The organism is Paracoccus litorisediminis (assembly GCF_009711205.1).
Classification (GTDB): Bacteria; Pseudomonadota; Alphaproteobacteria; order Rhodobacterales; family Rhodobacteraceae; genus Paracoccus; species Paracoccus litorisediminis.
Genome location: NZ_WMIG01000002.1, coordinates 1 through 54,679, shown reverse-complemented (window position 1 = coordinate 54,679; position 54,679 = coordinate 1). Strand labels below are relative to the sequence as shown.

The following is a 54,679-nucleotide window of genomic DNA, read 5'->3' as shown; positions in this document are numbered from 1 at the left end:
GTTTGGGTTGCGGGGCAGGGGCTGCAGCAGCGGTGGGCTGGGGCGCAGGCTTCGCCTCGGGCGCAGCGGGTGCGGCAGGCATTTCGGTTCCGTCCTCGTTTCGGTTTGACAGGCCAAGGCGATGCACCTTGCCGATCACGGCGTTTCTGGTGACGCCACCCAGCTCTTTGGCGATCTGGCTGGCCGACTGGCCTTCGGCCCACATGCGTTTCAGCGTCTCGACGCGCTCATCGGTCCAGGACATGGCTTGCCTTTCCTGCACCGGGTCCATCCCGGCGCTCTCGTGCTAGTGGCTTCAATTCCGCGGAACCCGGTCTTAAACCGGGGATAGCCAGATTTACCTGCCCGAACCCATAAATTCAAGGAGCGCAGATGAGTGTCGTCCAACCCGGCCCCGGTTTTCGACAGATGGGCGTGCGCCGTTTCGGCCGCGTGAACTGGCTAGGCCTGTGGACCTTGGCTCGGCGCGAGATCATGCGCTTCATGAATGTCTGGCAGCAGACCGTCTTTGCGCCGCTGATGACGGCGGGTCTGTTCGTCATGGTTTTCGCCTTAGCGCTGGGGCGCGACCGGGGCGAGGTCATGGGGCTGCCCTATCTGGTCTTTCTGGGACCGGGCATCCTGATGATGACGGTGATCCAGAACGCTTTCGCCAACACATCTTCCAGCATCATCTCCTCGAAGATGCAGGGAAATATCGTCGACACGCTGATGCCGCCCTTGTCCGCGGCCGAGATCATGGCGGGCTATCTGATCGGGGCCTTGGTGCGGGCGCTGATCGTGGCCGTCGTCATCGCGCTGGGGATGGCGGCGCTGATCGGGCAGGGCATCGCACATCCGCTGATCGCGCTGAGCTTCATCGTGCTGGGGGCGCTGGTGATGGGGGGATTGGGCATGCTGGGAGCGATTTTTGCCCAAAAATTCGACCAGATGGCCGCGATCACGAATTTCATCGTGACACCGCTGTCCTTCCTGTCGGGCACATTTTATTCGGTGCAGGCGCTGCCCCAGCCCTTCGCCACGCTGGCGCATTGGAATCCGATCTTTTATCTGATCGACGGGGCGCGTTACGGCATTGCCGGGGTCTCGGACGCGCCGGTTGCACGGGCGCTGGTCGTGTCGGTGCTGACGGCCATGCTGGTGCTTTACGCGGTCTGGCGGTTGCTGTGCTCGGGCCATCGGATGAAGCCGTGAATCCCGTTGCGTGACGCTGCGTTCCGCGCTATGCGACCGGCATGATCATTCGGACCGCATATCACGCCCGTCCCCGACGTTGATTCTTCAGCGTCCGATCCCGCCTGCCTTTCCGTCATTTCCGGGTATTCGCATTTAGCGGCCCATGTCTGCAAAGGGACCACTCCATGATTCCGCATGTCCTGCCGACCTATAACCGTGCCGATCTTGCCTTTGAACGAGGCGAGGGCAGCTGGGCCATCACGACGGATGGGACACGATATCTGGATCTGGGCGCGGGGATCGCGGTCAATGCGCTGGGTCACGCGAATCCGGCACTGGTTGCCGCGCTGACCGAACAGGCCGGGCGGATCTGGCATGTCTCGAACCTGTATCACATCCCCGAGCAGGAACGGCTGGCCGACCTGCTGGTCGAGAACACCTTTGCCGACACCGCCTTCCTGACCAACTCCGGCACCGAGGCGGCCGAGCTTGCGATCAAGATGGTCCGCAAATACTGGGCCGAGCAGGGCGATGACCGTTTCGAGATCCTGACCTTTGAAGGGGCCTTCCACGGCCGCTCGACCGGTGCCATCGCGGCGGCCGGGTCGGAAAAGATGGTCAAGGGCTTTGGTCCGCTGATGCCCGGCTTCCGCCAGCTGCCCTGGGGCGACATGGACGCGCTGAAGGCGGCGATCTCGGACCGCACCGCCGCCGTGATGATCGAGCCGATTCAGGGCGAAGGCGGCATCCGCCCGCTATCCGATGAGGACCTGCGCCTGATCCGCGCGCTTTGCGACCAGACCGGCGCGCTGCTGGTTCTGGACGAGGTGCAATGCGGCATGGGCCGGACCGGCAAGCTGTTTGCGCATGAATATGCCGGGGTCGCGCCCGATATCATGATGGTCGCCAAGGGTATCGGCGGCGGCTTCCCGCTGGGTGCGGTTCTGGCCACCGAAAGCGCCGCGGCCGGCATGGTCGCTGGCACGCATGGCTCGACCTATGGCGGCAATCCCTTGGCCTGCGCGGTTGGCGCAAAAGTCATGGAGATTATCGCCGCGCCGGAATTTCTGGCCGAGGTCAATCGCAAGGCCGGTCTGTTCCGTCAAAAGCTGGAAGGTCTGGTTGCGGCCCATCCCGATGTTTTTGAAGGGATTCGGGGGCAGGGGCTGATGCTGGGGCTGAAATGTCGCGTCGCGCCGGGCGATCTGGTCAAGGCAGGCTATGCCGAGCAGATCCTGACGGTGCCTGCGGCGGATGACACCCTGCGCCTGCTGCCGCCGCTGAACATCAGCGACGAGGACATCTCTGAGGCGGTGGCCCGGCTGGACCGGGCGGCCGACAGGTTGGATGGATAGGTTCGGCTTCCGGCCTGTCACGCGCGCCGATCTGCCCCTGCTGGCGGATTGGCTGCGCCTGCCCGAGGTCGCGCGCTGGTGGCGCGGGGCCGAGACGCAGCTGGCCGGGATTGCCGAGGATCTGGACGAACCCGCGATGCGGCAATGGCTGGTGCTGGAACATGGCGCGGCCATTGCCTATGCGCAGGTCTATCCGGCGCATCACTGGAACGCGCCGCATTTCCACGACCTGCCCGCCGATGCGCTGGCGATCGACTGCTTCTCCGGGCCGGATGGCTTTGGTCGTGGCGGGCAATGGCTGTCCGCGCTGTCCGATATCCTGTTGGTCGAGGCGTCGGTTCTGGTCATCGACCCCGCGCCGGACAATCACCGCGCCATCCGCGCCTATGAAAAGGCCGGTTTTTCCGGCAGCGATCTGCGGCTGACCGAGGATGGCAGCAAGGCGCGTGTGATGACGCGTCTCCGATGAGGCTTTGTCTTTCCCCACCGCGTGAAACGGGCCACGGGCCTTGACCTAACACCGGCAAAGCGGCTTCCTTGCCGGATCAATCCGAAAGACAGTAGCAAATGAACAGTTTTCTCGACATCCACACCACCGACAAGGCCGAGCTGCGGGGCATGATCGATGCGGCGCGTCGGATGAAGGATGCGCGCAACGGCCAGCCGAAAGGGGCACCCGATGCCGATCAGCCGCTGAAGAACCGCATGGTCGCGCTGATTTTCGAAAAGCCCTCGACCCGCACCCGCGTCAGCTTCGATCTGGGCGTGCGCCAGATGGGCGGGCAGACCATGGTGCTGTCGGGCAAGGAAATGCAGCTGGGCCATGGCGAGACCATCGCCGATACCGCCCGCGTGCTGTCGCGCTATGTCGACCTGATCATGATCCGCACCTTCGAGGAAGCGACGCTGCTGGAAATGGCCGAATATGCCAGCGTTCCGGTGATCAATGGGCTGACGAACCGCACCCATCCCTGTCAGGTCATGGCAGATGTGATGACCTTTGAAGAGCATCGCGGCCCGATCGCCGGGCGCAAGGTGGTCTGGTCGGGCGATGGCAACAATGTCTGTGCCAGCATGATCCATGCCGCCGGGCAGTTCGGCTATGACTTCACCTTCACCGGCCCCTCGACGCTGGACCCCGAGGCTGAGGCGCTGGAATTCGCCCGCGCACAGGGTGTGCAGGCCCTGATCGAGCGCGATCCGGCGAAGGCCGTCGCGGGCGCGGATCTGGTGGTGACCGATACCTGGGTCTCGATGCATGATCCGCAATCGGCACGTGAGCGGCGTCATAACCAGCTGCGTGGCTATCAGGTCAATGAGGCGCTGATGGCGCAGGCCAAGTCCGACGCGCTGTTCATGCATTGCCTGCCCGCGCATCGCGATGACGAGGTCACGAGCGCGGTGATGGATGGGCCGAATTCGGTGATTTTCGACGAGGCCGAGAACCGGCTGCATGCGCAAAAGGCCGTCATGCGCTGGTGTCTGGGGCTGTAAGGGGGGCTCTGCCCCCGCCGCGCGTGCCGCGCGACTCCCCCGGGATATTTGGGCAAGAAAGAATTGGGCGCGGCTGTGGGGCCGCGCCCTTTTGCTTTTCTTAGTTTTCGCGGAAGGCGCGGATGAAATAATCGCTGAGGGGTTTGACCAGATAGGCGAAGGGGCTGCGTTCGCCAGTCTGGACATAGACTTCGACCGGCATGCCGGGGATGAGGCTGAGTCCTTCCAGCTTGGCGCGTTCCTGTGGCGGGATGGTGACCTCGGCGCGGTAATAGGGGACGTGCGTGGTCTGGTCGACCAGCGTGTCGGGCGACACGCGGCTGAGGATGCCGTCGATCTCGGGCGTGGTGCGCGACGAGAAGGACGAGAAGCGCAGAACCACCTGCTGGCCGGGATGGACCTCATCGATATTGATCGTGGCGATGCGGGCGGCGACGACCAGCGGCCGGTCTTGCGGGATAATGTACAGGATCGGGTCCGCGGCGCGGATGACCGAGCGGGGCGTAGTGATCTGCAATTCCTGCACGACGCCGGCGACGGGTGCACGGATTTCAAGCCGGGCGATCTGTTCGGTCAGCGAACGGCGGCGTTCGGCCAGTTCAAGCTCGCGATAGCCGAGGTCGCGCAGCTCGGTTTCGGCCTCTTGCCGATAGGCTGCGGATTTTTCCAGACGTGACAGGTCGATCTCGGCCAACTGGGTTTCTGCCTGAGCGCGATTGGCGGTCGCCTCGCCCAGAAGTCCGTCCAGCCTTGCGGCCTCGCGTTCCAGTGCCAGCACGCGCGAGGCCTGGGCGAGGCCCTTTTCCAGCAGCGAGCGCTGGTCGCGCAATTCCTGCGAGATGAAGTCGCGCTGCTGCTGCAGGGCGACCGATTGGGCGTCGATGCCGCGGATCTGGGATTGCACCTGTTCGGACTGTTTCGAAAGCTGGCCCAGCGATTGGGTCAGCGTGTCCAGCCGGGCGCGGAACAGGCTGGCCTGTCCCTCCATGAGGTTGGCAAGCTCGGGGCGGGTACTGGCCTGACGGGTCAGTTCCTCGGGGAAGGCGATGTCCTTTATGTCGGCGCGCTCGGCTTCCAGACGGCCACGGCGGGCGAGTATTTCGAAATACTGACCCTCGACGATGGTCAGTTCTGTGCCCAGAAGCGCGCCGTCCAGCCGGATCAGAACCTGTCCTGCCGCGACGCTTTCGCCCTCATGCACAAGGATTTCCGAGACGACGCCACCATCCGGATGCTGGACGATCTGGCGGCGCTGCTCGACCTCGACCTGGCCCGAGGCGACGACAGCCCCGGCGATGCGTGCGCCAACCGACCAGAGTCCGAAGCCGCCGATCAGCAGGGCCAGCGCGAACAGCCCGAGCGCGACCGAGCCCCGCGCCGACCAGTCGGGGCGGACCGGGGGTGGCGGGGGCGGACTGGGCACTTTGGCGGGACCCGAGGTGCTGGCAGGGGTGGCGGCGATGGGCAGGTCGGGGGCTGCCGGTCGGGGATCGGTCATGACACGCCTCCGCCCTGGCCTTGGGCGCGGTTGATCTGGTCGGCATTGCGGACCATGGATTTCAGAACGTCGTCGCGTGGCCCAAACGCGCGGCGCATGCCCTGATCCATCATCAGAAGCAGTTCGCATTCATGGATGGCAGCGGGACGATGCGCCATGATGATCACCGCGCCGCCGCGCGCCTTGATGCTGCGGATCGCCGTGTTCAGCGCTGCCGAGCCTTCGTTGTCGAGGTTGGAGTTCGGCTCATCCAGAACGAACAGGACGGGATCGGCATATAGCGCGCGTGCCAGGCCGATGCGTTGGATCTGCCCGCCCGAAAGCCGCCCGCCCGCTTGGCTGACCGGGGTGTCATAGCCTTGCGGCAAGTCGAGGATCATCCGATGCGCGGCAGCTGCGGTGGCGGCGGCAACGATCTGGGCGGGATCGGGCTCGGGCGAGAGGCGGGCGATGTTTTCGGCGATGGTGCCGTCGAACAGTGTCACTTGCTGGGGCAGGTAGCCGATCAGGCTGCCCAGCACGTCGGGGTCGTATTGATCCAAGGTCGCGCCATCCATCCGGATCGAGCCGCCTGCGACGGGCCATGCGCCGATCAACGCGCGGGCCAGCGTCGATTTGCCAGCGCCTGACGGTCCGATCACGCCCATGGCCTGACCGGGGGCGATGTCGAAGCTGACGCCGCGCAGGATCGCCACATTCTGTCCCGGCGGCACGATGGTAAGGTTACGGACCTCGATCCGGGCGGCGGGGCGCGGCAGGGGGGTGCGCGTCACGGCAGGCGGACGGCGCGACAGCAGCGCGCCCAGCCGTTTCCAGCCGTCCTGCGCCCGTTGCACGATGGGCCAGCCGCCGACGATCTGCTCGACCGGAGCCAGCGCCCGACCCATCAGGATCGACGAGGCGATCATCGCGCCCGGCGTCACCTCCTGGCGCAGGACCAGATAGGCCCCGGCGGCCAGAAGCGCGCTTTGCAGGAACAGGCGGAAGCTGCGCGAAAAGACGGTGAAGGCGGCGGCGCGGTCCTGCCCCTCGATCGTGGCGGCGGTGGCGCGGTCGCGGGCAGTTTGCCAGCGGCGGAAGGTCGCCCGACGCATGCCGAGCGCGCCGATCAGCTCACCTTCATCCCGGAACAGGTCGGACATGCGATCCGACGATTGCGAGGCGATCGCCGCCCTTTGCAGCGAATCGCGGCTGAGTATCTGGTTGAGAAGGGTCGAGCCGACAAGGATCACCAGCCCGGCGGTGGCGACAGCCCCCAGAAGCGGGTGAAAGACATAGACCGCGGCTAGGAAGAACGGCGCCCATGGAATGTCGAACAAGGCCATCAGCACCGGTGAGCCGATCAGGCGCTGCACGGCCTCAAGATCGCGCATGCCGCCCTTGGTCGCGGCTTCAGAGCCGGTGGCGCTGCCATCCTGCAGGGCGGCGGTAAAGACCCGCCCTTCCAGACGGTCCTGAAAACGCGCGGCGACGCGGGCCATGACCCGGCTGCGCGCCAAATCCAGCAACCCCATCAACAAAAACAGGAATACTACCAGCAGGAACAGCGCGGTCAGCGTTTCCAGCGAGCGACTGGCCAGCACCCGGTCATAGACCTGCATCATGAACAGCGGTCCGGTCAGCATCAGAAGGTTCACCGCAAAGGAGAACAGCCCGACAAACCCGAAGAGGCGCCACGATCCGGCGCGCGCGCGGCGCAGCTCGGAAAGTCCGTCGTGATGTATCGGCGGCGAAGCCATGCCGGTTTTCCCCTTGTTCCTTCCGACCCGTCTTGTCGGTTCCGGTTACAGCGCATATCCCAAAAGCTGTGACGATCAACGGTTGAATATGCCTGACGGTCGAAACCTGCCTATAACAGCTGAAGGTTGCCAGAAGATTGACCTGCAAGATGATCCTCGCCGCCACGGCGATTGCCGGGCTTGCCGCATGCAGTGGGAATCCGGGAGCCGAGGGCATCAATGATCCCTATGAGCCGATGAACCGGCAGGTCCATGCCTTCAACCGGGGGCTGGACGCCAATGTCATCAAGCCCGCGACCTCGGGCATGTCCTCGGGCGGGGACAAGCCGGGGGTGGGCAGCTACGCGCTGCAGGGCATCGGAAACTTCGGCTCGAACCTGGCGCAGCCGGGCAAGGCGCTGAACCATGTACTTCAGGGCCGGGCCGAGCCTGCGGTTAAGACGACCTTCCGTTTCCTTGTGAACTCGACGCTGGGGCTTGCGGGTTTCCTTGATCCGGCGACGGCGGATTTCGCCCTGCCTGAGCAGGATACAGATTTCGGCCAGACCCTAGCTGTCTGGGGCGTGCCCGAGGGGGCCTATCTGGAACTGCCGCTGCTGGGTCCCTCGACCGAGCGCGACACGGTGGGTAGAGTTGTCGATCTGGTAATCGATCCGATGCATGCCGTGCTGAACCTTGACGAATGGCTGATCGGGCTGGGCGCGCGCGCCGTGTCAAAAGCCGGTGAGCGGGCGCGTTTCAGCGATTCCGTCGATTCCATCCTGCATGAAAGCGCCGATAGTTATGCGCAGACGCGGCTGATCTGGTTGCAGCATCGCCGCCATGAACTTGGCGAAGAAGGAGACGAGATTGACCCTTATGCCGAATGAGACGCGCCGCGGCTTTCTGGGGCTGATCGGGGCGGGTATCGCCCTGACGGCCATGCCCGCGCAGGCGCTGGACACCGCGCAGGCCAGCTCGCTGGTGCAGAAGTCGCTGGACGAGGTCTATGCCGTGATCAATTCCGGCCAGCCCTCGGCGCAGATGTACAAATCCTTCGAGGCGATCTTTGCGCGCTATGCCGATGTCGACATCATCGCGCGTTCGGCGCTGGGTCCGGCGGCGCGGCAGGCCAGCCCGGCCGAATTCGAGGCCTACAAGCAGGCCTTCCAGGGCTATATCGGGCGCAAATACGGCAAGCGTTTCCGCGAGTTCGTCGGGTCCAAGATCGAGGTGACCGGCGCACGCCCGGTGAAGTCCTTCTTTGCGGTGACCTCGGTCGCCTATCTCAAGGGGCGCAGCCCGATGGAGGTCGAGTGGCATGTCTCGGACAAGTCCGGGAAAAGCCGCTATTTCAACATCATCATCGAGGGTGTGAACATGCTCGCCTCGGAGCGGGCCGAGGTCGGCGCCATGCTGGCCCGGCGCAAGGGCGACATGGCCGGGTTGACCGCCGATCTGCAAAAGGCGGGCTAACACCGCCACGGGTGAATGGAAAAGGCCGGTCGTAAGACCGGCCTTTTGTCATTGCTTGTAAACCCCTTCGATCCCGCGCAACGCCTGTGTCAGCGGGTCGTTGTCGGGGGTCATCTCGGTATCCTCGCCCAGTCCCGCGGTCGATGAGGTCTCGGCCGGGAATTGCGGCGGCGCGCCGGTCTGGACGCCCGGATCGGGCAGGGTGCGGCCCGCCTGCGGCTGCAATTGCGCCGGGTCGGTGGCCTGCGGCTGGTCGGTTTCGGCGGGTGCGGTCGGCTGGGGCTGCGGCTGGCCAAGCGCCTCGGACAGGGCGGCGGCCAGCGGGTCGACGGCACCGTCGCTGCCCGTGTTCACCACCTGCGGCACCGCAGTGCCCGCGTCAAAGGCGAAGCTGCCCAGCGATTCGACCGGCAGACCCTCGTGGATCTCGGTCATCACCGCCTGCCAGATTTCGGCCGGCAGACCACCGCCGGTCACGCCCTTCAGCGGCTTGTTATCGTCATTGCCCAACCAGACACCGGTCACATATTGGCCGGTGAAGCCGATGAACCACGCATCGCGATAGCTGGAGGTGGTGCCGGTCTTGCCCGCAGCGGGGCGGTTGCCCAGCTTGGCGCGACCGCCGGTCCCGTTCTGGATCACCTGCTCCATCATGCCGATCAGCTCACCCGCCGCCTTTTGCGAAATGACGCGTTGGCCCATGCCGCCGGATTGCCCGATCAGCGCCTGATCGTCGCCCTTGATGCGCAGTTCGACCAGACCGTAGGGACGAACGGCGGTGCCGCCGTTGCGGATACCCGCATAGGCGCCGGTCATGTTCAGCAGCGTCGATTCCGACGCGCCCAACCCCAGCGCGGGGCCGCTGGCCAGATCATTGGCAAAGCCGAAATCATGGGCAATGCGGCGCACCGCATCACGTCCGGCGATCTCTTGCAGGCGGATGGTGGCGGTATTGAGCGACTGCGACAGCGCGCGGGTCAGCGTGACCTCGCCCATGTATTTGCGGGTGTAGTTCTGCGGCGACCACGGGCCCGAGCCGCGCACGTTGATGGTCAGCGGACCGTCCAGAACCCGGTCATTCGGGCTGTAGCCCTGATCCAGCGCCGCGGCATAGACGAAGGGCTTGAAGCTGGAGCCGGTCTGACGCATCGCCTGCGTCGCGCGGTTGAAGGTGCCGCTGACGGTATTGTCGAGGCCGCCGATCATGGCGCGCACGGCGCCGTCGGGTGACATCACCACGACCGCCGCCTGTGCCTTGGAACCGCCCGCGACCTTTTCGTCGAAGATCCGCTTCAGCGCCCGCTCGGCCGCGCGCTGGATGCGCTGGTCGAAGGTGGTGGCGATGGTCACGTCTTCGGTCGTTTCGCTGGTCAGGAAGCCGGGACCGGCCTCCATTACCCAATCCGCGAAATAGCCGCCCGCCCGCGCCGCTGCCGCCTTGGACAGCGCGGCGGGATGGGACTTGGCCTCGGCGAATTGCGCATCGTCCAGATAGCCCTGATCATGCATCAGCCCAAGGATGACGCTGGCGCGGTCCTGCGCACGCTCAAGGTTCGAGGTCGGCGCGAAATAGCTGGGGGCTTTCAGCAGGCCAGCCAGCATCGCGGCCTCGGCTGCGTTCACTTCCGATGCGGATTTGTCGAAATAGCGCTTCGAGGCGGCCTCAAAGCCGCGCGCGCCCGCACCCAGATAGGAGCGGTTCATGTAGATGTTCAGGATGTCCTGCTTGGAGTATTTAAGCTCCATCGCCAGGGCGTAGGGGACTTCCTTGACCTTGCGCCAGATGGTCGATTTGCGGCACTCGGCCTCAAAGTCGGCCTCGGATTTCCACTTGATCGGGTCGAAGCTGTCGCCAAGGCACAGCAGTTTCGAAACCTGCTGGGTGATGGTCGAACCGCCGTTGCCGGACAGCGGGCCGCGCCCTTCGGCAAGGTTGATCCGGATGGCGCTGGCGATGCCCTGAGGGTCGACGCCCAGATGGCGGTAGAATCGCTTGTCCTCGGTCGCGACCACGGCATCCTTCAGCACGGGCGCGATCTTGTCGGCGCTGACCATGCCGAAAGTTTCGCCACGCCAGGCAAAAACCCGGCCCTCGGTGTCCAGCATGGTGACCGAACCGCGGGCACGCCCGTCGAAAAGTGCCGAGGGTTCGGGCAGCGTCGTGTAGAAGTAGAAGGTCGCCGCCGCGACGATCGCGCCGACCGTCGCCCCCAGCCGCCAGAACGAGCCCCAGAGCACGCGCCAGACCAGAACGATCAGCCCGGTGATTCCCCGAGTCAGGAAATTGCCGCGCCTTGCGGGCTTCTGGCGATAGATCCGCTGCTTCTTTTCGGCGGTTTTTTGAGTTTTCTGAGGGGCTTGGTCGAAATTGCGCTTATCAGCCACAATTCGGCCCCTGCCGGTGGGTTTCTTCATGCCTGCTTTCCTGCCCGGCCGATGCCCGGCCAATTTGAGCGGCAAGATACAGGAAGCGGAACAGTTTGAGAACCGAGATGACCTATGAGTGAACTGCCACACCAGCTTGCAAAGCGGGCAACCGCTGATGAAATATTGGGCTTGTCGTGACCGGGTCGCGCACATTTCCTGCACAAGTCTTGTGCTGAGCGGAATGCCGCGCGTTTCCTGACCATCGGAACTGCTGCGACGCAGAGAAAAGGTGCAGGAAACATGAACAGACTAACCGCGATCAATAGAATGATCCCGGCGCTTGCCCTCCCGCTTGCCGGGCTGGCCGTGCCGGCGACAGCGCAAGAGGCGGCCGATGCGGCCGCGGCAGTCGCCGAAACCGTTGCCCCCATCGTCGACAAGGGCGATGCCACCTGGATGATGATCTCGGCCATCCTCGTCATGATGATGTCGGTGCCGGGGCTTGCCCTGTTCTATGGCGGTCTGGTCCGCACCAAGAACATGCTGTCTGTGCTGATGCAGGTCTTCACCATTTTCTGCGTCATGGCCCTGCTGTGGGTCTGCTTTGGCTATTCGCTGGCCTTCACCGGCGCTGGTGCGGCCGAAGATGCGACCGCGCTGACCCCGTTCATCGGCGGTCTGTCCAAAGCCTTCCTTGCGGGCGTGAACCCCGGTTCGCTGGCCGAGACCTTCACCCAGAACGTCTTTGTGCCGGAATATGTCTTCGTCACCTTCCAGCTGGCCTTTGCCTGCATCGCCTCGGCACTGATCGTCGGCGCCACGGTCGAGCGGATGAAATTCTCGGCCATCCTGATCTTTGTGGTGATCTGGTTCTTCTTCTCGTACCTGCCGATGGCCCACATGGTCTGGTGGTGGGGCGGTCCCAGCGCCTATGACGCGCCCTCGGGCTACCTGTTCGGCCATGGCGATCTGGACTTCGCCGGCGGCACGGTCATCCACATCAACGCCGGTATTGCGGGCCTTGTTGCCGCGATCATGGTCGGGCCGCGCCTTGGCTATGGCAAGGAACTGATGGCCCCGCACAACCTGCCCTTCACCCTGCTGGGCGGCTGCCTGCTGTGGATCGGCTGGTTCGGTTTCAACGCCGGTTCGAACATGGAAGCCACCGGCACGGCCGCGCTGGCCCTGCTGAACACCGTTGTCGCCACCGCTGCCGCTGCACTGGCATGGGCCTTTGGCGAGTGGCTGTTCCGCGGCCATCCCTCGCTGCTGGGCGGCGTTTCGGGTGCGATCGCCGGTCTGGTTGGCATTACCCCGGCAGCCGGTTTCGTCGGCCCGATGGGCGCCATCGTCATCGGTCTGGTCGCCGGTTTCGCCTGCATGTGGTTCGTGGTCAGCCTGAAATCGAAACTGGGCATCGACGAGAGCCTTGATGTCTTCGGCATCCACGGAATCGGCGGCATCATCGGCGCGATCCTGACCGGCGTCTTCGCTGCGCCGTCGCTGGGTGGCACGGGTGTCTTCGACTACTCGACCGGTGCCGTGGCCGAGGGCTACAGCATCTCGGCTCAGGTCATGACCCAGACCATGGGTGTCGTGGTCGCGGTGGTCTGGTCGGCGGTCGTGTCCTTCGTCGCGCTGCTGATCGTCAAGGCCGTGGTCGGCCTGCGTGTGCCCGCCAATGACGAGCGTCAGGGTCTGGACATCACCACCCATGGCGAGAACGCCTACAACAACTAAGGGGCTTGTCCCTGAAATGGAAAAGCCCGGCACAAGCCGGGCTTTTTGCGTTTCAGTGGATCGCGATCACGACAGACGAGAGACCACGTAATCCGCCAGATCCGACAGGATGTCGCGCAAGGGATGCGCAGGGGCCAGATCCAGCGCCGCCTTGGCGCGTTCGGCCCAGGCGATGGCGTCGGCGCGGGCGGCATCCAGCGCGCCACGGTGCTTGAGGATCGCCAGCGCGGTGTCCAGATCGCCCTCATCCTGCTGGCCCTTGCCGATGGTGCGGGTCCAGAAGGCGCGCTCCTCGTCATCGGCGGCGGCAATCGCCTTGATGACCGGCAGGGTCAGCTTGCGCTCGCGGAAGTCGTCGCCGACATTCTTGCCGATGGTGGTGGTGCTGCCGCCGTAATCCAGCAGGTCGTCGACGATCTGGAAGGCAATCCCCAGCGCATCGCCGTAATCGAACAGCGCCTGCTGCACGGGTGCCTCGACCCCCGAGATCACCGCCCCGGCCTCGGTCGCGGCCGAGAACAGCGCCGCGGTCTTGCCGCGCACGATCTGGATATAGGTGTCTTCGGTCGTCGCGATGTCCTGCGCAGCGGTCAGCTGCAGCACCTCGCCTTCGGCAATGGTGGCGCTGGCATTGGCCAGAATACGCATGACCTGCATGCTGCCGGTATCGGCCATCAGCTGGAAGCTGCGCGCGAACAGGTAATCGCCGACCAGCACGCTGGACTTGTTGTCCCACAACAGGTTGGCTGTGGGACGGCCCCGGCGCTGCTGGCTTTCATCGACGACATCGTCGTGCAGCAGGGTCGCGGTGTGGATGAATTCGACTGCAGCAGCCAGCAGCACATGGCTGTCGCCCTGATAGCCGCACAGCCGCGCCGCAGCCAGCACCAGCATTGGCCGCAATCGCTTGCCGCCCGCTTCGACCAGATGCGCGGTCACCTCGGGAATGCGGGGCGCATGCCGGCTGGCCATCCGCTCGCGGATCAGCGCATTGACCGCTGCCATGTCGCCGGCCAGTTCATTGGAAAGCCGGTCGAGCGGCTTCGAGACGTTTTCGTTCATGCCCATGTGCCATTCCCTTTCGCCTGCAAGCCATTGCCACGGCATGGACACATACGCAACCGCAGCTTACCCTTTGGCGCCATGAAGGAACTTTTGCGCACCACAAATCCGCTGCTGATCGCGCGGGCGACCGACCTGCTTGAAGCCGAGGGAATCCCGGCTTTTGCACTGGATCAGCACATGAGCGTGCTGGAGGGATCGCTGGGAATCCTGCCGCGACGGCTGATGGTCGCGGATCGGGATCATTTCATGGCCAGTGCCATCCTGCGCGACAATGACATCCATGACGCGCGCTGACGCCCTGCGGGCCGACGGCTTTCTGGGCGGCAGGCTGACCATCACCCAACCCGTCGTAGGCTACCGTGCCGGGGCGGATGCGGTCATGCTGGCCGCCGCTTGCCCGGCGAAATCCGGCGAAAGCGTGCTGGAGCTGGGCTGCGGGGCAGGGGTGGCGCTGCTGTGCCTTGGCGCGCGGGTCGATGACCTGCAGCTGACGGGGCTGGAATTGCAGCCGGGCTATGCCGATCTGGCCCGACAGAACGCCAAGACGAATGGCCTGCCCGCGACGATCATTGAGGGCGACCTGACCCATATGCCCGCGGCGCTGCGGTCGCACAGCTTCGATCACGTCATCGCCAACCCGCCCTATTTCGCCAGCGGCACCATTGCCCCGGATGCCGGACGCGGCACCGCGCGCCATGAGGATGTGCCGCTGTCGCTGTGGATCGAATGCGGATTGCGCCGCTTGCAGCCCGGCGGTTGGCTGACCCTGATCCACCGCGCCGAACGTCTGGCCGAGATTCTGGCCAATCTTGGGGCGCGCGCCGGCGAGATCACAATTTTGCCAGTCAGCGCCCGCACCGGGCGAGAGGCAGGGCGCGTGATCGTCCTTGCGCGCAAGGGGGCGCGTACCCCGCCACGGCTGCTGTTTCCCTTTATCATGCATGAAAAACCGTCACATTTGACCGATGGCGAAGACCTTTCGGCGGAAGCCCACGCGGTCTTGCGGCAAGGAGTCGCGCTCAACCTGCGGGACCGGTGAATCCCGGTGACAATGTGACGATTCTGTGTTGCAATCGCCCTCGTTCGATCAATCCAGGAGGACGAAATGTCGGTTGAATCCCATGTTCAGGAGCTCCGCCGTAAACATCAGTCACTGTCCACTCAAATCGAGGCGGCCGCGCGTTGCCCCGGCATGGACGATCTTTCGATCGCGCAGATGAAAAAGGAAAAGTTGCGCCTCAAGGAAGAGATCGCGCGCCTGTCGCATTGACGTCGAGATGACCGTCGACACGGCAAGCTGAAATGAAGACGGCCCGCGGGATGCGGGCCGTTTCCATTTTCAGGGGAATCACTCAGACGAAGAACTGGCCGCCATTGGCCGAGATCGTCGAGCCGGTGATGAAGCCCGCATCCTCAGAGGCAAGGAAAACGACGCAGCGCGCGATTTCCTCGGGCTCGCCCAGACGGCCGACGGGGATCTGCGGGATGATACGCTCGTTCAGGACTTTCTCGTCGATGGCGCGGACCATTTCGGTGCCGATATAGCCGGGGCAGATCGCGTTGACGGTGATGCCCGCGCGCGCCCCTTCCTGAGCCAGCGCCTTGGTAAAGCCGATATCGCCCGCCTTGGCCGCCGAATAGTTGGCCTGTCCGGCCTGACCCTTCTGGCCGTTGATCGAGCTGATGTTGACGATGCGGCCATATTTGCGGTCGCGCATGCCCGTCCAGACCGGATGGGTCATGTTGAACAGCCCGGTCAGGTTGGTGTCGATGACCTCTTTCCAGTGTTGGGGGGTCATCTTGTGGAACATTGCGTCCCGCGTGATGCCGGCATTGTTGACCAGCACGGCAATGGGGCCCAATTCCTCTTCGACCTGCTTGATCCCGGCCTCGCAGGCCTCGTAATCGGCGACCGACCATTTGTAGGTCTTGATGCCGGTTTCCTCGGTAAAGGCGCGGGCGGCGTCGTCATTGCCGGCGTAATTCGCCGCGACCTCGTAGCCCGCCTCCTTCAGCGCCTTCGAGATCGCGGCACCGATGCCGCGCGATCCGCCCGTAACCAGAGCAACCTTGCCCATAATCATTCCCCCCATTCAGAAATTCAGCTTCAGGAATTGAATTCGTCGTGCCCGGCGCGCGAGCGGGTCGCGCGCCGAAAACTCAGGGCCGCTCGATGCAAAGCGCCACGCCCATGCCACCGCCGATGCACAGCGTGGCCAGGCCCTTTTTCCCGCCGCGACGCTGCAGTTCGAACAGCAGGGTGTTCAGGATACGCGCGCCCGAGGCCCCGATCGGGTGGCCGATTGCGATGGCGCCGCCGTTCACGTTCACGATCGACGGGTCCCAGCCCATGTCCTTGTTGACGGCGCAGGCCTGGGCGGCAAAGGCTTCGTTCGCTTCGACCAGATCCAGGTCACCGACGCCCCAGCCGGCCTTTTCCAGCGCCAGACGGCTGGCCGGGATAGGACCCGAGCCCATGATCGACGGATCGACGCCGACGGAGGCATAGGACGCAATCCGCGCCAGCGGGGTCAGGCCACGCCGCGCGGCCTCATCCTCGGACATGACCAGCACCGCCGCGGCACCGTCATTCAGCCCCGAGGCGTTGGCGGCGGTCACGGTGCCGTCCTTGGTGAAGGCGGGGCGCAGCTTTTCCATCGCATCCAGCGTGGCACCGTGGCGGACATATTCGTCGGTGTCGACGATGGTATCTCCCTTGCGGCCCTTGATGGTGACGGGGACGATCTCATCGGCGAAACGCCCGGCCTTCTGCGCGGCCTCGGCCTTGTTCTGCGAGGCGACGGCGAATTCGTCCTGCGCGCCACGCGAGATTTCCCACTTGGCCGCGACGTTTTCAGCGGTCTGGCCCATGTGGTAGTCGTGGAAGGCATCCCACAACCCGTCGCGGATCATGGTGTCGAGCATCTTCATGTCGCCCATCTTCTGCCCGGCGCGGATATAGGCCGCATGCGGGGCAAGCGACATGGATTCCTGCCCACCCGCGATCACGATCTTGGCGTCGCCCAGGATGACCTGCTGGGCGGCCAGTGCCACCGTCCGCAAGCCCGAGCCGCAGACCTGGTTGATCAGCCATGCGGGCGATTCCTTGGGCAGCCCGGCCTTGATATGGGCCTGCCGGGCGGGGTTCTGTCCCTGACCCGCGGTCAGGACCTGACCAAGAATGGTTTCCGAGACCTCGGACGGATCGATACCAGCCCGCTCGATCACAGCCTTGAGCACGATGGCGCCAAGGTCGTCGGCGCGGGTATTGGCGAATGATCCGAGGAAACTTCCGACCGGAGTACGGGCCGCAGATACGATCACTGCTTTGGTCATGTCAGGCTCCTTCCCTGAGTGCCGAATGGCTTCAGCGTCAGGGCACAGTTTCGGTTTCATGCCGCAAGGTCAAGATAACTGATCACGACTTAATCAACCGAATGCGAGGCGGATTATTTGCCTGAAAAATAAACAAACTGTGTGGATAAATCCAGCGTTTTCAAGCTCGGACAGCGGCCGAACCGGGTGACCGCCATGGCGGCATAAGGGTCGGACCGCCGAAATAAAAACCCTGCATGCAGTCGATTCCCATGTCGATCAGGAAGGCCGCGTCCTCGGCCGATTCGACGGAATCCGCCACGGTGAACATGTCGAAGTGATGGGCAATCGATTGCAGGGCGCGGGCCAGCACCTGATTGTCGCGCTGAGTCGCGATCTCTCGGATGAATTGGCCGTCGATCTTGATCATGTCGAAACAGAAGTCGCGCAGGTAACGGAACGAGGTGTAGCCCGAGCCGAAATCGTCCAGCGCGAAGCTGACGCCATGGGATTGCAGCTCTCGCATGAAGGGGCCGACCACTTCCGGCATGCCCATCGCCGAGGTCTCGGATATCTCGAAGATCAGCCGCTCGGCCAGGCTTGGGTCATGGCCGATTCCGTCGCGGACCATGCGCATCCATGTCGGATAGCCGATCGAGCGCGCCGACATGTTGATCGACAGCCGGATTGAGGCATCCTCGGCCAGCGTCTTCAGCCCCAGATCCAGCGCAAGGCAGTCGATCTGGCGACCCAGCTCGGTCGTCTCGGCCAGATGCATGAAATCATGCAGCGGCACGACCCGCCCGGTTTCATCGATGATTCGGATCACCCCCTCATGAAAGGCGGCGCGGCCGAGGCGATCGGATTGCACCACCGGCTGATAGGCCAGAACCGCATCCCCGCGCGCGACGGCACGGCGCACGGTCGCCATCGTCATGCGCGATTGCTGATCGACCATGTAATCCAGCGGAGAGCCGAATTCCTGTCGATGGTCCAAGTGATCTGTCATGCGCTGCCTCCTGTCTTCGGCGGAAGTCTGGCGATGATCTCCTAACATCGGGTAAAACCGGGCAGGTTTCTCGACTCGAGGTTAATGGATGATGACCGAAGGCACGCGCTGCGGCTGGTGCGGAAGCGATCCGCTTTATGTGGCCTATCACGACGAGGAATGGGGCGTCCCCGAGCGCGACCCCCGCGCGCTATGGGAAAAGCTGGTGCTGGACGGGTTTCAGGCGGGCCTTAGCTGGATCACCATCCTGCGCAAGCGCGACGCATTCCGCGAGGTTTTCGACGGCTTCGACCCCGAGCGTGTCGCCCGCTGGGGGGAACCCGAAATTGCCCGTGCCCTGCAGAACCCCGGCATCATCCGCCATCGTGGCAAGATCGAGGCCACCGTCACCGGTGCGCGCGCCTATCTGGAGATCGAGGCGAATGAGGGGTTTTCGCCCTTCATCTGGTCCTTTGTCGGTGGCCAGACGCTGCAGCAGTCCCGTGCCAGCCTTGCCGAGGTTCCGACCAAGACCCCGGAATCCGAGGCCATGGCCAAGGAGTTGAAGAAGCGCGGTTTCAAGTTCTGCGGCCCGGTCATTACCTATGCCTTCATGCAGGCCTGCGGGCTGGTCAACGACCACATCGCGATCTGCCCAAGCCACGCAAGGGTCAGGGCGCTGTCGCCTGTCTGATCAGCGCCTTGGCCGCGTCCGAGGACCAGTCCGCGCCGCCGATCAGCCGGGCGATCTCATTGCCGTCGCGGTCAATCAGCACGGTCACCGGCATGCCCATCACGCCCATTTCCCGCGCCAGCGTCTGGCGTGGGTCCAGAAGGACCGGCAGGTTTTCCACCTTGGCCTCGGTCAGGAACTTCTTGATCGCAGGCGGCGGGTTATGGCCCGCGGCAATGGCCACGACCTGAAAATCCTCGCCGCCCAGCTCGGCCTGCAACGCGTCGAGCGAGGGCATCTCCTCGCGGCAGGGGGCGCACCAGGTGGCCCAGAAGTTCAGAAGCACGACCTTGCCGCGGTAATCCTTCAGCGAATGGGTGCCGCCATCGGGATCGGTGAAGGTGGTTTCCGGTACCGGGGTCGCGTCGGTTTGGGCGAGTTTCGCAAGCCCGCCGTCATGCGCGGCCTGCCAGTCGATTTCTCCGCCGAAGGCCGGGTTTGCACCAATCAGCAGTGCCGTATAAAGAACCAGCGAACGCAGCATTCCACCCCCCGAAGGACCAGCCATGACCGAGCAGCCCGCCAGCACCGCCAACCAGATGTGGGGTGGACGTTTTGCCGCCGGTCCGGACGCGATCATGGAGGCGATCAATGCCTCGATCGGGTTCGACCAGCGGCTCTATGCCCAGGACATCCGGGGCAGCCGCGCCCATGCGGCGATGCTTGCCGCACAAGGCATCATCAGCACTAGCGATGCCGAGGCGATCGGGGAAGGGCTTCTCACGGTCTTGTCAGAGATCGAGAAGGGCGGCTTCCCGTTCTCGACCGCGCTGGAAGACATTCACATGAATGTGGAATCGCGCCTGAAAGAGATCATCGGCGAACCGGCGGGCCGGCTGCACACCGCGCGCTCGCGCAATGATCAGGTGGCGACCGATTTCCGGCTGTGGGTGCGCGACCAATGCGACGCGACGATTGAGGGCCTTGATGCGCTGATCCGGGCGGCGCTGGGTCAGGCCGAGAAGGGTGCGGATTGGGTCATGCCCGGTTTCACCCATCTGCAGACCGCGCAGCCGGTGACCTGGGGCCATCACATGATGGCCTATGTCGAGATGTTCGGCCGCGACCTGTCGCGCTTCCGAGATGCCCGCAAACGCATGAACGAATCCCCCTTGGGTGCTGCCGCACTGGCCGGGACGGGCTTCCCGATCGACCGCCATGCGACCGCCGCGGCACTGGGCTTTGACCGGCCCATGGCGAACAGCCTTGATGCCGTCAGCGACCGCGATTTCGCGCTGGAATACCTGTCGAGCGCGGCAATCTGCGCCGTCCACCTGTCGCGTCTGGCCGAAGAACTGGTGATCTGGTCCTCGGCCCAGTTCCGCTTTGTCACCATGTCGGATCGCTTCTCGACCGGCTCGTCGATCATGCCGCAGAAGAAGAACCCCGACGCCGCCGAACTGATCCGCGCCAAGATCGGGCGGATTCTGGGCGCCGCCGTCGCGCTGTTCGTGGTGATGAAGGGCCTGCCGCTGGCCTATTCCAAGGATATGCAGGAGGATAAGGAACAGGTCTTTGACGCTGCCGACAACCTGATGCTGGCCTTGGCCGCGATGACCGGGATGCTGTCGGACCTGACCGCCAACCGCGACCGGCTGGAAGCGGCGGCGGGCTCGGGCTTCTCGACCGCGACCGATCTGGCCGACTGGCTGGTGCGCGAGGCGGGGTTGCCCTTCCGCGATGCCCACCACGCCACCGGCGCGCTGGTCGCCATGGCCGAGAAATCGGGCGTCGACCTGCCGGAACTGACGCTGGAGCAGATGCAGTCGGTCAACCCGGCGATCACCGCGAATATCTTCAACGTGCTGGGCGTGCATAACTCGGTCGCCTCGCGCATGTCCTATGGCGGGACCGCGCCCGCGCAGGTCCGCGCCCAGATCGCGCGCTGGAACGAACTGCTTGGGGAGAGAGCATGAGCCAAACCCTTCTGCTGGCGCTGTTCGCGCTGATGCTGGCGACGCTGGCTGCCTGTGGTGTGGACGGGCCGCCGACGCGCCCCGAGCCCGCACCCGAGCCGGGCTTCCATGTCAGCGGCGAGGCGCGGGTCGGTGTCACCACCTCGCTCTAAGCTGACGCCCCTGCGGCTGGTCTGGCTGGGACTGGCCGTTCTGGGCGCGGCTGTCGCGCTTTGGCGGGGCGAGGCTTTGTGGTCGGGCGCACGCGGGACCGAGATCATGGCGCAGATCGCATTGGCGATCTGGTGCCTGATCGAAACCATGGTGCGCCGCAACTGGCTGGCCTTTCTGACCATCCCGGCACTGGCGCTGGGAATCGGCTGCGCGCTGCCGCTTTATCTTTTCATCCGCTCTCGCAGGATCACCTGATGGACCATTTCAACTACGTGGACGGCGTTCTTCATGCCGAGGACGTGCCCCTGACCCGCATCGCAGCCGAGGTCGGCACTCCGGTCTATGTCTATTCGACCGCCACCCTGACGCGTCACTTCAAGCTGTTCCAGCAGGCGCTGGACTGGACGGATCATCTGGTATGTTTCGCGGTCAAGTCGAACTCGAACCTGGCCGTGCTGAAGCTGCTGGGCGATCTGGGCGCGGGGATGGATATCGTCTCGGCCGGTGAATACGCGCGGGCCAAGGCCGCGGGTGTGCCGGGCGAGCGGATCGTGTTTTCCGGCGTCGGCAAGACGGCTGCGGAAATGCGCATGGCGCTGGAAGGCGGCATCCGTCAGTTCAACGTCGAATCCGAGCCCGAGATGGAACTGCTGTCGCAGGTCGCCAGCAGCATGGGCGTGACCGCGCCGATCGCGGTGCGCGTCAACCCCGACGTGGATGCCAAGACGCATGAAAAAATCGCGACCGGGAAATCGGAAAACAAGTTCGGCATCCCCATCGCCAAGGCCCGCGAAGTCTATGCCCGCGCGGCAGCGCTGCCGGGGATCGAGGTCGTCGGCATCGACATGCATATCGGCAGCCAGCTGACCGATCTGGAGCCTTACCGTCTGGCCTATGCCAAGATGGCCGAACTGACCCGCGCGCTGCGGGCCGATGGGCACGATATCCGCCGCCTCGATATGGGTGGCGGCCTTGGCATCCCCTATCGCCGCGACAATAACGCGCCGCCCTTGCCCATCGAATACGGTCAGGTGATCCGCGACGCGGTGGGCGATCTGGGCTGCGAGATCGAGATCGAGCCGGGCCGTAACATCTCGGGCAATGCGGGCATCCTGCTGTCCTCGGTGATCTACTTGAAAGAGGGCGAGGGCCGGGATTTCCTGATCCTTGACGCAGCGATGAACGACCTGATTCGTCCGGCCATGTATTCGGCCCATCACGACATCGTTCCGGTGGTCGAGCAGGCTCCTGGCGCGCCTGTCGCGCCCTATGACGTGGTCGGGCCAGTCTGCGAGACCGGCGACACCTTTGAGAAGGCGGTGGAACTGCCCGGTCTTGGGGCAGGGGATCTGGTCGCGCTGCGTTCCGCGGGGGCATATGGCGCGGTGATGGCCTCGGAATACAATTCCCGGCCGCTGGTTCCCGAGGTTCTGGTGAACGGGGATCAATTCGCCGTCATTCGTGCAAGACCGACGCTTGAGGAAATGCTGGGACGCGATACCATCCCGGAATGGCTGTAACCGTTCCATCCTGCGATGCTGCTGCCGGGGGGCTCCTCCCCCCGGACCCCCTTGGGGTATTTCCGAAACGAAGAAATACGGGTCTTGCCGATGCACGGCCCTGATCCCCTTCATGTCCGGCGGGCGGTCGAACTGACCCGCGCCGGCATGTGGTGGGAGCAACTGGCGCATGCCTTCTGGCCATTGACGGTGATTTTGGCGTTGGCGTTGGCGGCTTTGGCCTTTGGCGCGACCGAGCTGGCGTCGTCGCGGGTACTGTTCTGGATCATGCTGGGACTGGCATTGGCGGTGGTTGTCGCTGCTGTCTGGGGTCTCAGGCGATTCCGGCGGCCCACGCGTGAGGCGGCGCGGGCACGGGTCGATGCCGAATTGCCGGGGCGGCCGCTTTCGGCCCTGCGCGATGAAGTCGCGATCGGGGCAGAGGATGAGGGCGCATTCGCGCTGTGGCGCGCGCATCAGGCGCATATGCGCGATCAGGCCCGCGCCGCGCGCATGGTGATCCCGGATGCCCGGCTGCGCTGGCGCGATCCGATGGCCTTGCGGCTGGTCGGGCTGATCGCCGTGGCAATGACGCTGATCTTTGCGCCTTCGGGGCGCATTGGGCAGGGTATCGCGGCGCTTGGCGCGACCTTCCGTCCGGCACCGATGGCCGGGCCGGATCTGGGGGCCGCACCCTCATGGGAGGGCTGGGCCGAGCCGCCCGCCTATACGCGGCGACCGACGATCTATCTGAACGCGCTGCCCGAGGGCGATGCGCTGGAACTGCCGCAGGGCTCGCGGCTGAGTTTCCGTTTCTATGGCGATGGGATCGCCTTTTCGCAAAGCATTGGCGCGGCGCTGCCTGACACGGACGCCTCGGCCGCCGAGCTTGCGGCCGAACATAGCGGGCTGGTCGAGATTGCCGGGCGGCAATTCCCGATCACCGTCATTCCCGATGCCGCGCCCAGGGTCGAGCCGGTCGTCGCGCCTGACCGCCGCGCCGATGGGCGTTTCATCCAGCCCTTTGCCGCCAGCGACGACAATGGTGTCGTATCCGGGCAGGCGCAGATCGCACTGGACATGGGCCGGATCGACCGCCGCTTTGGGCTGGGTATCGCGCCCGAGGCACGTGATCCGGTTGCGGTGGAATTGCCCCTGCCAGCCAGCGGAAATCGCAAGAACCTGCGCGGGCAGTTGGTCACCGATCTGTCGCGTCACCCTTGGGCCAACCTGCCGGTCACGGTGACGCTGGAGGTGGTGGACGGCATCGGACAGAAGGGCGTCTCAGCTCCGGTTGCGATGGTCCTGCCGGGGCGGCGTTTCTTCGATCCACTGGCCGCGTCGCTGATCGAGCAGCGGCGCGATCTGCTGTGGTCGCGCGAGAACGCCCCGCGGGGTGCGCAATTGCTGCGTGCGATCAGCTGGCAGCCCGAGGAATTCATGGACCCGGCTTTGGCCGAGGGGCTGCGCGGCGCCATCGGCACGCTGGAGGCCGGTCCGCTGACCGAAGAGGCTCGCAACAAGCTGGCGCAGGTGCTGTGGGATGCGGCCGTCGCCCTTGAGGATGGCGGGCTGGCTGACGCGCTGGAGCGCATGCAGCAGGCGCAGGAGCGTCTGTCCGAGGCCATCCGCAATGGCGCCAGCCCCGATGAGGTGCAGCGCCTGATGGATGAGCTGCGCGAGGCGACCGAGGCCTATACCGACATGCTGGCCCAGCAGGGTCAGGACCCGTCCGAGAAGTTCGACCGCTCGGGGCAGCAGGGTCAGCAGATCACCGGCGACCAGATCCAGCAGATGATGGATGAAATCCAGCGCCTGATGAACGAGGGCCGGATGGCAGAGGCGCAGCAGCTGCTGGAGCAGTTCAACCGCATGATGCAGAACATGCGGGTGACGCAGGGCCAGGGCGGCGAAGGGCAGGGGCGGCAGCGACCGATGGACCGCCTGTCCCAGACCCTGCGCGACCAGCAGAAGCTGGCCGATGAGGCCATGCGCCAGATGCAGGACCAATACGGCCAGTGGCAGCCCGACGGCGAGAATGGTCAGGGCGGCAGCGACAGTCAGGAACTGGCTGATCGTCAACGACAATTGCGCGAAGATCTGGGCCGTCAGCGCGGCTTGATGCCCGGACGCGGCACCCCCGAGGGGGATCAGGCGCGGCGCAGTCTGGACGATGCCGGCCGTGCCATGGAAGAAGCCGAACAGGCGCTGCGCGACGGTGATGCCTCGGGTGCGATGGAGCGTCAGGCGCAGGCTATCCAGAACATGCGCGACGGTATGCGTGCCCTTGGCGAGATGAGCAACCAGAACCAGCAGCAGGGACAGGATGGTCAGCCCCAGCCGGGCGGGCAGGAGGGCGGGCCCGAAGGCCCCTCGACCGAGGGGAACGGCCAGCGCGGTCTGGCAGACGATTTCCGCAATCAGCCCGAGGTCGATCCCTTGGGGCGCTCGACGGCGGGCAATGGCGCCTCGATCAGCACCGGAGAGCCCTTGGCCGAGGGGACCGATCCCTCGCGTCGCGCCCGCGATCTGCAGGACGAGATCCGTCGTCGCAGCGGCGAACGCGAGCGGCCGCGCGATGAGCGCGACTACCTCGACCGGTTGCTTGACAATTTCTAAGCCTATTCGCCGGTGATGGCACCGCGCAGGGTCATTGCCCGGTCATGCAGCCAGATACGGCCGCGGTCGATCTGTTGGCGCCATTCCGGTGCGGATTCGGCAGCAGGGGGGACGGCCATATAGGCGGCCAGCAGTCCAAAGGCCAGCAGGACGGCCAATCCGAAACCCGCCGCATAGCCTCGACGCGGCTGGGCTGCGGCTGGGGGCGTCGGGATTGGCGCAGCCGTCCTGACCGGTTCGGGCGCGACGACCGGCGCAGGCTGATCGACCAAGGCGGGCTTGCGCATCAGCGTTGCGGCAAGGCGCTCGGCATCGGGCAGGCCGGGTTTCTCGGGCAGGCCGGGTTTCTCGGGCGGGGTGGGTTCCGCTGTCGGCTCGACGGGGGCTGCCACCTTGGGTTCGGGCGTTTCTTCAGGCGCAATCGGTTCGCCGGGCAGAATGACGGTTGCGACCGGCCATTCAATATCCTCAGCCGGGGGCAGGGATGCGCCGGGAAGCGGGGCCGAAGGGGCCGTCACCTGTATCACAGCGCGGTCCACGGGCGGCTTGACGGATTCGGCGGCGCGTGCGGACAGCTCGCGTGCGGTTTCCTCGCGCAGGATCGCCAGCACCGATTCGTGCAGCGGACGGTTCAGCGTTGGACGCGCGGCGGCGTCATAGGCCGGGGCCTCGGGCTGCGCTTTTGGCGCGGGCTGGGGCGTGGACAAAAGGGCCGCATCGCCCGATTGGTGCCAGACATGGCTGCAGGCCGAACATTCCACCTCGCGGCCCGCTGTGGGAATCACCGATTCAGGGATCTCGTATTGGGCTCCGCAACGGGGGCAGGTCAGGCGCATTCAATCGTCTTTCTTGGCCGGTCTTGGCAGGGCGTGCATCTCGCATTCGGTGCCGGACTGTTCTATCAAGCCGCGAACCGCGCGCCAAGCAGCCCGGAGAAAAGGGAGTCCCCAAGTGATCGAGATGCAGAATCTGTCCTTTGGCTATGGCGCAAGCGAACCGCTGCTGGCGGACATGTCGCTGTCCCTGCAGCCGGGATCGTTTCATTTCCTGACCGGGCCTTCAGGCTCGGGCAAGACGACCTTCCTGCGGCTGTGCTATGCGGATCTGCTGCCGCGTTCGGGGCGGATGATTGCATTCGGGCAGGACGTCAGCCAGCTGTCCCGCGACGGGATCGCCGCGCTGCGCCGCAAGGTGGGCGTCGTCCATCAGGACCCGCAATTTCTGGACCACATGCCGGTCGCCGACAATATCGCGCTGCCCCAGATCGTTGCGGGCGGACCGGTGGACACGGATGTGATCCGCGACCTTCTGGACTGGGTGCAACTGCGCCAGCACGGGGGGGCGCTGCCGCCGTCGCTTTCGGGCGGCGAAAGGCAGCGCGCGGCGCTGGCCCGCGCCGTCATCATGACGCCCGAACTGGTCATCGCGGATGAGCCCACCGGGAACCTTGACTGGGAGATGTCGATGCGGCTTCTCGATCTGCTGATCGAATTCAATCAGGCGGACAAGGCCGTGCTGTTCGCGACCCATGACCTGAACCTGATCCGCGCCGCCAAGCAGCGCGTGCAGGCGCGGGTGCTGCGGATCGCCGGGAAACGGCTGCAACTTGCGGGGGCGGACCTGTGAAACACGGCGAACTGAAATCCCTAGACCTTGCGGCGCTGTGGCAGGGACTGCGCAGGCCGGACCCGATGGGCACCGACCGGGTGGTGCCGCCGACCGGCATCACCGCGCAGCTGACGGTCTTTGCCGCAGCGGCGATGGCGTTTCTGGCGGTCTTTGCGCTGGCTTTGGCGCTGGCCACGGGCCGTCTGGCCGAGCGCTGGTCCAATGAACTGGCGCAGACGGTGACCGTGCGCATTTCCGCTCCGACCGAGCAGATGGACCAGCAGACCGCCACCGTGATGGAGGTGCTGCGCACCACGCCGGGCATCGCCGATGCCAAGCAATTGCCCGATTCCGAGGTCGAGAAGCTGCTGGAACCGTGGTTCGGCCCCGACGTCCCCGTCGAGGTCCTGCCGATCCCGCGCCTGATCGAGGTCAGCGAGGCGGGCGAAGGCTTCGACGCCGAGGCGCTGCGCCTGCGCCTGCAGGGCGAGGCGCCCGGTGCGGTGCTGGACGACCACACCCGCTGGCGCGAGCCGCTGGTCCGCGCTGCGGGCCGGCTGCGGGTGCTGGGGCTGGTGTCGCTGCTGCTGATCGCCGCGACCTCGGGGGCGATGATCACGCTGGCGGCCAAGGCCGCGCTGGCGGCGAACGGGCAGGTGATCCGCGTGCTGCGCCTGATCGGGGCGCGCGACATTACCATCGCCACGGCCTTTGTGCGCCGTTTCACCCGACGTGCGGCGGCGGGCGCGGCCATTGGTACGGTTCTGGGGATGATCGCGATCTGGGCTTTGCCCTCGGTCGACGAGGCGGGCGGCTTCCTGACCGGTCTCGGTTTTCAGGGCTGGGGCTGGCTGTGGCCGGTGCTGATCCCGCTGGCGGCAGGGCTGATCGGCTTTGTGGCCACCCGCTCGGCCGCGCTGCGCATGCTGCGTGAGGTGCGCTGATGAACCCGTATCAACCCGGCCCGGTCAACATCCTGACCTGGGTGCGGACGGTGATCTTTTACATCTACGCGGTTCTGGCGACCGCGATGGTCGGCATCATCGGCCTGCCACGCACGCTGTTTGACGCCTCTCATGCCGAGCGTGTCGGCGAACGCTGGCTGAAGCTGCTCATGGGTGGTGCGCGGGTCATCTGCGGCATCCGCGTCGAGTTTCGCGGCACGCCGCCTGCCGGCGATCTGCTGATCGCGGCCAAGCATCAAAGCTTTCTGGACATCTTCGCCATCGCCAAGGCCTGCCCGCGCCGCGCCTTCGTGATGAAGCGCGAGGTGATGAAGGTCCCGGTCGTCGGCTATTTCGCCCGCAAGGTCGGCTGCATCCCGATCGACCGCGCGCGCGGCAAGGACGCCCTGCGCCAGATCATTTCCGAGGTGAAGGCCGCGCATCACAGCCCGCGCGGGCTGGGTCAGCTGATCTTCTACCCCGAGGGTACCCGCACGAAACCCGGCACCACCGTCCCCTACAAGCCGGGCGTCGTGGTGATCCAGCGCGAGACCGGCCTGCCGATCGTCCCCGTCGCCGTCAATTGCGGCATGTTCTGGCCCAAGCGCGGTTTTCCGATCCGCAGCGGCACGGCGGTGGTGGAATTCCTGCCGGCGATTCCGGCGGGCGATCGCTCGGAACGGGTGCTGTCGCTGCTGACCGAACAGATCGAGGGCACCAGCATGCGCCTGTTCGACGCGGCGGGCGGTCAGGCGGTGCTGACCGACAGCTGACCGATCGGTCATTGCACCGGCGGGATCGGCTTCCTATCTCGGACGAACCCCGGTCGCATCCGCGACTGGAACCTTCTTTCAGACCGCAGGAACCGCAAGCGCCCGGCCATGCCGATGCGTGCCCTTCCCCGGTCCGGTTCAAGACAGCAGGAGGGCGGCATGAGCGCCATCATCGAGATCGACCATCTCTCCAAGCGCTATGGCAGCGGCACGGCGGCACTGAACGATGTGTCCCTGAACATCGAAGAGGGCGAGATTCTGGCCCTGTTGGGTCCGAACGGCGCAGGCAAGACCACGATGATCTCGATCATCTGCGGGCTGGTCCGGCCTACCGGTGGCACGGTCCGCGTCGGCGGCCATGACATCCGCACCGACTGGCGCGCGGCGCGCAAGCTGATCGGCCTTGTCCCGCAGGAAATCCTGCTGGAACCGTTCGAGACGGTGCGGGACTGCGTGCGCTTTACCCGCGGCCTTTACGGCGAAGGCCCCGATGAGGCCTATGTCGAACAGCTGCTGCGCAGCCTTGCCCTGTGGGACAAGCGCGACGCCAAGACGCGTGAGCTGTCGGGTGGCATGAAGCGCCGGGTGCTGATCGCCAAGGCGCTGTCGCACCGGCCCAAGGTCCTGTTCCTTGACGAACCCACCGCAGGCGTCGACGTGACGCTGCGCCGCGAGATGTGGCAGGTCGTGCGCGAGCTTTCGGCGCAGGGCGTGACCGTCATCCTGACCACGCATTACCTTGAAGAAGCCGAGGACATGGCCGACCGCATCGGCGTCATCAACAAGGGCGAACTTCTGCTGGTCAAACCCAAGGCCGAGCTGATGGGTGAATTCGGCAAGAAGCACCTGACCATCGACCTGTACGAGCCCTTGGCCGAACTGCCCGAAGACCTGTCCGAACGCGGGCTGACGCTTAGCGAGGACGGGCTGCAACTGGGCTATGGCTATGACACCAAATCCGCCCGCACCGGCATTGCCCGGCTGCTGGGCGATCTGACGCGCCACGGCATCGCGGTGCGCGACGTGGCCACCAAGCAAAGCAATCTTGAGGAAATCTTCATGTCCCTTGTCGAGGACAAGCCCGAGGAGGTCCGCGCATGAACTGGCAGTCCGTCCGCGCCGTCTTTGGCCATGAGATGGCGCGCTTCTTCCGCACGATCTGGCAGTCGCTGGCCTCGCCGGTCCTGTCCACGGTGCTGTATTTCGTCGTCTTCGGCGCAGCGATCGGCGGGCGCATCCAATCGGTCGAGGGGGTCGCCTATGGTGCCTTCATCGTGCCGGGGCTGATGATGCTGACCGTGCTGCAGCAATCGGTCAGCAATGCCAGCTTCGGCATCTATTTCCCGAAATTCTCGGGGACGATCTATGAATATCTGGTCGCGCCGACCGGCTGGATCGAGGTCACTCTGGGCTTTGTCGGGGCGGCTGCCACGAAAGCGGTGATGATCGCACTGGTGATCCTGCTGACCAGCTTCTGGTTCAACGGCGTCCATATCGCGCATCCGTTCTGGATGGTGGCGTTCCTTGTGCTGACGGCGCTGGCGTTTTCGCTGCTGGGCTTCATCATCGGGCTTTGGGCGAAAAGCTTCGAGCAGTTGCAGATCGTGCCGATGATGGTGATCACGCCGCTGGTCTTCCTTGGCGGGGCCTTCTACTCGGCCTCGATGCTGCCCCCCTTCTGGGAGGGCGTGGCCAAGCTGAATCCGGTGCTTTACCTGATCTCGGGCTTCCGCTGGAGCTTCTTTGATCTGGCCGACGTGCCGGTGGGCCTGTCGCTGGCCGCCGTGGGGGTGATGATTGCGGTTTGCCTGATCGCGATCCGCTGGATCTTCCTGACCGGCTGGCGGCTGCGGGAATAACCGCCCAGGTCACGCAATCGCCACGGTTTCGCAGCATCAGCGTCACGCCCTACCCCTAGCAGAGGCGGGTCGATTTCTTGCCAAGGAACCTACCCGATGCGTCTTTGTCTTGCCTTGTTGTCCTGCGCCGTGGCCCTTCCCGCCATCGCGCAGGAACAGACCTTTCCCGCCCGCCTTGCCGGTCATGCCGTGCTGCCTGCCCTGACCATGACCACGCCGCCCGCAGACGCGCCACGCGATCTGTGGGTGTCGGGCAAGTTCACCGGCAAGACCCGTATCGATGCCCCGATGAGCGTCGAGGGCGATACCGGCAAAGCTTATGGCAACCACGGAACCGGGATCAGGCTGCCCTTTATCGGTCAGCCGGTGCAGGGCATGTCGGGCTTTGCCATGAACCGAGCCGAGGATGGCAGCTGGTTCACGCTGACCGACAATGGCTTCGGGACCAAGCTGAACAGCCCCGATGCGATGCTGTTCTTTCACCGCATGTCACCCGATTTCGCGACCGGTGCCGTCACGCGCAATGAGACCGTCTTCCTGCGCGATCCCGATCGCAAGGTGCCCTTCCGCATCGCCAATGAGGCGACCGACAGCCGCTATCTGACCGGCGCGGATTTCGATCCCGAAAGCATCCAGTATCACGACGGCGACATCTGGATCGGCGACGAATTCGGCCCCTGGCTGATCCGGGTCGGCCGTGACGGTCGCGTGCTGGACGTCTTCGCGACCAAACTGGATGGTGAGCTGCTGACCGGCCCCGACACTGCCGGAACCGCCGTTCCCGCCCAGCCCGGCAAGGACTTCCGTGTCCAACGCTCGGGCGGCTATGAGGGCATGGCCCTGCAACCCCAGACCGGCCTGCTATGGGCCATGCTGGAAAAACCGCTTCTGGGTGCCGATGGCCAGCCCGAGGGCGACTTCCTGCGCGTGATGACCTTTGATCCGGTCAAATCGGATTGGACCGGCGACAGCTATCGCTTCAAGCTGGCCGAAGGCGCGACGGCGATCGGGGATTTCAACTTCATCGATGATACCCGCGCCCTGGTGATCGAGCGCGACAATGGCGAAGGTGACGCCGCCCGCGCCTGCGCCGAAGGGGCGGATGCCGCCACCTGCTATCCTCTGCCCGCCCGCGTGAAGAACATCGTTCTGGTCGATACGGCCAGCGTCGACGATCAGGGCTTCATCCGCCGCATCGGCCATGTGAACCTGCTCGACATCACCGATCCCGAGGGCAAGGCGCTGCCGGGCCACAAGCCTGAACAGGGGAATTTCACCTTCCCGTTCTTCACCATCGAGGATGTGGCGCGGGTCGATGACAGCCACATCATGGTCGCCAATGACAACAACCTGCCCTATTCGGGCGGGCGCGAGATCGGGCGCGCGGCGGATAACGAATTCATCCTGCTGTCCGTGCCCGAACTGCTGGCGGCGAAGTAAGGCGTTATGCCGGGGCTGCCACGCATTGCTGTGTGGCGGCCTCATCCATGGTGTCGATCAGGGTGGCATCGTCGCCCTTGCTCCACCATTCCAGCGCGCCCGAGACATAGCGCGCCCCCGAGGCCGATACCGTCGAGACAAAGATACGGCTTGCACCTGCCACGGGCACAAGGGCCAGACTGTTTTCGCCTGCATTGATGTAGCGCACCTCAAAGGGCGCACCGCCATTGCAGGAATAGCGGGCGGTGATCGTCTCGGCCTTGACGCCGGGATCAAGCGGCAGGGTCAGGTCCTCGGCCAGCAGCGGCGTGGACAGGGCCAGAAGGGCAACGGTCGCGCGGATCATGACGGAGCCCTTCATCAGCGGCACAGCCGGGTTTGCGGGTCCAGCTTTACGTATTCGCGGGCCGAGATCTTGTGCATCTCCAGCGAGTGTTTCCATTCGCTGTTCCATTTCCGCAGGATGCCGTTGCGGTAATAGCGCGCCATCAGCTGGTCGACGATCGGCGGAATGATCTTGGTGCCCGGAATACGCGGAGCGTGGAAGCCCACGGTCGCGCCGCGGCCAAGGCAGGCATTGGGCATGGTGATGTACATCGTGCAGGCCGAACGACAATAGCCGCGGATCTCGACCGGGCGGCCGCTGGCGACCAGTTTCTCGCGATGCTGCATGGTCTGGACGACATTGCCGCCCTTGTTGTTCATGATGACGATGGGCTTGTCATTCGTGCGAGCCTGCGCCCCCGGCACGGTCAGCATGGACAGCGTCAGAAACATTGCAAGGCAGGCAAAAATCCGGTTCATCTGGGCGTGCATCCTGTTCATCACTCACTTGGGCATATGCCCTTCCGAACGCACAAGACGAAATGACGTTCCGGTGTGCGTGCAAGACTTCGCTCAAGCCGCTTAACAATGCTCCCCAGTCGGACTATATCGCCCGCCATGAGCCAGAACCCGCCCCTGTTGCGCCCCGATCTAGCCCCCAGCCCGATCTTCGACACCACGCGAAGGGCAGGGCAGCCCACTATTGGCATGGTCAGCCTTGGCTGTCCCAAGGCGCTGGTGGACAGCGAACGCATCCTGACGCGCCTGCGCGCCGAGGGTTATGCGATCAGCCCCGACTACAAGGGCGCGGGCGCGGTGATCGTGAACACCTGCGGTTTCCTTGACAGTGCCAAGGCCGAATCCCTGCAAGCCATTGGCGAGGCGCTGGCCGAAAACGGCAAGGTCATCGTCACCGGCTGTCTGGGGGCCGAGCCCGAATACATCACCGGCGCGCATCCTTCGGTGCTGGCGGTGACCGGCCCGCAGCAATATGAACAGGTGCTGGACGCCGTGCATGGCGCGGTGCCGCCGTCGCCCGATCCGTTCGTGGACCTGCTGCCGGCCTCGGGCGTCAAGCTGACCCCGCGCCATTACAGCTATCTGAAGATTTCCGAAGGCTGCAACCACGCCTGCAAGTTCTGCATCATTCCCGACATGCGCGGGAAACTGGTCAGCCGCCCCGCCCATGCCGTCATCCGCGAGGCCGAAAAGCTGGTCGAGGCGGGCGTGCGCGAATTGCTGGTCATCTCGCAGGATACCTCGGCCTACGGACTTGATCGCAAGTTTGAAACCGAACGCGGCCACCGCGCCCATATCACCGATCTGGCCCGCGATCTGGGCGGCTTGGGCGCTTGGGTGCGGCTGCATTACGTCTATCCCTATCCGCATGTCCGCGACCTGATCCCGCTGATGGCCGAAGGGCTGGTGCTGCCCTATCTGGATATCCCCTTCCAGCACGCGCACCCGGACACGCTGAAACGCATGGCCCGCCCGGCAGCGGCGGCCAAGACGCTGGACGAAATCGTCGCATGGCGCTCGGCCTGCCCGGACATCACCCTGCGCTCGACCTTCATCGTCGGCTATCCCGGCGAGACCGAGGAGGAGTTCCAGACCCTGCTGGATTGGCTGGATGAGGCGCAACTGGATCGCGTCGGCTGCTTCCAATATGAAAACGTCAAGGGCGCACGGGCCAATGATCTGCCCGACCATGTGCCCGCCGAGGTCAAGCAGGACCGCTGGGACCGTTTCATGGAAAAGGCGCAGGCGATCTCGGAAGCCAAGCTGGCCGCCAAGGTCGGCAGCCGCATCGACGTGATCGTCGACAGCGTCGATGCCGATGGCGCGACCTGCCGGACCAAGGCCGATGCCCCGGAAATCGACGGCAACCTGTTCATCGACGAGGGATTCGAGGATCTGACCCCCGGCGACATCGTCAGCGTGACCGTCGATGAGGCAGGCGAATACGACCTGTGGGGCAAGCTCTGATCAATCGCGGGGGGCGGGCATTGAAGCCTTTCCCCCTGCGTGCGCCTGCCTTAACACTTGTGCCGGAACAGCAGGATTAAAGGCAGGCGAATGAACTGGGACCCCAACGGCAAGCCTCGCAAACCGGATTTTCTGGGCATTGGCGCGCAGAAGGCCGGAACGACCTGGCTGTCGCAGATGCTGGGCCAGCACCCCCAGATCTGGACGCCGCCGTTCAAGGAAGTGCAGTTCTTCAACCACCGTTTCGTCGAAGAACATCGCCAATGGCTGCCCTGGCATTACAAGCGGGCCAAGCTGAACATCCAGAAGCGCTATGACACCAAGGGCGAGGACATGCCCGACGATCTGGGCAACTATCTGGACCGGATCACGCGCGAACCGATGTTCACCAACCATTGGTACAAGACCGTCTTTGCCCCGGCCCCCGAGGGTACGCGTACGCTGGACGTGACCCCGGAATATTCGACCCTGCCCGCCGAGGGTGTGGATTTCGTGGCGAAATTCCTGCCCGAGGCCAAGTTCATCTATATCATCCGCCATCCGGTTGATCGGGCGATCTCGCAGCTGAAGATGAACCTTGTGCGCGGGCGACGCAAACCTGCCTCGGTCGAGGATTGGCTGGCCGAGGTCGAAGACCCGGTCCTGACCGATCGCGGCGACTACCAGACCTATGTGCCGCGCTGGAATGCGCATTTCGGTCCCGACCGGTTGCTGTATCTGCCCTTTGGCCTGATCGCGCGCGATCCCTTGGGCGTGCTGCGCAAGGTCGAGACCTTCCTTGGCCTTGAGGCGCATGATTACCGCGACATGGGCAAAAAGGTCTTCGCCTCGGACCGTTCGCTTTCGGTGCCGGATGTGGCGCGGGCAAGGCTGCGCGCGAAGCTGGAGCCGCAATTCGACTTCCTCGACCAGACCTTCGGCAAGGAATTCACCGCGCAGTTCCGCTAGGCTGGCCTTTCCCTTTCGGCGGCGCTGCACTACATAGCCGCCAAACCCATACAGATTTCATTCGAACGAGGAACGATCATGGCCTCCTACCAGTATGTCTATCACATGGACGGAGTGTCCAAGACCTATCCCGGCGGCAAGAAGGTGTTCGAGAACATCCACCTGAACTTCCTGCCCGGCGTCAAGATCGGCGTCGTCGGCGTGAACGGCGCCGGTAAGTCCACCCTGCTCAAGGTGATGGCGGGCATGGACAAGGATTTTCAGGGCGAGGCTTGGGCTGCCAAGGGTGCCAAGGTTGGCTACCTGTCGCAGGAGCCTTACCTTGACCCCGCGCTGAACGTGCGCGCCAACGTCATGGAAGGCGTCAAGGCCAAGCAGGCCAAGCTGGACCGCTATAACGAACTGGCGATGAACTATTCGGACGAGACCGCCGACGAGATGGCGCGTCTGCAGGACGAGATCGACGCCGAGAACCTGTGGGATCTCGACAACCAGGTCGACATCGCGATGGAAGCCCTGCGCTGCCCGCCCGATGACGCCGATGTCGAAACCCTGTCGGGCGGTGAGCGCCGCCGCGTCGCGCTGTGCAAGCTGCTGCTCGAAGCGCCCGACATGCTGCTGCTTGACGAACCGACCAACCACTTGGACGCGGAAACGATCGCCTGGCTGCAAAAGCACCTGATCGAATACAAGGGCACGATCCTGACCGTGACCCACGACCGCTACTTCCTCGACGATATCACGACGTGGATCCTTGAACTGGAACGCGGCCGCGGCATCCCGCATGAGGGCAACTATTCCAGCTGGCTGGACGCGAAAGCCAAGCGCATCGCCCAAGAGGCCCGCGAGGACAAGTCCAAGCAAAAGGCCATGGAGAAGGAACTGGAATGGATCCGCGCCGGGGCCAAGGCCCGTCAGGCGAAATCCAAGGCCCGTATCGCCGCCTATAACAAGATGGCCGATGAATCGGTCAAGGAACTGGTCGGCAAGGCCCAGATCGTCATTCCGCACGGCCCCCGTCTGGGCAACAAGGTCATCGAAGTCGAGGGCCTGAAAAAGCACATGGGCGACAAGCTGCTGATCGAGAACCTCTCGTTCAGCCTGCCGCCGGGCGGCATCATCGGCGTGATCGGCCCGAACGGCGCCGGCAAGTCGACGCTGTTCAAGATGCTGGTCGGGCAAGAGCAGCCCGATGAAGGCACCGTCACCATCGGCGATACCGTCAAGATGTCCTTCGTCGACCAGTCGCGTGACAGCCTCGATCCCAACAAGAACGTCTGGGAAGAGATCTCGGGCGGCGCCGAGATGATCGAACTGGGCGATGCGCAGGTCAGCAGCCGCAACTATGTCGGCTCGTTCAACTTCAAGGGCGGCGACCAGCAGAAGAAAGTCGGCCTGCTTTCGGGTGGTGAACGCAACCGCGTCCACATGGCGAAACTGCTGAAATCCGGCGGCAACCTGCTGCTCCTCGACGAACCGACCAACGATCTGGACGTCGAAACCCTGCAGGCGCTGGAAGCGGCGATCGAGAATTTTGCCGGCTGCGCGATCATCATCTCGCACGACCGCTTCTTCCTTGACCGTCTGTGCACGCATATCCTGGCCTTCGAGGGCGATGCCCATGTCGAATGGTTCGAGGGCAACTTCGAGGATTACGAGGCCGACAAGATCCGCCGTCTTGGCCCGGATTCGGTCGAACCCAAGCGCGTGAAATACAAGAAATTCACCCGCTGATCCGTAGGGTGCGCTTTAGCGCACCTCATACCAAGCAAGGGTGCGCTGAAGCGCACCCTACGCCCCCCGATCCCGGTGCCATGACGAATAGGGCCAATCCGCAGGATCACTGACCAGCCCGTGCCTGACCGGGTTCGTCCAGCAATAGCTGATTGCTGCGGAAAGTTCGGCATCGTCTCGCAGGTGATGTTCCCAGAACCGTCGCTGCCAGATGCCCTTTTCCCGTCGGCGGACATGGCTCGGTCTAAGCCGTCCCGCCGGCAGTCCACGCGAAAACCCAGCCTTGATCGACGCCCATCGCCCTGAATAGTCGCTGTCGCCTTCGGGCAAGGTCCAGACGGTATGCAGATGATCGGGCAGGATCACGATGGCCTCGATCCTGAAGGGCCGGACCGCCCGCACCTCTCCGAACACCTCGCGCAGCCGGGCGACTTCACGGATCAGCAGATCGTCCCCCCGCATCGCCAGACAGGCGGTGAAGAAAATCGATGATCCGGGAATGTCAGGGCGACGATAGGCGGACATGCCGCCCATGCTTGCTCGCCAATCCTTAAAATCCGCCTAACACGCGGGGGTGCCCCGTAGGGTGCGCTTCAGCGCACCCCGATCATGCCCATTCCCAGGGCAGCGTGAACTGGCCCAGGCAATCCGCCACGGCCTTGTCATCCACCGTTCCCTGCCGCGCCAGCCGGGCGACCAGGCCGCGTTTCTTGTCGTCGATCACCTCGACCACGGTCACGGCCAGACCAGCCTTCTCCAGCGCCTCGCCGTAAACCCGGCGGATGGCAAGCTTGCGCAGGTCCGGCTTGAAGATCTTGCCGACGGCGGTCTTGGGCAGTTCCGACAGGATCTCGATATGTTTCGGGACCGCCGCGCGTTCAGGGATATGGTCGCGGGCATGGGCCAGCAGGTCCTCGGCCGAAACCTCGGCGCCGGGGACCAGTTCGACATAGGCGCAGGGCAGTTCCCCGGCAAAGGAGTCGGGCTGGCCGATCGCCCCGACAAAGGCGACCGCCGGATGCGAGACCAGAGCGTCCTCGATCATCGCGGGGTCGATATTGTGGCCGCCGCGGATGATCAGGTCCTTGGCGCGGCCGGTGATCCACAGATAGCCGTCGCTGTCGATCCGTCCCAGATCGCCGGTGCGCAGGAAACGGTCCTCGGCGAAAAGCTCGTGGTTCTTGTCGGCCTCAGTATAGGTCGAGCCCTCATAGACGCCGGGGCTGGCGATGCAGATTTCGCCGATCTCATCCGTGGCGCATTCGTGATAGCCCTCGGGGGTGCGGCGCAGGATGCGGACATGGGTATAGGGCAGGGGAATCCCGACCGAGCCCACCTTCTTCAGCCCACCGACCGGATTGCAGGACACCAGACAGGTCGCCTCGGTCAGGCCGTAGCCCTCGGAAATCTCGACCCCGGTCGCGGCCTTGAAGCGGTTGTAAAGCTCAATCGGCAGGGGCGCCGAACCCGAGATCGCCATTTTCAGCGAGGACACATCGGCATCGACCGGTTTGCTCATCAGGACCGAGATTGCGGTCGGAACGGTGATCAGGAAGGTCGCTTCCCAGCGCTCGATCAGCTTCCAGAAGTTCTTGAACACGCCTTCGCCGCGATAGCCAGCCGGGGTCGGCATGACCAGCTGCGCACCGGATGCCACGCAGGACATCAGCACCGGATAGGCCGCGAAGACGTGGAACATCGGCAGCGGGCACATCAGCACGTCCTGATGATCGAACAGCAATGTCGAGCCGAGCCAGCCGTTATAGACCATGCCCGATTGCTTGTGCTGGGCGACCTTGGGCGTGCCGGTGGTGCCACCGGTATGGAAATAGGCGGCGACGCGGTCGCCCTCGGGTTCCTCGAAGATCAGGCGGTTGTGCCGCTGGGCGCTGGCCGCGCCATCGAAGTCCAGATATTTCGCCTTGTTCTGGACCGTCAGCTTTGGACGCATGAATGGGACAACCAGCCGCTTCAGCCCCGACAGGTAGCCGCGCAGGTCGACCTGCAGCACGGTCTTGACGTTCGGGGCCAGCGCCACGGCCTCGGCCGCCTTCTGGGCCACGTCGGATTTCGGGAAGGGCTTCAGCGTGACCAGCACCTTGGCCTTGGTCTCTCGCAGGATGCCCGCGATATGCTCGGCGTCCAGAAGCGGGTTGATCGGGTTCACGATCCCCGCCGTCGCCCCGGCCAGCAGCACGATCGGGGTCTCGATCGTATTGGGCAGCAGATAGGCCACCACATCGCCCGGCCCGACGCCAAGACTGCGGAACAGGTTCGCGGTCTCGGTCACCCGTTCGTGCAACTCGCTCCAGGTCAGGGTGATCGCCTTGGCACCCGGCTCCGAGAAAAGCTGGAAGCTGATGGCCGGACGGTCCGGGAAGCGGTCGCGTGTCTGGCTGAGCATCTGGTAGACCGAGCCCGGAACGCCCCTTTCCTCATAGGGCATCTCTGCCTCGATCGCACGGCGATCGGCGGCGTTTGCGAACTTGGCCATGAACTCTCCTCCCAGTCGTCCAGCGGGTGTTCCCCCGGAGCAGGAGAATGTTCCGAAAAGCAGGTGCCGGGCAAGGGCAGAACCCCCGCCCGGAGGGGTGGTATACGCCACGTCAGCCTGTGATCATTCCTGCGGAATGCGCAGGCTCTGACCCGGATAGATCTTGTCGGGGTCGCTCAGCATGGGTTTGTTCGCCTCGAAGATCTCGGGGTAGCGGTTCGCGCTGCCCAGATATTCCTTGGCGATGGCCGAAAGCGTTTCACCCTTCTTGACGGTATGGAAGACCGGGGGCTTGAAGGCTGCAGGCGCGGTCTGGGTCGGCGTCATTTCGGCCCCGCCCGGCGCGCCCGAGGGCGGCGGCGCGGCATTGGCGGCCCCGAAGCCCGCGGGTTTCGGTTCCTCGGCCAGTTCGACATGGGCGATGCCCTTGATGTTGCCCACGGCAAGGATCAGCTTCTCCATGGTCTCCTGATCGCGGGCCTTGCCTTTGATCACGACCGTGTCGCTGCCGCGCAGCGTCAGGTGGACATCCTTCGAGGTCAGGCCCAGCTCGGCCAGTTCCTGCTTGAGGGCGGCAACCTTGCGGTTGGTCTCTTCCTCGGGGGTGGGGGCTGCTGCGGCCGGGGTTTTCGGCGCTTCCTCTGCATGTGCCTCAGAGCCGAAGATCGACTTGCCGGCGTCCTTCACGAAGTCCCAGATAGCCATGTTCCGTCCTTTCCGCGTTGGTGCGGCAAGGAAACGCGCATTTCTGTGGGCGGTTCCTTGCCACATGTGGCGGGTGGTGGGGCTTTCTGTCGCAGCCAAGCTTTCCATCTAAGGCCAAAGGTCCCATGTCGCGGGGCATGAAAATGACCCAGACCCGAACCGCGCTTGGCGCGATCACCCTGTCGCTGCTGGCCGTCTGTACGGTCGCGGTGGGCAGTGCTCAGGCGGCAGCGACCTGTCAGCCGACCAGTAACGCGCAGAATGGCGCGGCCGCGCAGGCCAGCAACGCGATGCGCAAGGGCAAGGGGCTGGCACCGCTTGCCCCCAATGCGCGGCTGGCGCGGATTGCCGCGGCCCATGCCTGCGACATGGCCCGGCGCGGGACCATGACCCACAAGGGCAGCACAAGCGCGGGGCCGAAGCAGCGGGCCAAGGCGGCAGGTTATGCGCCGCGCATCATCGCTGAAAACATCGCCGCCGGGCCTTTCTCGCAGGGGCAGGCGATGGCGGCTTGGGCAGGCTCGCGCGGCCATGCCGCGAATATCCTGATCCCGCAGGTGCGTGATTTCGGCATTGGCCGGGCAGTTGGCGCGGATGGGCGGACCGTCTACTGGTCCGCCGTCTATGCCGCGCCGCGCTAGCTGGCCTCCTGCATGCCTTCGGTGAATTGCAGCCGGGCAAGGCGCGCGTAAAGCCCGCCTTCGGCCACCAGTTCCTCATGCCGCCCTTGGGCGACGATGCGGCCATGATCAAAGACGACGATGCGGTCGGCCTTTTTCACTGTGGCAAGGCGGTGCGCCACGATGATCGTGGTGCGGTCACGCGACAACTGATCCACGGCCGCCTGCACCAGACGTTCGGATTCGGCGTCCAAGGCACTGGTCGCCTCGTCCAGCAGCAGGATCGGTGCGTCGCGCAGGATGGCGCGGGCGATGGCGATGCGCTGGCGCTGGCCACCGGACAGCATCACGCCGCGTTCGCCAAGCTGGGCGTCATAGCCCTCGGGCAGGGCCATCAGGAAGTCATGGGCATGGGCGGCGCGGGCGGCGGCCTCGATCTGGGCATCGGTGGCGTCCGGGCGGCCAAAGCGGATATTGTCGCGGGCCGATGCGGCAAAGATCACCGGCTCCTGCGGGACCAGTGCGATGTCGCGGCGGAAATCGGCCCGCGCCATGTCGCGCAAGTCGATCCCGTCGATGCTGACGGTGCCAGCGGCCGGGTCCCAGAAACGCAGCAGCAACTGGATGATCGTGGTCTTGCCCGCGCCCGAGGGCCCGACCAGCGCCACGGTTTCACCCGGCGCAATGTCCAGCGTGATCCCTTCCAGCGCCGAGACATCGGGCCGGGACGGGTAATGGAAGGTCACGTCGGCAAAGCCGATCTGTCCGCGCGCCGGGCGGGGCAGCGCCACCGGATTGGCGGGGTCGGTCAGATTGTCCTCGGCGCTCAGCAGCTCGGTCAGGCGCTCGGTCGCACCGGCAGCGCGCTGAAGCTCTCCCCAGATCTCCGAAAGCGCGCCGACTGCACCCGCGACCAGCACGGCATAGATCACGAATTGCACCAGCCCGCCGACGGTCATCGTCTCAAGCCGCACGTCGCGCGCCCCGATCCACAACACGCCCAGCACGCCCGAGAAGATCAGGAAGATGACGATCACCGTCATCACCGTGCGCGTGCCGACCCGTTTCATGGCCGAGGCATAGGATTTCTCGGTCACGTCGCGGAAACGCTGGCGGGTCGGGCCTTCATGGGTGAATGCCTGAACTGTCTGGGCGGACAGCAGCGCCTCGGAGGCGGAACCGGCGCTTTGCGCGATCCAGTCCTGATTTTCACGCGACAATGCCCGCAGCCTGCGGCCCAGCACGACGATGGGGATGACGATGACCGGGACCAGCACCAGCATCAGCCCCGACAGCTTGGCCGAGGTCCAGACCAGCATGACCATGCCGCCGATCAGGATCAGGAAGTTGCGCAGCGCGATCGACACCGAGGACCCGATCACCGACTGGATCAATGTGGTGTCAGTGGTGATGCGGCTGATGATCTCGCCGGTCAGGACGCGTTCATAGAATGCGGGGCTAAGGGTGATGACCCGATCAAACACCGCCTTGCGGATATCGGCCACGACCCGCTCACCCAGACGGGTGACAAGGTAGTAGCGCATCCCTGTCCCCACGGCTAAGGCGGCGACGATGGCCAGAGCCGCGCCGAAATACTGGTCCAGCAGATGCGCGCCGGCATCAAACCCGTCCACGACCCGGCGCACGGCCAGGGGCAGGGTCAGGCTGATCCCGGCGGTGACGGCCAGCGCCACCATCGCCGCAGCCAGCAGCCCGCGATAGGGCCGGATAAAGGGCCACAGCGCCCGCAATGCGCCAATGCGTTTCGTCGTCGGACGGTCTTCTATGACCTTGGGGCCGCGTGCCATGTTTCCTCCCTTGGTCCCGATCAGAGCGCGCGGGTTCCGCCCGCCAGTTCAAGGACCACGTCCCATTCGTCATCCGCGACGGGCTGGACGGAAAGGCGCGAATTGTTGACCAGCACCATATTCGACAGGCGCGGCTCGACCTTGGCATCGTCCAGCGTCACCGGGCGCACGACCCGCGCCACCGCCTTGATGTCGACGCATTCCCATTTCGGATCGTCAGCGGTGCTGTCGGGATGGGCCAGCGCCACCACCTCGCAGATGCCGACGACCTCCTTGCCGATATTCGAATGATAGAACAGCCCGCGATCGCCCAGCTTCATGGCGCGCATGTTGTTGCGGGCCTGATAGTTGCGCACGCCGTCCCATTGTTCGCCCTTGTCGCCCTTGGCGATCAGGTCGTCGAAGCTGAAGACATCGGGTTCGGATTTGAACAGCCAGTAAGCCATCAGCCGATCACCTTGCGCCATTCGATCACCTCGACCGAGGCGAACAGCCCGGCCTGCGTATAGGGATCCTTGGCGGTCCAAGCGCCCGCTGCCTCGCGGTTTTCGGCCTCGACCACCAGAAGCGAGCCGATGGGCGAGCCGCCCTCGATGAAGGGACCGGCGAATTGCACGACCCCGGTCTCGGCCAGATAGGCGAGATGGCGTTCACGGGTTTCCATGCGGGTTTGCAGATGGTTGGGCTTGTCGCGGCAAATGACGGCGAAAAGGGGCATCATTCTTCCTTCAATGGGCGGTTCAGCAGGATGTCGAGCGCATGTTCCATGGCGACGCGGCCCTCGGCAAGACCTGCCACCAGTTGCGAGACCGGCAGGTCCACGCCCAGACGCGGGGCCAAGGCTGCGGCGGCGCGGGCGGTGGCAGCACCCTCGACCGTGGTGCCGGCGGCAAAGTCGCGGCCCGCGCCAAGGGCAAGGCCATAGCGGAAATTGCGCGATTGTTCGGATGTGCAGGTCAGGACCAGATCGCCAAGGCCGGACAGGCCGGTCAGCGTCTCGGGGCGCGCGCCAAGGGCCGTCGCCAGTCGGGTCATCTCGGCAAAGCCGCGGGTGATGACGCTGGCCCGCGCGCTGTCGCCATAGCCCGCACCAATGGCCGCGCCCGCCGCGATGGCGATGACGTTTTTCAAGGCCCCGCCCAGTTCTGCGCCGGTCACATCGGTGGTGCGGTAAAGCCGCAGCGTCGGGGTCGACAGGTCATGTTGCAGCTGGTGCCCCGCCCGGCCATCCGCGCAGGCCAGCGTCAGCGCCGTCGGCAGGCCGCGCGCGATATCGGCGGCAAAGCTGGGTCCGGTCAGCACGGCCACCTTGGAATCCGGGCAGGCCGACGCGATCAATGCGGAGGGACCGGTCAGGGTGGTCAGGTCGATGCCCTTGGCGCAGCTGACCAGATTGCGGCCGTTCAAAAGCCCGGCATTCCGGGTCAGAAAGCTGCCCAGAACCTGCGCGGGCAAAGCCAGCAGCACGGTTTCGGCCCGGATCTGGTCCAGATCATCGGTGACATGCAGGGCGGGCGGCAGGGCCACGCCGGGCAGGCGCGGGTTTTCGCGCGTCCCCGCCCAGTCGATTTCGCGGCCCCATAGCGTGACCGGGGCCTTGCTGGCCAAGGTCACGGCAAGCGCGGTCCCAAAGGCGCCCGCGCCGATGACGGCGACGCTCATGCCTTGGCTCCGCGTTTGCCTGCGCCCAGCATCGGGGCGGATTTCTGGTCCAGAGGCCAGCGCGGGCGGGCGACCATGTCCATGCCGTCGCGGTGGCCCGATTGATAGGCCTCGATCCCGGCCCATGCGATCATCGCGGCATTGTCGGTGCAAAGCCGCAGCGGGGGCGCGACGAAGGCGGCCCCGGCCTCGGCTGCGACGGCTTGCAGGGCGGTGCGCAGGGTCTGGTTCGCAGCGACGCCACCTGCCACCGCCAGCGTGGGCGCGGGGCTGGCCGCCAATGCGCGGCGGGTCTTTTCGGCCAGAACATCGGCGACGGCGGCCTGGAAGCCCGCGCAGATGTCGTCGCGATCCTGTTCATGCAGCCCGCCCTGCGCCTCGGTCAGCTGGTCGCGCTGGCGTAGAACGGCGGTTTTCAGGCCGGAGAAGCTCATGTCGCAGCCGGGCCGGTCCAGAAGCGGGCGCGGCAGGGCGAAGCGCTTGGGATTGCCACGGCTGGCTGCGGCTTCGACAAAGGGGCCGCCGGGCTGGGGCAGGCCCAGAAGCTTGGCCACCTTGTCGAAGGCCTCGCCGGGCGCGTCGTCGATGGTGCCGCCAAGGCGGGTGAAGTCCTCGGGGCCTTTGACCGACAGGAACTGGCAATGCCCGCCCGAGACGAGCAGCATCAGATAGGGATATTCCACGCCATCGGTCAGGCGCGGGGTCAGGGCATGGCCCGCCAGATGGTTGACGCCGACCAAGGGCAGGCCGGTCCCGGCGGACAGCCCCTTGGCCAGCATGACGCCCGCCAGCACCCCGCCGATCAGGCCCGGACCGGCGGTGACCGCGATTCCGTCCAGATCGGTCAGCGCGACGCCTGCCTCGGCCAGCGCCTGTTCGACGCAGATATCCAGTTTCTCGGCATGGGCGCGGGCGGCGATCTCGGGGACGACACCGCCGAAATCGGCATGCAGTTCCGTCTGGCCGGCCACGACCGAGGCGAGGATCGTGCCATCCTCGCGTACCACGGCGGCGGCCGTGTCGTCGCAGCTGCTCTCGATGCCCAGAAACGTCAGTGCCATGCTCATCCTTGTTCCTGCCCGGCCAAGGGCCTAGGCATGTTCCAGTAGCACCAGAGCAGAGCGATTGCCATGCCGCCAAGCCTTCTGCTGACCCGCCCCGAGGACGCCTCGCGACGCTTTGCCGCAGGGCTGGCGCATCTGGGGCTGACGGTGGTGATTTCCCCGGTCCTGCGGATCGTGTCGGTGACGCATGACGCGGCGGCGCTGTCGGCTGCTGCGGGGCTGGTCTTTACCTCGGTCCATGCGGTTCCTGCTGCCGGGCCGGGGCGGGGCAGGCCCGCGATCTGCGTCGGTCCCGCGACCGGTCAGGCGGCGCGCGCGGCGGGGTTTGCCGTGACCGAGGGACCGGGCGACGCGGCGCGCATGATGCCGCTGCTGACGGACTTGGGGCCGGGCTGGATACATCCGCATGGGGCGCATATCGCCAAGGAACTGCCGGTTCCGGGCATGGTCGTCTATGACCAGCAGCCCTTGCCGCCCTCGGTCCAGGCGGAGGCATTGCTGGCAGGGGCGGGGCCGGTGATCCTGCCGGTGTTTTCGCCCCGCTCAAGTCGGCTGGTGTCGGACTGGGCAAGCGGTGCTCGCGCGCCGATCTGGCTGGCTGCGATCAGTGATGCGGCGCGGGTCGCCTGGAGTGCCGGGCTTGCGCGATCGGTCACCGCACTGACGCCGGATGCGGCAGGGATGCGGGCCGCGGTCGAAAGCCTGCTGACCGGGGAACCGGGGAAACCACGGCGGGTTGAGGCGCAGTCGGGCGGCGATTAGACTGCCCGCGAAGACATGCCATGCTGTGCCGTCCCGACGCGGGACGCGGCCCGGCGGCAAAGCGGGCATCAGGCCGAAAAGGAACGGGGAAGCATCGTGAAAGAACCTCAGAACAAGACGCGCGAAGCCGCCGCAACCCCCCGAAAGGACAGGAAGAAACCGGCCGAGGCCGCCGTGGTGGAAAACCGCGCGGTCGAGGCGGGCAAGGGTCCCGACACCTCAGCTGTGACGCCGAAGCCGGTGATCGAATCGACGCTGGTCGGCGCGGGGTCGCAAACGCCCGCAGCTGCCAAGCGCACCGCGCCCGCGGAGGAGCCCGCCAAGTCGGCCGCGGTCGCAGCGGCCAGTCCCGTGCCTCCGGTCAGCCGCCCCGAGCCTGCCGCGGCTGCGACGCCTCAGCGTGATGCCCCCAAACCTGCCGCCAAACCCGAACCCCGCGTCGAGGTCCGCAAGGTCGGCTTCTTCCCCACCTTCCTTGGCGGTGTGGTCGCCGCCGGGCTTGGTGCCGCCGCCACCTATTGGGCGATCCCGCATCTGCCCGAGGCCTGGCGTCCCGGCGCGGTCGAAACCATGGCCCCCGAGGCCCAGCTTGACGCCGCCCGCAGCGCCGCAACCGAGGCTGCACGTGCCGAAGTCACCGCGCAGCTTGATGCGCTGGGCAAGCGTGCCGCCGATGCCGGGACCGATGCCGCGCGTCAGGCGCTGGCCGATGCCGAAGCCGCCCGGCCTGCCGCCGCCGCCTCGACGGTCGAGATCCCGACCGAGCTGACCGGCCGGATCTCGGCGCTTGAGGCGACCTTGACCGAGCTTGCCAACCGTCCCGTATCCGAAGGCGGCGTGCCCGTCCCGCTGGTGCAGCCGCAACCCGCCGGGGTCTCGCAGGCCGCGCTGGACGAACTGGCTGCCCGCGTGACCGCGCAGCAGGCCCGTATCGACGAACTGGCCGCGCGTCCCGCCGTCGATCCGACCACGGCCGAGCAGGTCCAGACGCTGGTGAAACAGGCCGAAGACCTGCAGCAAAGCACCGAGGCCGCCACTCGCCGCGCTCAAAGCGCGACGGCAGCTGCCGCACTGAAGGCCGCCATCGAAAATGGCGGACCGCGCGATCAGGCGCTGGCCGAGTTGTCGGCGGCGGGCGTGACCGTTCCCGCCATCCTGACCGGCGATGTGCCGCGTCTGGATACGCTGCGCGCCGAATTTGCCCCCGCCGCGCGCGATGGGCTGCGGGCATCGCTGGATGCGGTGGCCGCCGATGAGGGCGCGATGGGCATGATCGGGAATTTCCTGCGCGTTCAGACCGGCGCACGTTCGGTCGAGCCGCGCGAGGGCAATGATCCCGATGCCGTCCTGTCGCGCGCCAATGCCGCCGTCGAGGCGGGCGATCTCAAGGGGGCGCTCGCGGAAGTCGCGGCTCTGCCCCCGACCGGCCAGCAGGCCATGTCGGCTTGGACCACCCGCGCCCAGCAATGGGTCGAGGCCAATGCCGCCTTGGCCGATCTGGTCGCAAGCGGAAAGTAAGGGGTTCTCGATATGCTGCTTTCTGCTTTGAAGATCCTGATTTTCTTCGCAATCATTCTGGCGGTCACGCTGGGCGCGGTGCAACTGGCCGAACATGGTCATGGCCTGCGCATGGTCTATGACGGGGTCGAATACACGCTGGGTCCGGTTCAGGCGCTGGTCGGGCTGGTCGTGCTGTTCCTGACCGGCTGGCTGCTGGTCAAGCTGGTCGGCATCACGCTGGCCTTCATCCGCTTCCTGATGGGCGATGAGACCGCAGTGAACCGCTATTTCGCCCGCTCGCGCGAGCGTAAGGGCTTTGACGCGCTGTCCGAAGGCATGCTGGCCGTCGCCTCGGGCGAGGGGCGTCTGGCGCAGGACAAGGCCGCCAAAGCCGCGAAATTCCTGGGCAAGCCGCATCTGACCGACCTTCTGGCCGCGCAGGCTGCCGAGGTCGCGGGCGACAACCGCAAGGCTGCCGAGGTCTATCGCCGTCTGCTTGATGACGACCGCACCCGCTTCGTGGGCATCCGCGGTCTGATGCGCCAGAAGCTGGATCAGGGCGACACCGCCACCGCGCTGAAGCTGGCTGAAAAGGCCTATGCGCTGAAGCCCAAGCATGCCGAAGTTCAGGACACGCTGCTGCAACTCCAGACCCGCGAGGGCGACTGGAAGGGTGCGCGCGCCGTGCTGAAGGACAAGCGCAAGCAAGGCGCGCTGCCCAAGGATGTGCATATCCGTCGCGATGCGGTGTTGGCGCTGAAAGAGGCCAGCGAGGTACTGGCCGAGGGCAATTCGATCAGCGCCCGCGAGGCCGCGATTTCCGCCAACAAGGCCAGCCCGGACCTGATCCCGGCCTCGGTTCTGGCGGCGCGCAGCTATATCGCGCAAAACGACCGCAAGAACGCCGCCCGCGTCCTGCAAAAGACTTGGAACGTGCGCCCGCACCCTTCGATCGCCGCGACCTTCGCCGAGATCGTGCCCGATGAGACGCCCGCCGCGCGGCTGCGTCGCTTCGAGGATCTGATGAAGCAGAACCCCGATCACGAGGAAACCAAGCTGCTGCGCGCCGAATTGCTGCTGGCCGCCGAGGATTTCCCCGGTGCCCGCCGCGCGCTGGGTGATCTGGCGCAGAAGCATCCGACCGTGCGGTCTCTGTCGATTCAGGCGGCGATCGAACGTGGCGAAGGCTCGGATGACGCCGTGGTGCGGGGCATCCTTGCTCGCGCGTTGGTCGCCAGCCGTGGCCCGCAATGGGTCTGCGACAAGTGCCATAACGTGATGGGCGACTGGGCTCCGGTCTGCGACAGCTGCGGTGGTTTCGACACCTTGACCTGGCGCGAGCCGGAAAGGGCCGCGGCCAGCGCCGGGATCGTGCCGAACGGGGTCGAGATGCTGCCCCTGCTGGTGGGTCCGCTGCCGACGGCAGCCAAGGAGGTTGCTCCTGCTACCGCCCCGGTCCCCGAGACCAAAAGCCCGGTTGCCGATGTCATCGCGGATGAGATCCCGGATGTCGCGCCCGGCATGGTTCCGCGCGAATCGGATTACCGTCGTCCGCCCCGTCCTGCCGAGGCCGAGCCCGCGATGACCGTGACCGATCCGGAACCAGAGGCCCCGCCCGCGCCGCCGCGCCCGGTGGTCGTTCAGGCCGCCCCGGTCCCCGAGGCCCCGGTCAAATCCCGCATTGCCGGGGATGCCGACATCCTTCCGGTGCGCCCCGATGTCGAGCCGCCCGAAGATGATCCGCGTGTCATGGGGAAAAAATACTGACACCCCCTTTTCGCCCGCGCCGGAACCTGCTATCCGGCGCGGCACAAGGAAAGTGCCGGTGTAGCTCAGCTGGTAGAGCACGTCATTCGTAATGATGGGGTCGGGGGTTCGAGTCCCTTCACCGGCACCACTTTTCTGAAAAAGCCCCGCGACGGTCGCACCCGTCGCGGGGCTTTTTCGTTTTGTTCCCGCGATCAGTAGGGATCAGCGACGCATCACGTCGCCATTGAATAGTGTATGACATTCTGCATAATTTCAGATGACTTCGCCGGCATGGTTCCGGCTGTTCGAGGCAAGGCATGATCCGCGGAACGACGAAACTGATCGCCCATCTTGGCTACCCGACAAGCACCTTCAAGGCGCCGATGATCTACAATCCATGGTTCGCCCATCGTGGCATCGATGCCGTGGTCGTGCCGATGGGCTGCAAGGCCGAGGATTACGCCGTCTTCCTGCCGCTGCTGTTCCGGCTGTCCAATATCCACGGCGCGCTGGTCACCATGCCGCATAAGGTGGCGACGGTGGCGCTGGCTGACCGGGTCTCGGTCACCGCGCGGATTGCGGGGGCGGCGAATGCGTTGCGGCTGGGCGCGGACGGGCTGCTTGAGGCCGACATGTTCGACGGCGAAGGTTTCGTCGCCGGAGTGCTGGGCAAGGGGCAAAAGCTGGCCGATCGCGCGGCGCTGGTCGTGGGCTGTGGCGGTGTCGGCTCGGCCATCGCGGCATCATTGGCCAAGGCCGGGGTGGCGCGGCTCGCATTGTTCGATCCCAATGCCGCCATGGCCGAGGGTTTGGCAGACCGCCTGAAGGCTGCCTATCCGGCGCTGGCGGTGGTGACCGGCTCGAATGACCCCGCCGGTTTCGCGCTGGTGGTCAACGCCTCTCCGCTGGGAATGAATCCCGATGATCCGTTGCCGATGGATGTGGAACGCATCGATCCCTCGACCTTTGTGGGCGAGGTGGTGATGAAATCCGAGATGACGCCCTTTCTTGCCGCTGCGGCCGCAAGGGGCTGCCGCTATCAGGTCGGGACCGATATGCTGTTCGAACAGATCCCGGCCTATCTGGAATTCTTTGGCTTTGGCCGCCCCTCGGTCGCCGAGCTGCGCGAACAGGCGGCGATCAGCTACTAGACGGAATGGGCGGCCCCGGTCGGGACCGCCCTTGCGATTTCAGCCGATCAGCTGTCCCAGCAGCCCAAGTGCTGCGAAGCCGCCCAGCATCAGCAGCCAATGAAGCGCGACCGATCCGCGCGAGCGGTGCTGTGTGGTCTGGCCCATCGGGTTGGGGCCGTCATCATCGGGCCGGGGCGGCGGCGGGGCCACGACATGGGGTTGGTGGGCAGGCGGGGTCGTCCGGCTCTCGTCCGGCAGGTTGCTTTGGATGTTCATGGAGATGTCCTGATTGAACGCAAGGGTCAGGCCCGCATTCCACGTGGAACGCAGGCAAAAGGATTGCGGTCGTCAGGTCAGAGGAGGCGCGCGGGCCCGCGCCGTGGGCGGACTGCGCGATTGCGGCAGCGCCAGCGTTGTCCCGGCCAGCAGCAGGATCTGCGGCGACCGGGGCGGTAGCGGCAATGCGCCGGGCGGCAGCGCGGCGGGCGGCAGCGGACGGAACTGCGCCGCGTCCTGCCGCGAGACCAGCTCGCGCCCCTGATGGCCCGTCAGCGCCGGTTCGGACGCGATAAGGTGGCTCAGATCGGGGCTGTGCTGCGGCGCATGCGGACCGGGCAGCAAGGCCAGCACCAGCACGGCAAGCGCCGCCAGCCACACCCGAAGCGGATGTGCCCTGTGGTCGTCCTGCAGATGCGGTGTCCCGGTCATGCTGGGATTTCGCCCATTTGACCGGTCAAAGGCAAGCGTTGCAGCCATCCGCGACCCGCCTACAGTGGAATTGCCCGCGAAGTTGTGAACATATGTCGCCAAATTTTCCGAGTCGGAATTGGGGAACAGCATGCAGATGACCGTCGATCAGGCCCTGGCACAGGGCGGGGCGGGGCGATTCCAGCGCCGGCTGCTGGGAATCTTTGGGCTGGTCTGGGCTGCTGACGCGATGCAGGTGCTGGCGATCGGCTTCACCGCCGCCTCGATCGCGGCCAGCTTCGGATTGACGGTCCCGCAGGCGCTGCAGACCGGGACGCTGTTCTTTCTGGGCATGTTCGCGGGGGCGACGCTGTTTGGCCGCATTGCCGACCGGATCGGGCGGCGCAATGTCCTGCTGCTGACGGTGCTGTGCGATGCGGGCTTTGGCATGGCCTCGGCCTTTGCGCAGGATTTTACCATGCTGCTGGCCCTGCGTTTCCTGACCGGGATGGCGGTGGGCGGAACGCTTCCCGTCGACTATGCGCTGATGGCCGAGTTCCTGCCGCCCAAAAACCGTGGTCGCTGGCTGGTCTGGCTTGAAGGCTTCTGGGCCATCGGCACCATCGCCGTCGCGCTGACCGCATGGATCGCGCATCTGGCCGGCGCGGCCGAGGCATGGCGCTGGATCTTTGGCGCGGCGGCCCTGCCTGCGGTGATCGGTGTGTTCCTGCGGCTATGGGTGCCCGAGTCGCCAATGTTCCTGCTGCGCCAAGGCAAGGAAGAGCGCGCCCGCGCCGTGGTGAACCGCGTGTTGACCGGCAATGGCGGCCCCGCGCTTGATCCTCAGGTCCGCCTGACCGCACCAGACGCGCCCGAGGTCGGGCAGGGCATCTTTGGCCCCGAATTGAAGCGCCGCAGCATCGCGGTCTTTGCCACGTGGTTTCTGGTGTCGCTGTCCTATTATGGCGTCTTTGTCTGGCTGCCCTCGCAACTGGTCTCGGGCGGTGCGGGCTTTGTCAAAAGCTATGGCTTCCTTGTCCTGCTGGCCTTGGCGCAGATCCCCGGCTACGCGCTGGCCGCCCATGGGGTCGAGGCTTGGGGTCGCAAACGGACGCTGCAGATCTTCCTGATCCTCAGCGCCGGGGGCTGTTTCCTGTTCACCTTGGCCGCAACCCCGCTGACCAGCGCATTGGCGCTGCTGCTGATGAGCTTTGCGCTGCTGGGCACTTGGGGCGCGCTTTACGCCTTTACCCCCGAGCTTTACCCGACCGGCCTGCGGGCCACCGGCATGGGCACGGCCAGCGCGGTGGCGCGGGTGGGCGGCCTGCTGGCGCCCTCGGCCCTGGGGCTGGTGGTGGCGCAGGGTTTCGGCGTTGCCATCGGGGTGTTTTCGGCGCTGCTGCTGCTGGCTGCCATCGCGACCCTGTTCATTCGCGCCGAGACCCGCGATCAGGCGATCGGCTGATCCGGTCCGACATTCACAGGACCCCGGCCCTTGCAGGCCGGGGCGAATTTTGACAAGGGACCGGGATGGCGACCGTATCCGAACTGTATGAGGCCCGCGTCCGCGACGGCCTGCTTGCTCCTGATGCCGCGCAGCGCGGTGTTCTGCCTGCGCTTGACCGGCTGGTCCGCGAACTGGGCGCAGCACCCGCGCCGCAGCCGCCGCAAAAGTCCGGTTGGCTGTCGAAGCTGATCGGGGGTGGTCAGCCTGCCGCCGCCGCACCGGCGCTAAAGGGCGTCTATCTGTGGGGCGGGGTCGGGCGTGGCAAATCCATGCTGATGGATCTGGTCATGGATGCCGCGCCCTTGTCGGCCAAGCGTCGCGTCCATTTCCACGAATTCATGCAAGAGGTGCAGACCGCGCTGGAGGCCGTGCGCAAGACCGGCCAGCAGGACGCCGTTCGCCCGGTCGCCAAGGACATCGCGCAGAAGGTTCGCTTACTGTGCTTTGACGAAATGCAGATCACCGACATTGCCGATGCGATGATCGTGGGTCGCCTGTTCCAGATCCTGATGGAAGAGGGCGTGACCGTCGTCACCACCTCGAACCGCGTCCCCGAGGATCTGTACAAGAACGGGCTGAACCGCCAGCTTTTCCTGCCCTTCATCGGGCTGCTGCGCGAGCGGATGGAGGTGATCGAACTGGTCAGTGCCACCGATCACCGCCAGAACCGGGATGAGGGCGGGCAGGTCTGGTTTTCACCCGCCGACAGCATCGCGCATGGCCATCTGGACGCGATCTGGCGCGAGGAAACCAGCGGCGCGCCCGCCAGCCCGCTGATCCTTGAGGTCAAGGGCCGCAAGGTCGAGCTGCCCCGCCATGTCGGACGCATCGCGCGCGCAAGCTTCTGGGATCTGTGCGCCAAGCCCCTTGGCCCGGCGGATTATCTGGCTGTGGCCGAGGCGCTGGATCTGCTGTTCATCGACGGCATCCCGCGTCTGAGCCAGTCGAACTACAATGAGGCCAAGCGCTTCGTCACCCTGATCGACGCCTTGTATGAGGCACGCGTGCGCCTGATCGCCAGCGCCGCCGACGATCCCGAACGGCTTTACGCCGAGGGCGAAGGCGCGTTCGAATTCGAACGCACCGCCAGCCGCCTGCGTGAAATGCGCGATGCGGACTGGGGTCGGGCCTGAAAGCTCAGGTCTGCGCCGGTTTTCCCAGCAGGCGCGCATAGTCTCGATGCCGGATGAACGGCCGGGCAGGCGTCATCGGATTCTGACCCTGCGCCAGTTCGGGAAAGGCCAGAGTCAGGCTGAGCCGCTGCGGCAGGCCAAGCGCGCGTAGCGCCATCGGGCCGGTAAAGAACGTCTCCATCGCCGCGCCTTCGGCCAGCACGATCTGGTGATCTTCGCAGGCGATATGCACCAGCGTGAAGGGGGCATCATCCTGTCTTGCGGCGATGCCCGGCACGCCCGCCTTCATCAGGTGCCGGGCGGAAATCAGGTATTCCTGTCCATTCACGCAGACCAGCACCCGGTGCTGGGCCGAGACCTCGACCGCGCGATGCGGCAGGCCATCCCCCAGCGCCCCTGCCTCGATCCGGATCGGGCGGCGGTCGGGCGAGATGTCCAGCATGTCCCGGCTGACTTGGCTGGAGCTGGTCCAGACCAGAATTTGCGGGCCGTGGTCGCGCGTCAGCACCAGATCGCCCGCGCGTAGCGTTTCGACGGGACGTTCGCCGGTCGGCGTCGCGATCAGCGTTCCGGCCAGAAAGCAGATGTCCAGATCGTCGATCGACGGCCCATAATCCGACTTGCTGAGCCCATCCAGCAAATCGGTCAGGTCGTCGCCTTCCTCGTACGGGTGGGGGGTATACAGCGTGCCATTGACCTCGCTGCCGGTTCCATGCGCGGCCCATAGCGCGGGCGGCGTGGTTTCACCCGCGATCTGGCCATTGGGGCTGCCGGTATAGGCCGCCCATTCGTCGCGATCGATGACGCCGTCATTATTCGCATCATCGATGGACAGGGTCACGAGGGTCGAGTCGGACTGCGCAACGCCGTCCTGCACCTCGGTCGCATATAGCGTGATTTCGACGATCGCCATGGCTTCCTCCTGAAAGGAAGTTTAGATCGCTGGCGCATCCCGCTAAAGAGGAAATGCACAAATTGCCCATAAGGGCAGTGGGTCTGACTGACCCTTCTGTATCTGCGCTCTGCTAAACTGGCCCCGTCACCGGCCCCGGCCCGGGTCAGTGACGGGGTAGTGCGCGACGTCTGACCCTTGTGGCATGACCACGTTTCCTAGCCTGTCGGCACCG

General features: G+C 65.3%; 55 protein-coding genes and 1 tRNA gene (1 of these 56 cut by a window edge). 33 read left to right on the top strand and 23 right to left on the bottom strand.

Going from position 1 to position 54,679, the window contains the following annotated elements; all coding sequences use genetic code 11:
• On the bottom strand, positions 1-244 hold the 5' end (the start) of the coding sequence (locus GL300_RS05620; RefSeq protein WP_155038623.1) for a GcrA family cell cycle regulator. 374 nt of this gene lie to the left of the window's left edge; the window shows 244 of its 618 coding nt (coding positions 1-244); the start codon lies at positions 242-244; the stop codon falls past the left edge of the window.
• A gap of 128 nt (positions 245-372) precedes the next feature.
• Between GL300_RS05620 and GL300_RS05615 the strand changes: the two genes are divergently transcribed.
• The 4 genes from GL300_RS05615 to argF all read left to right on the top strand — a co-directional run bounded on the left by GL300_RS05615 (position 373) and on the right by argF (position 4,025).
• Positions 373-1,194 carry an ABC transporter permease gene (locus GL300_RS05615; protein ID WP_225612081.1) on the top strand — a complete coding sequence of 274 codons (822 nt, stop codon included), beginning with the start codon at positions 373-375 and terminating at the stop codon, positions 1,192-1,194.
• A 167-nt stretch (positions 1,195-1,361) separates the two neighbouring features.
• Positions 1,362-2,531 (top strand): aspartate aminotransferase family protein, encoded by a 1,170-nt coding sequence (locus GL300_RS05610; RefSeq protein ID WP_155038622.1) that lies wholly within the window; start codon positions 1,362-1,364, stop codon positions 2,529-2,531.
• Positions 2,524-3,000, top strand: coding sequence for a GNAT family N-acetyltransferase (locus tag GL300_RS05605; protein WP_155038621.1), 477 nt, complete (start codon positions 2,524-2,526; stop codon positions 2,998-3,000). Before GL300_RS05610 ends, GL300_RS05605 begins: the two co-directional genes overlap by 8 nt.
• A 98-nt stretch (positions 3,001-3,098) precedes the next feature.
• The gene (argF, locus tag GL300_RS05600) at positions 3,099-4,025 is read left to right on the top strand and encodes an ornithine carbamoyltransferase (RefSeq protein ID WP_155038620.1); all 927 of its coding nucleotides are present in this window, start codon (positions 3,099-3,101) and stop codon (positions 4,023-4,025) included.
• A gap of 100 nt (positions 4,026-4,125) precedes the next feature.
• Here argF and GL300_RS05595 read toward each other — a convergent pair whose 3' ends face one another.
• Both GL300_RS05595 and GL300_RS05590 read right to left on the bottom strand, forming a co-directional pair.
• Complete coding sequence (locus GL300_RS05595) at positions 4,126-5,523, bottom strand: HlyD family type I secretion periplasmic adaptor subunit (protein WP_155038619.1); 1,398 nt, start codon at positions 5,521-5,523, stop codon at positions 4,126-4,128.
• The gene (locus GL300_RS05590) at positions 5,520-7,262 is read right to left on the bottom strand and encodes a type I secretion system permease/ATPase (protein WP_155038618.1); all 1,743 of its coding nucleotides are present in this window, start codon (positions 7,260-7,262) and stop codon (positions 5,520-5,522) included. Before GL300_RS05590 ends, GL300_RS05595 begins: the two co-directional genes overlap by 4 nt.
• A gap of 137 nt (positions 7,263-7,399) precedes the next feature.
• On the opposite strand from GL300_RS05590, the gene GL300_RS05585 reads away from it, so the two are divergent.
• Entirely contained in the window at positions 7,400-8,131 is a 732-nt protein-coding gene (locus tag GL300_RS05585) for an MlaA family lipoprotein (protein WP_246195094.1), read from the top strand.
• A complete protein-coding gene (locus tag GL300_RS05580; RefSeq protein WP_155039208.1) occupies positions 8,121-8,717 on the top strand; it encodes an MlaC/ttg2D family ABC transporter substrate-binding protein in 597 nt (198 codons plus the stop codon). The genes GL300_RS05585 and GL300_RS05580 overlap by 11 nt, the downstream gene beginning before the upstream one ends.
• Positions 8,718-8,765: 48 nt before the next feature.
• On the opposite strand, the gene GL300_RS05575 is transcribed toward GL300_RS05580, so the two are convergent.
• Complete coding sequence (locus GL300_RS05575; RefSeq protein WP_155038617.1) at positions 8,766-11,132, bottom strand: transglycosylase domain-containing protein; 2,367 nt, start codon at positions 11,130-11,132, stop codon at positions 8,766-8,768.
• A 252-nt stretch (positions 11,133-11,384) separates the two neighbouring features.
• On the opposite strand from GL300_RS05575, the gene GL300_RS05570 reads away from it, so the two are divergent.
• On the top strand, positions 11,385-12,824 hold the full coding sequence (locus GL300_RS05570) for an ammonium transporter (RefSeq protein WP_155038616.1): 1,440 nt from the start codon (positions 11,385-11,387) through the stop codon (positions 12,822-12,824).
• Positions 12,825-12,890: 66 nt separating this feature from the next.
• On the opposite strand, the gene GL300_RS05565 is transcribed toward GL300_RS05570, so the two are convergent.
• Positions 12,891-13,892, bottom strand: coding sequence for a polyprenyl synthetase family protein (locus tag GL300_RS05565; RefSeq protein ID WP_155038615.1), 1,002 nt, complete (start codon positions 13,890-13,892; stop codon positions 12,891-12,893).
• A 75-nt stretch (positions 13,893-13,967) separates the two neighbouring features.
• On the opposite strand from GL300_RS05565, the gene GL300_RS05560 reads away from it, so the two are divergent.
• The 3 genes from GL300_RS05560 to GL300_RS05550 all read left to right on the top strand — a co-directional run bounded on the left by GL300_RS05560 (position 13,968) and on the right by GL300_RS05550 (position 15,159).
• Positions 13,968-14,183, top strand: a complete 216-nt coding sequence (locus GL300_RS05560; RefSeq protein ID WP_155038614.1) for a putative signal transducing protein — start codon at positions 13,968-13,970, stop codon at positions 14,181-14,183.
• On the top strand, positions 14,170-14,928 hold the full coding sequence (locus GL300_RS05555; RefSeq protein ID WP_155038613.1) for a tRNA1(Val) (adenine(37)-N6)-methyltransferase: 759 nt from the start codon (positions 14,170-14,172) through the stop codon (positions 14,926-14,928). The genes GL300_RS05560 and GL300_RS05555 overlap by 14 nt, the downstream gene beginning before the upstream one ends.
• 66 nt (positions 14,929-14,994) lie before the next feature.
• Positions 14,995-15,159, top strand: a complete 165-nt coding sequence (locus tag GL300_RS05550; protein ID WP_155038612.1) for a YdcH family protein — start codon at positions 14,995-14,997, stop codon at positions 15,157-15,159.
• Between the two features lie 82 nt (positions 15,160-15,241).
• Here GL300_RS05550 and phbB read toward each other — a convergent pair whose 3' ends face one another.
• From phbB to GL300_RS05535, 3 genes are all read right to left on the bottom strand, one after another.
• A complete protein-coding gene (phbB, locus tag GL300_RS05545; RefSeq protein ID WP_155038611.1) occupies positions 15,242-15,967 on the bottom strand; it encodes a beta-ketoacyl-ACP reductase in 726 nt (241 codons plus the stop codon).
• An 82-nt stretch (positions 15,968-16,049) separates the two neighbouring features.
• Complete coding sequence (locus tag GL300_RS05540) at positions 16,050-17,225, bottom strand: acetyl-CoA C-acetyltransferase (protein WP_155038610.1); 1,176 nt, start codon at positions 17,223-17,225, stop codon at positions 16,050-16,052.
• 160 nt (positions 17,226-17,385) lie between these two features.
• The gene (locus GL300_RS05535; RefSeq protein ID WP_155038609.1) at positions 17,386-18,213 is read right to left on the bottom strand and encodes an EAL domain-containing protein; all 828 of its coding nucleotides are present in this window, start codon (positions 18,211-18,213) and stop codon (positions 17,386-17,388) included.
• 91 nt (positions 18,214-18,304) lie between these two features.
• Between GL300_RS05535 and GL300_RS05530 the strand changes: the two genes are divergently transcribed.
• Complete coding sequence (locus GL300_RS05530) at positions 18,305-18,886, top strand: DNA-3-methyladenine glycosylase I (RefSeq protein ID WP_155038608.1); 582 nt, start codon at positions 18,305-18,307, stop codon at positions 18,884-18,886.
• On the opposite strand, the gene GL300_RS05525 is transcribed toward GL300_RS05530, so the two are convergent.
• Positions 18,864-19,409 carry a TlpA disulfide reductase family protein gene (locus tag GL300_RS05525; protein WP_394206814.1) on the bottom strand — a complete coding sequence of 182 codons (546 nt, stop codon included), beginning with the start codon at positions 19,407-19,409 and terminating at the stop codon, positions 18,864-18,866. The genes GL300_RS05530 and GL300_RS05525 overlap by 23 nt on opposite strands.
• Positions 19,410-19,431: 22 nt before the next feature.
• On the opposite strand from GL300_RS05525, the gene argH reads away from it, so the two are divergent.
• The 5 genes from argH (at position 19,432) to GL300_RS05505 (ending at position 25,112) form a co-directional block, all read left to right on the top strand.
• Entirely contained in the window at positions 19,432-20,841 is a 1,410-nt protein-coding gene (gene argH / locus GL300_RS05520) for an argininosuccinate lyase (protein ID WP_155038607.1), read from the top strand.
• A complete protein-coding gene (locus GL300_RS26140) occupies positions 20,838-20,993 on the top strand; it encodes a hypothetical protein (RefSeq protein ID WP_170297611.1) in 156 nt (51 codons plus the stop codon). The genes argH and GL300_RS26140 overlap by 4 nt, the downstream gene beginning before the upstream one ends.
• Complete coding sequence (locus GL300_RS05515; protein ID WP_192335989.1) at positions 20,974-21,249, top strand: DUF2834 domain-containing protein; 276 nt, start codon at positions 20,974-20,976, stop codon at positions 21,247-21,249. Before GL300_RS26140 ends, GL300_RS05515 begins: the two co-directional genes overlap by 20 nt.
• Positions 21,249-22,514, top strand: coding sequence for a diaminopimelate decarboxylase (gene lysA, locus GL300_RS05510; protein WP_155038605.1), 1,266 nt, complete (start codon positions 21,249-21,251; stop codon positions 22,512-22,514). Before GL300_RS05515 ends, lysA begins: the two co-directional genes overlap by 1 nt.
• 90 nt (positions 22,515-22,604) lie before the next feature.
• On the top strand, positions 22,605-25,112 hold the full coding sequence (locus tag GL300_RS05505; RefSeq protein WP_155038604.1) for a DUF4175 domain-containing protein: 2,508 nt from the start codon (positions 22,605-22,607) through the stop codon (positions 25,110-25,112).
• A gap of 2 nt (positions 25,113-25,114) precedes the next feature.
• Here the strand turns inward: GL300_RS05505 and GL300_RS05500 are convergent, their stop codons facing one another.
• Positions 25,115-25,948, bottom strand: a complete 834-nt coding sequence (locus GL300_RS05500; RefSeq protein ID WP_155038603.1) for a zinc-ribbon domain-containing protein — start codon at positions 25,946-25,948, stop codon at positions 25,115-25,117.
• Positions 25,949-26,063: 115 nt separating this feature from the next.
• Here GL300_RS05500 and GL300_RS05495 point away from each other — a divergent pair, with 115 nt between their 5' ends.
• From GL300_RS05495 to GL300_RS05470, 6 genes are all read left to right on the top strand, one after another.
• Complete coding sequence (locus tag GL300_RS05495) at positions 26,064-26,738, top strand: ATP-binding cassette domain-containing protein (protein WP_192335985.1); 675 nt, start codon at positions 26,064-26,066, stop codon at positions 26,736-26,738.
• Positions 26,735-27,664: a cell division protein FtsX gene (locus tag GL300_RS05490; RefSeq protein ID WP_343042904.1), complete on the top strand. Its 930-nt coding sequence runs from the start codon at positions 26,735-26,737 to the stop codon at positions 27,662-27,664. The genes GL300_RS05495 and GL300_RS05490 overlap by 4 nt, the downstream gene beginning before the upstream one ends.
• Positions 27,664-28,437, top strand: coding sequence for a lysophospholipid acyltransferase family protein (locus GL300_RS05485; protein WP_155038602.1), 774 nt, complete (start codon positions 27,664-27,666; stop codon positions 28,435-28,437). Before GL300_RS05490 ends, GL300_RS05485 begins: the two co-directional genes overlap by 1 nt.
• 159 nt (positions 28,438-28,596) lie before the next feature.
• The gene (locus GL300_RS05480; RefSeq protein ID WP_155038601.1) at positions 28,597-29,538 is read left to right on the top strand and encodes an ABC transporter ATP-binding protein; all 942 of its coding nucleotides are present in this window, start codon (positions 28,597-28,599) and stop codon (positions 29,536-29,538) included.
• The gene (locus tag GL300_RS05475; protein ID WP_155038600.1) at positions 29,535-30,296 is read left to right on the top strand and encodes an ABC transporter permease; all 762 of its coding nucleotides are present in this window, start codon (positions 29,535-29,537) and stop codon (positions 30,294-30,296) included. Before GL300_RS05480 ends, GL300_RS05475 begins: the two co-directional genes overlap by 4 nt.
• Before the next feature lie 96 nt (positions 30,297-30,392).
• Positions 30,393-31,736: an esterase-like activity of phytase family protein gene (locus GL300_RS05470; protein WP_155038599.1), complete on the top strand. Its 1,344-nt coding sequence runs from the start codon at positions 30,393-30,395 to the stop codon at positions 31,734-31,736.
• 4 nt (positions 31,737-31,740) lie between these two features.
• Here GL300_RS05470 and GL300_RS05465 read toward each other — a convergent pair whose 3' ends face one another.
• Positions 31,741-32,082: an MliC family protein gene (locus tag GL300_RS05465; protein WP_170297610.1), complete on the bottom strand. Its 342-nt coding sequence runs from the start codon at positions 32,080-32,082 to the stop codon at positions 31,741-31,743.
• A gap of 14 nt (positions 32,083-32,096) precedes the next feature.
• Positions 32,097-32,540 carry a hypothetical protein gene (locus GL300_RS05460; RefSeq protein ID WP_225612079.1) on the bottom strand — a complete coding sequence of 148 codons (444 nt, stop codon included), beginning with the start codon at positions 32,538-32,540 and terminating at the stop codon, positions 32,097-32,099.
• Positions 32,541-32,678: 138 nt separating this feature from the next.
• Here GL300_RS05460 and rimO point away from each other — a divergent pair, with 138 nt between their 5' ends.
• The 3 genes from rimO (at position 32,679) to ettA (ending at position 36,728) form a co-directional block, all read left to right on the top strand.
• Positions 32,679-34,046, top strand: a complete 1,368-nt coding sequence (gene rimO / locus GL300_RS05455) for a 30S ribosomal protein S12 methylthiotransferase RimO (RefSeq protein ID WP_170297609.1) — start codon at positions 32,679-32,681, stop codon at positions 34,044-34,046.
• Positions 34,047-34,136: 90 nt separating this feature from the next.
• The gene (locus tag GL300_RS05450) at positions 34,137-34,994 is read left to right on the top strand and encodes a sulfotransferase family protein (RefSeq protein ID WP_155038596.1); all 858 of its coding nucleotides are present in this window, start codon (positions 34,137-34,139) and stop codon (positions 34,992-34,994) included.
• 78 nt (positions 34,995-35,072) lie between these two features.
• Positions 35,073-36,728: an energy-dependent translational throttle protein EttA gene (gene ettA / locus GL300_RS05445; protein ID WP_155038595.1), complete on the top strand. Its 1,656-nt coding sequence runs from the start codon at positions 35,073-35,075 to the stop codon at positions 36,726-36,728.
• 57 nt (positions 36,729-36,785) lie between these two features.
• Here ettA and GL300_RS05440 read toward each other — a convergent pair whose 3' ends face one another.
• The 3 genes from GL300_RS05440 to lysM form a co-directional block, all read right to left on the bottom strand.
• Positions 36,786-37,262, bottom strand: a complete 477-nt coding sequence (locus tag GL300_RS05440) for an REP-associated tyrosine transposase (RefSeq protein ID WP_246195093.1) — start codon at positions 37,260-37,262, stop codon at positions 36,786-36,788.
• A gap of 73 nt (positions 37,263-37,335) precedes the next feature.
• Positions 37,336-39,222 carry an acyl-CoA synthetase gene (locus tag GL300_RS05435; RefSeq protein ID WP_155038594.1) on the bottom strand — a complete coding sequence of 629 codons (1,887 nt, stop codon included), beginning with the start codon at positions 39,220-39,222 and terminating at the stop codon, positions 37,336-37,338.
• 123 nt (positions 39,223-39,345) lie between these two features.
• Positions 39,346-39,927, bottom strand: a complete 582-nt coding sequence (gene lysM, locus GL300_RS05430) for a peptidoglycan-binding protein LysM (RefSeq protein WP_155038593.1) — start codon at positions 39,925-39,927, stop codon at positions 39,346-39,348.
• A gap of 143 nt (positions 39,928-40,070) precedes the next feature.
• On the opposite strand from lysM, the gene GL300_RS05425 reads away from it, so the two are divergent.
• Positions 40,071-40,568, top strand: coding sequence for a CAP domain-containing protein (locus tag GL300_RS05425; RefSeq protein ID WP_155038592.1), 498 nt, complete (start codon positions 40,071-40,073; stop codon positions 40,566-40,568).
• Here GL300_RS05425 and GL300_RS05420 read toward each other — a convergent pair.
• Genes GL300_RS05420 through tsaD form a run of 5 tightly spaced genes read right to left on the bottom strand, consistent with a single transcriptional unit; the run spans position 40,565 to position 45,084 of the window.
• Positions 40,565-42,355 carry an ABC transporter transmembrane domain-containing protein gene (locus GL300_RS05420; protein WP_155038591.1) on the bottom strand — a complete coding sequence of 597 codons (1,791 nt, stop codon included), beginning with the start codon at positions 42,353-42,355 and terminating at the stop codon, positions 40,565-40,567. The genes GL300_RS05425 and GL300_RS05420 overlap by 4 nt on opposite strands.
• A gap of 20 nt (positions 42,356-42,375) precedes the next feature.
• Positions 42,376-42,801: an EVE domain-containing protein gene (locus GL300_RS05415; RefSeq protein WP_211594971.1), complete on the bottom strand. Its 426-nt coding sequence runs from the start codon at positions 42,799-42,801 to the stop codon at positions 42,376-42,378.
• Positions 42,801-43,076 carry a YciI family protein gene (locus GL300_RS05410; protein ID WP_211594958.1) on the bottom strand — a complete coding sequence of 92 codons (276 nt, stop codon included), beginning with the start codon at positions 43,074-43,076 and terminating at the stop codon, positions 42,801-42,803. Before GL300_RS05410 ends, GL300_RS05415 begins: the two co-directional genes overlap by 1 nt.
• A complete protein-coding gene (locus GL300_RS05405; protein ID WP_155038589.1) occupies positions 43,073-44,017 on the bottom strand; it encodes an NAD(P)H-dependent glycerol-3-phosphate dehydrogenase in 945 nt (314 codons plus the stop codon). The genes GL300_RS05410 and GL300_RS05405 overlap by 4 nt, the downstream gene beginning before the upstream one ends.
• Positions 44,014-45,084 carry a tRNA (adenosine(37)-N6)-threonylcarbamoyltransferase complex transferase subunit TsaD gene (tsaD, locus tag GL300_RS05400; protein ID WP_155038588.1) on the bottom strand — a complete coding sequence of 357 codons (1,071 nt, stop codon included), beginning with the start codon at positions 45,082-45,084 and terminating at the stop codon, positions 44,014-44,016. The genes GL300_RS05405 and tsaD overlap by 4 nt, the downstream gene beginning before the upstream one ends.
• A gap of 63 nt (positions 45,085-45,147) precedes the next feature.
• Here tsaD and GL300_RS05395 point away from each other — a divergent pair, with 63 nt between their 5' ends.
• The 5 genes from GL300_RS05395 to GL300_RS05375 all read left to right on the top strand — a co-directional run bounded on the left by GL300_RS05395 (position 45,148) and on the right by GL300_RS05375 (position 50,243).
• On the top strand, positions 45,148-45,843 hold the full coding sequence (locus GL300_RS05395) for a uroporphyrinogen-III synthase (RefSeq protein ID WP_155038587.1): 696 nt from the start codon (positions 45,148-45,150) through the stop codon (positions 45,841-45,843).
• Positions 45,844-45,939: 96 nt separating this feature from the next.
• Positions 45,940-47,361 carry a COG4223 family protein gene (locus GL300_RS05390; protein WP_343042903.1) on the top strand — a complete coding sequence of 474 codons (1,422 nt, stop codon included), beginning with the start codon at positions 45,940-45,942 and terminating at the stop codon, positions 47,359-47,361.
• 12 nt (positions 47,362-47,373) lie between these two features.
• On the top strand, positions 47,374-49,110 hold the full coding sequence (locus tag GL300_RS05385) for a heme biosynthesis protein HemY (RefSeq protein ID WP_155038585.1): 1,737 nt from the start codon (positions 47,374-47,376) through the stop codon (positions 49,108-49,110).
• Between the two features lie 54 nt (positions 49,111-49,164).
• Positions 49,165-49,240, top strand: a tRNA-Thr gene (locus GL300_RS05380).
• 169 nt (positions 49,241-49,409) lie between these two features.
• Complete coding sequence (locus GL300_RS05375; RefSeq protein WP_155038584.1) at positions 49,410-50,243, top strand: shikimate dehydrogenase family protein; 834 nt, start codon at positions 49,410-49,412, stop codon at positions 50,241-50,243.
• Between the two features lie 39 nt (positions 50,244-50,282).
• Here the strand turns inward: GL300_RS05375 and GL300_RS05370 are convergent, their stop codons facing one another.
• Positions 50,283-50,501, bottom strand: coding sequence for a hypothetical protein (locus tag GL300_RS05370; protein WP_155038583.1), 219 nt, complete (start codon positions 50,499-50,501; stop codon positions 50,283-50,285).
• Positions 50,502-50,573: 72 nt separating this feature from the next.
• Positions 50,574-50,981, bottom strand: coding sequence for a hypothetical protein (locus GL300_RS05365; protein ID WP_155038582.1), 408 nt, complete (start codon positions 50,979-50,981; stop codon positions 50,574-50,576).
• Positions 50,982-51,063: 82 nt separating this feature from the next.
• On the opposite strand from GL300_RS05365, the gene GL300_RS05360 reads away from it, so the two are divergent.
• A complete protein-coding gene (locus tag GL300_RS05360; RefSeq protein ID WP_155038581.1) occupies positions 51,064-52,377 on the top strand; it encodes an MFS transporter in 1,314 nt (437 codons plus the stop codon).
• A 65-nt stretch (positions 52,378-52,442) separates the two neighbouring features.
• Positions 52,443-53,552: a cell division protein ZapE gene (gene zapE, locus GL300_RS05355; RefSeq protein WP_155038580.1), complete on the top strand. Its 1,110-nt coding sequence runs from the start codon at positions 52,443-52,445 to the stop codon at positions 53,550-53,552.
• A 4-nt stretch (positions 53,553-53,556) separates the two neighbouring features.
• Here zapE and GL300_RS05350 read toward each other — a convergent pair whose 3' ends face one another.
• Positions 53,557-54,465 carry a Hint domain-containing protein gene (locus GL300_RS05350; protein ID WP_155038579.1) on the bottom strand — a complete coding sequence of 303 codons (909 nt, stop codon included), beginning with the start codon at positions 54,463-54,465 and terminating at the stop codon, positions 53,557-53,559.
• Positions 54,466-54,679: the final 214 nt, after the last annotated feature.

Excerpts from the sequence above, each read along its gene's own strand:
- GL300_RS05615 (WP_225612081.1), top strand. The coding sequence starts at position 373 with ATGAGTGTCGTCCAACCCGGCCCCGGTTTTCGACAGATGGGCGTGCGC.
- GL300_RS05610 (WP_155038622.1), top strand. The coding sequence starts at position 1,362 with ATGATTCCGCATGTCCTGCCGACCTATAACCGTGCCGATCTTGCCTTT.
- GL300_RS05605 (WP_155038621.1), top strand. The coding sequence starts at position 2,524 with ATGGATAGGTTCGGCTTCCGGCCTGTCACGCGCGCCGATCTGCCCCTG.
- argF (WP_155038620.1), top strand. The coding sequence starts at position 3,099 with ATGAACAGTTTTCTCGACATCCACACCACCGACAAGGCCGAGCTGCGG.
- GL300_RS05595 (WP_155038619.1), bottom strand. The coding sequence starts at position 5,523 with ATGACCGATCCCCGACCGGCAGCCCCCGACCTGCCCATCGCCGCCACC.
- GL300_RS05590 (WP_155038618.1), bottom strand. The coding sequence starts at position 7,262 with ATGGCTTCGCCGCCGATACATCACGACGGACTTTCCGAGCTGCGCCGC.
- GL300_RS05580 (WP_155039208.1), top strand. The coding sequence starts at position 8,121 with ATGCCGAATGAGACGCGCCGCGGCTTTCTGGGGCTGATCGGGGCGGGT.
- GL300_RS05575 (WP_155038617.1), bottom strand. The coding sequence starts at position 11,132 with ATGAAGAAACCCACCGGCAGGGGCCGAATTGTGGCTGATAAGCGCAAT.
- GL300_RS05570 (WP_155038616.1), top strand. The coding sequence starts at position 11,385 with ATGAACAGACTAACCGCGATCAATAGAATGATCCCGGCGCTTGCCCTC.
- GL300_RS05565 (WP_155038615.1), bottom strand. The coding sequence starts at position 13,892 with ATGGGCATGAACGAAAACGTCTCGAAGCCGCTCGACCGGCTTTCCAAT.
- GL300_RS05560 (WP_155038614.1), top strand. The coding sequence starts at position 13,968 with ATGAAGGAACTTTTGCGCACCACAAATCCGCTGCTGATCGCGCGGGCG.
- GL300_RS05555 (WP_155038613.1), top strand. The coding sequence starts at position 14,170 with ATGACGCGCGCTGACGCCCTGCGGGCCGACGGCTTTCTGGGCGGCAGG.
- GL300_RS05550 (WP_155038612.1), top strand. The coding sequence starts at position 14,995 with ATGTCGGTTGAATCCCATGTTCAGGAGCTCCGCCGTAAACATCAGTCA.
- phbB (WP_155038611.1), bottom strand. The coding sequence starts at position 15,967 with ATGGGCAAGGTTGCTCTGGTTACGGGCGGATCGCGCGGCATCGGTGCC.
- GL300_RS05540 (WP_155038610.1), bottom strand. The coding sequence starts at position 17,225 with ATGACCAAAGCAGTGATCGTATCTGCGGCCCGTACTCCGGTCGGAAGT.
- GL300_RS05535 (WP_155038609.1), bottom strand. The coding sequence starts at position 18,213 with ATGACAGATCACTTGGACCATCGACAGGAATTCGGCTCTCCGCTGGAT.
- GL300_RS05530 (WP_155038608.1), top strand. The coding sequence starts at position 18,305 with ATGACCGAAGGCACGCGCTGCGGCTGGTGCGGAAGCGATCCGCTTTAT.
- GL300_RS05525 (WP_394206814.1), bottom strand. The coding sequence starts at position 19,409 with ATGCTGCGTTCGCTGGTTCTTTATACGGCACTGCTGATTGGTGCAAAC.
- argH (WP_155038607.1), top strand. The coding sequence starts at position 19,432 with ATGACCGAGCAGCCCGCCAGCACCGCCAACCAGATGTGGGGTGGACGT.
- GL300_RS26140 (WP_170297611.1), top strand. The coding sequence starts at position 20,838 with ATGAGCCAAACCCTTCTGCTGGCGCTGTTCGCGCTGATGCTGGCGACG.
- lysA (WP_155038605.1), top strand. The coding sequence starts at position 21,249 with ATGGACCATTTCAACTACGTGGACGGCGTTCTTCATGCCGAGGACGTG.
- GL300_RS05505 (WP_155038604.1), top strand. The coding sequence starts at position 22,605 with ATGCACGGCCCTGATCCCCTTCATGTCCGGCGGGCGGTCGAACTGACC.
- GL300_RS05500 (WP_155038603.1), bottom strand. The coding sequence starts at position 25,948 with ATGCGCCTGACCTGCCCCCGTTGCGGAGCCCAATACGAGATCCCTGAA.
- GL300_RS05485 (WP_155038602.1), top strand. The coding sequence starts at position 27,664 with ATGAACCCGTATCAACCCGGCCCGGTCAACATCCTGACCTGGGTGCGG.
- GL300_RS05480 (WP_155038601.1), top strand. The coding sequence starts at position 28,597 with ATGAGCGCCATCATCGAGATCGACCATCTCTCCAAGCGCTATGGCAGC.
- GL300_RS05475 (WP_155038600.1), top strand. The coding sequence starts at position 29,535 with ATGAACTGGCAGTCCGTCCGCGCCGTCTTTGGCCATGAGATGGCGCGC.
- GL300_RS05470 (WP_155038599.1), top strand. The coding sequence starts at position 30,393 with ATGCGTCTTTGTCTTGCCTTGTTGTCCTGCGCCGTGGCCCTTCCCGCC.
- GL300_RS05465 (WP_170297610.1), bottom strand. The coding sequence starts at position 32,082 with ATGATCCGCGCGACCGTTGCCCTTCTGGCCCTGTCCACGCCGCTGCTG.
- GL300_RS05460 (WP_225612079.1), bottom strand. The coding sequence starts at position 32,540 with ATGAACCGGATTTTTGCCTGCCTTGCAATGTTTCTGACGCTGTCCATG.
- rimO (WP_170297609.1), top strand. The coding sequence starts at position 32,679 with ATGAGCCAGAACCCGCCCCTGTTGCGCCCCGATCTAGCCCCCAGCCCG.
- GL300_RS05450 (WP_155038596.1), top strand. The coding sequence starts at position 34,137 with ATGAACTGGGACCCCAACGGCAAGCCTCGCAAACCGGATTTTCTGGGC.
- ettA (WP_155038595.1), top strand. The coding sequence starts at position 35,073 with ATGGCCTCCTACCAGTATGTCTATCACATGGACGGAGTGTCCAAGACC.
- GL300_RS05440 (WP_246195093.1), bottom strand. The coding sequence starts at position 37,262 with ATGGGCGGCATGTCCGCCTATCGTCGCCCTGACATTCCCGGATCATCG.
- GL300_RS05435 (WP_155038594.1), bottom strand. The coding sequence starts at position 39,222 with ATGGCCAAGTTCGCAAACGCCGCCGATCGCCGTGCGATCGAGGCAGAG.
- lysM (WP_155038593.1), bottom strand. The coding sequence starts at position 39,927 with ATGGCTATCTGGGACTTCGTGAAGGACGCCGGCAAGTCGATCTTCGGC.
- GL300_RS05425 (WP_155038592.1), top strand. The coding sequence starts at position 40,071 with ATGACCCAGACCCGAACCGCGCTTGGCGCGATCACCCTGTCGCTGCTG.
- GL300_RS05420 (WP_155038591.1), bottom strand. The coding sequence starts at position 42,355 with ATGGCACGCGGCCCCAAGGTCATAGAAGACCGTCCGACGACGAAACGC.
- GL300_RS05415 (WP_211594971.1), bottom strand. The coding sequence starts at position 42,801 with ATGGCTTACTGGCTGTTCAAATCCGAACCCGATGTCTTCAGCTTCGAC.
- GL300_RS05410 (WP_211594958.1), bottom strand. The coding sequence starts at position 43,076 with ATGATGCCCCTTTTCGCCGTCATTTGCCGCGACAAGCCCAACCATCTG.
- GL300_RS05405 (WP_155038589.1), bottom strand. The coding sequence starts at position 44,017 with ATGAGCGTCGCCGTCATCGGCGCGGGCGCCTTTGGGACCGCGCTTGCC.
- tsaD (WP_155038588.1), bottom strand. The coding sequence starts at position 45,084 with ATGAGCATGGCACTGACGTTTCTGGGCATCGAGAGCAGCTGCGACGAC.
- GL300_RS05395 (WP_155038587.1), top strand. The coding sequence starts at position 45,148 with ATGCCGCCAAGCCTTCTGCTGACCCGCCCCGAGGACGCCTCGCGACGC.
- GL300_RS05385 (WP_155038585.1), top strand. The coding sequence starts at position 47,374 with ATGCTGCTTTCTGCTTTGAAGATCCTGATTTTCTTCGCAATCATTCTG.
- GL300_RS05375 (WP_155038584.1), top strand. The coding sequence starts at position 49,410 with ATGATCCGCGGAACGACGAAACTGATCGCCCATCTTGGCTACCCGACA.
- GL300_RS05370 (WP_155038583.1), bottom strand. The coding sequence starts at position 50,501 with ATGAACATCCAAAGCAACCTGCCGGACGAGAGCCGGACGACCCCGCCT.
- GL300_RS05365 (WP_155038582.1), bottom strand. The coding sequence starts at position 50,981 with ATGGCTGCAACGCTTGCCTTTGACCGGTCAAATGGGCGAAATCCCAGC.
- GL300_RS05360 (WP_155038581.1), top strand. The coding sequence starts at position 51,064 with ATGCAGATGACCGTCGATCAGGCCCTGGCACAGGGCGGGGCGGGGCGA.
- zapE (WP_155038580.1), top strand. The coding sequence starts at position 52,443 with ATGGCGACCGTATCCGAACTGTATGAGGCCCGCGTCCGCGACGGCCTG.
- GL300_RS05350 (WP_155038579.1), bottom strand. The coding sequence starts at position 54,465 with ATGGCGATCGTCGAAATCACGCTATATGCGACCGAGGTGCAGGACGGC.